Source organism: Avibacterium sp. 21-594 (genome assembly GCF_026226815.1).
GTDB lineage: Bacteria > Pseudomonadota > Gammaproteobacteria > Enterobacterales > Pasteurellaceae > Avibacterium > Avibacterium avium.
Genome location: NZ_JAKKOC010000001.1, coordinates 519,044 through 576,714 on the forward strand (window position 1 = coordinate 519,044; position 57,671 = coordinate 576,714).

Sequence of the window (57,671 nt, forward strand, 5' to 3'; positions counted from 1 at the left end):
AATTTTCTCAACTGCCACAGCAATTGGTGCAGTAGTTGGAATTTTTGGTGGACTATTCGGCGGCTGGCTCTCTGATAAAATTGGACGCCGTAAAGCAGGATTAATTTACTCCATCATAATGTGTATCTTCCCATTCTTCGCCTTTATGATGGCAAATACAGGTGAACCAATCTTAATCGGTTTGATTATGATCTTCTGTTTCTGGTTCCCAGCAGAAGGCGCTATGGGTGTACAAAGCCCTCAACTACCAGAAATTTTCGGTTCTCGCTATCGTTACAGTGCATTAACTGTTGCGCGTGAAATTGGGGCTATTGGTGGTGGATTGGTACCAATGTTCTCATCCATTATTTTAGCCTATTTCGGGGGATGGCAAGCTGTAGCTATCTTTATGAGCTTATTAATGATGATCACTGTATTCACAACTTACAATACCGTTGAAACTAAAGACCGTGACTTATTCGCCGAAGAAGATGCAATGTAATTATTACATCATTCATTAAATTAAAATGTAGAAGATGAAGATTGATCTTCTACATTTTTTATTTCTACCTTTGCTACTTACCTCATAAATTTTGCTGTAAAAATCACCGCTCTTTGCTAGAATGTTATTTATTGTTCTATCGAACTCTGCATAAAAATAATATGAAGAAACAAATATTCGATCGCTTAATCAAAAGCGCAGAACAAATGGTTGCGATTGAAAAAGGTAAAATGATTCCCCTAGCTAATTCAATAACCACTTTCCATATTCCAAATATAAAAAAGATTCGAGAAAATACCCAACTAAAACAAAAACGCCCCAAGTTTCCTTGAGGCGCATAAATAAAAATCAAATACTACCTTGAAAGAAACAACGCTGCAGCACCGCGCACGCCGCCAGAATCGCCGTATTTGGCTTTTTTGATTACAGGCACTTTGGCACTGCGCATTAGGTGTTTAGGCAGGGCTTTTGGTAGTGCTTCGTAGAGATAATCAAAGTTGGATAAACCGCCGCCGAGTACAATTAAATGTGGATCAAGGGCGGTGATGATGTTGCCGATAGAAATGGCAGCGAGCTCCACAAACATTTCCACAAATTCCACCGCACTTTGATCTTTCGCGTAAAAACGCTGGATAATTTCTTTGGCAGAGAGATTTTCCCCTTTGAGATCGCGATACAGCATTTCAAAGCCACGGCCTGAAAGATAGGTGTCTAAACAGGCTTGATTGCCGCAGCCGCAAGGGTAAATTGGCGCTTTATCCCAGCCTAGTAATTTCAAGGCGTGGTAATTCAGCTGCATATGCCCCAATTCGCCCGCCATTCCGATTTGTCCTGAGTAGATTTTGCCGTCAACCACTAATCCACCACCAAAACCTGTGCCAAGAATTAAGCCTAACACGCTTGGATATTGCTGATTTTCTTCAGCCCAAGCTTCTGATAAGGCAAAACAATTTGCGTCATTTTCTGCCCGCACTTCGCGATCTAAACGCTGGCTTAAATCTTGTAAAATAGGTTTGTTGTCTGCCACACGAATATTGGTGATTTCCGCCAAGCCTGTTTCGTGATTCACGAAACCCGGTAAGCCTAGCCCCACTGTGCCTTTTTCGCCAAATTTTTCATCGGCTTTTTTCACCAAATTCACAATGGTATCAAGCCATTGTTCGTAGCTGTCTTTTGGTGTATCCACCCGTTCGGAATATTGTTTTTCCAATTTTTCATTGAATACGGCAAGCTCAATTTTTGTACCGCCAATATCAAATCCGTATAACATTGTTCACCTCAAAAAATAATTAAAAATCTGACCGCACTTTATTATTGCGCTCTATCTTGCAAAGTGCGGTTAAAAATTGGTTTGTTTTTGATCCAATCGAATAATCCGCAATGAAACACCCACGCCAGCAATACGGAAACCAATAAATCAATCGGGTAATGCATTCCTAAACGCAAACGGCTGACTAGCATTAGCACCGCCCAAACGGCAATGCCTGCGGTGAGATATTTCATTCCTTTATTGTTACGTCCAAGCAGTTGTCCAAATCCCACTGCAAGCATTAGCCAAGTGGCGGCAAAAATGCTGTGGCCAGACGGGAAAGAATAGCCTGTTTCTTTGCTACGGTGATGCACCAAATGGGCATCAACTTGTTTATCTGCATAATAATCCAACACGATTTTTTCGCGTTCATTGCGAGGTTGATCGTAAAAATAGTCAGGGCTAACGCTTGATTTTTCCGCCAATTGCACAATAAAAGGACGAGGTTCAGCAAACACCGTTTTGAGCGCCGATTTCACACCTTGGGTAACGCCCACAGAAAGCGCCATTACCGCAATCACCGCAAGGGCTTGTTTTTTATTCCGAATAGCGAAAAAATATACCAATGCAAAAAAAGCACAGGTCAGTATGGCATAAGGTGAACTGCCTGTTTCGGTAATAAGATAAAGCAACGTATCAATTTGTGTATAATTTGTATCCCCTTGCCAATGCCAGTTAATTAACCACGCAAAAAAAGGCACACAACAAAGCAATAAGGTATATAATGAAAGGCGTTTTAACATTTTAATCACTCCATAAATTTGAGTGCATAGTTTAGCATTATTCAATAAAAAAAGAATGAAGGATTTAGCGATGACAAAAATTCAACGGGTTACGGAAGCCAATTTACCGACCGAATTTGGTTTATTCCGCATTGTGGGCTTTGAGTTTCCCGACACTAAAAAAGAACACGTTGCCTTAGTAATGGGCGACATTTCAAATCCAGATGAGCCTGTTTTAGCCCGCATTCATTCGGAATGTTTAACAGGCGATGCGTTGCATAGCCTGAAATGCGATTGCGGTTTTCAGCTTGCCACAGCACTACGTCAAATTAGCGAAGAAGGTCGTGGCGTGCTGATTTATCACCGCGAAGAGGGGCGTGGCATTGGCTTAATTAACAAGATCCGTGCTTATTCTTTACAAGATCAAGGAATGGATACCATTGAAGCCAACCTTGCTTTGGGCTTTGCCGCAGATGAGCGTAATTTTGAAGTTTGCGCGGATATTTTTGATCTACTCGGTGTGAAACAAGTTCGCCTGCTCACCAACAACCCAAACAAAATCGATACAATGAAAAAAGCGGGAATAAACGTGGTGGAACGCGTTCCGTTAAACGTGGGCGAAAACCGCTACAACACGGAATATTTAGACACCAAAGCGAAAAAAATGGGCCATTTCATCGTGCATAACAACCAAAAACACCTAATGACCTGCCCACATTGTCAGGAAGAAGTGCCGAATAGGGAATAAAATAATGCATAATTTAAAAGAGCAACAAATTAGACAACAAGCCCTACAGTTTGCAATTGATAATAATCGTCTTGAAGGACTATATCTTAGCCAAGAGATGCTCCATTATTTTCAAAAATGGGCAATGGGTGAAATAACTATCTCAGAATTAAAAGTAAAAACGAATGAAATATCATAGCTCTGATCCTATGCTAAATAAAAATGGGGTACTAATTAATAAGCTGAACATCGAAACGCAAGATGAACTAGATAAAAAAGAAGCTCAAATCACTGCTATTCAAACAGCTATATTGTTAATTACACCAGTGAAAGGGCAATTTGATATCGCTCACCTAAAAGCTATCCATAAACATTTGTTTAATGAGATCTATTCTTGGGCTGGCGAAATTAGAAGTATTGATATCTCTAAAGGAGATACAATGTTTGCAACCAGCTCAAGAATTATCCCTGAGCTAGAAAAATTGTTTAATGAGCTAAAAAATGAGCAATTTTTGAAAAATACGCTTCCAGAAAAAATCCCTGCAAGATTAGCTTACTATTTAGGCGAAATTAATGCGATACACCCTTTTCGTGAAGGCAATGGTCGTACTCAACGATTATTCATTCACCAATTAGCTCAAACCTTAGGTTTTTATTTAAATCTTGAGAAAGTAAGTGCAGATGAAATGATTCAAGCATCTATTTTATCGCATAAATGTGATTACAGTGCCTTAGAAAATATTATCAAAAAAGGATTAACCCCAATTCCTAAATGACAAAAAGATTTCTACCAGTCGTCTAACCAGCTAACTGCAAAAAACACTACTTTTTTTGTAAAAAACGCATAAAATATTGGGTATATTTGCACGCTAAGTAAAATATTGCTAAAGTGCTTACTAATTTTGCCGAAAAACTAGGAATAACAAATGAGCCAAGAATACTTAGATTTTGAACTCCCGATTGCTGAACTTGAAGCGAAAATTGAATCGTTACGCGCAGTCGCGGGACAAGACAGTGAAATCAATCTTGATGATGAAATTGCTCGCTTACAGAAAAAAAGCGAAGAATTAACCAAAAAAACCTTTGCCAACTTAGATGCGTGGCAAGTTTCTCGTATGGCTCGCCACCCAAATCGTCCTTATACATTGGATTATATCGAACAAATTTTCACCGAGTTTGAAGAACTCGCAGGCGATCGTGCTTTTGCAGATGATAAAGCCATTGTGGGTGGTTTAGCTCGTTTAGACGGCAAGCCAGTTATGGTCATTGGCCACCAAAAAGGACGCACGGTAAAAGATAAAGTGAAACGTAACTTTGGTATGCCAGCCCCTGAAGGCTATCGCAAAGCGTTGCGTTTAATGGAAATGGCAGAACGTTTTAAATTGCCAATCATCACCTTTATTGACACCCCAGGTGCGTACCCTGGTGTGGGTGCGGAAGAGCGTGGACAATCGGAAGCTATTGCGCGCAACTTGCGTGAAATGTCAATGCTAAAAGTGCCAATTATTTGTACGGTAATTGGTGAAGGTGGTTCTGGTGGCGCGTTAGCCATTGGCGTGGGCGATAAAGTCAATATGTTGCAATACAGCACTTATTCCGTGATTTCCCCAGAGGGCTGTGCGTCCATTTTATGGAAAAGCGCCGATAAAGCCTCCACCGCTGCTGAAGTAATGGGACTAACCGCACCACGCCTACAAGAGCTAAAACTTATCGACAGCATCATACCAGAGCCATTAGGCGGTGCGCATCGTGATTATGAACAAATGGCACAAAATCTAAAACAGCGTTTACTGGCAGATTTAGCGGATTTAGAAATTCTTGATCCTGATACCTTGTTAGAACGCCGTTACCAACGCCTAATGAGCTACGGTTATTGCTAAATAAAAATGTGCGGTTTTTTAACCGCACTTTTACTTTCAAGCGTTATTAGAAAGCATAAAGGATAGCAAAATGAAACATCTTCTTTCCATTCAATCTCACGTCGTTTACGGTTATGCAGGCAACAAATCTGCCACTTTTCCAATGCAGTTGCTCGGCATTGATGTGTGGGCATTGAACACCGTGCAATTTTCCAATCACACTCAATATGGTCAATGGACGGGAATGGTAATGCCACCAGCACAAATTGGCGAAATCGTACAAGGCATTGATAATATTGGTCAATTACATCAATGTGATGCGGTGATTTCAGGTTATATCGGCGCGGCGGAGCAAGTGGAAGAAATCATTAATGCGGTGCAAAAAGTGAAATCTCGCAATCCTAACGCCGTTTATTTGTGCGATCCTGTCATGGGCCACCCCGACAAAGGCTGTATTGTGGCTGATGGCGTGAAAGAAAATCTCATCAACCTTGCTATGGCGAAAGCCGATATTATCACCCCTAATTTAGTGGAACTGCGTGAACTAAGCGGTTTACCAGTAGAAAACTTTGCTCAAGCCATTGAAGCGGTAAAAGTGATTTTATCCAAAGGGCCGAAAAAAGTTTTGGTGAAACACCTAAGCAAAGTGGGGCAAGATCCAAGCCAATTTGAAATGTTGCTCGCCAACCAAGAGGGCATTTGGCATATTAGCCGCCCACTTCATCAATTTAAGAAAGAACCTGTGGGCGTGGGCGATTTAACCGCGGGGCTATTTATGGCGAATTTGCTCAATGGCAAAAGCGATGTGGAAGCCTTTGAGCATACCGCCAATGCCGTGAATGATGTGATGACCGTAACGCAACAGCAGGATAATTATGAACTGCAAATTGTGGCGGCGCGTGAACAGATTGTTCGCCCTGTGAGCCAATTTAACGCAGTGAAAATCGCCTAATATTGCCCTTGCTATGACGCTAATTGAGCAATTTCAACAGCAATTACAACGCCAGCCCCACTCGCATTTTCTGATTGCCTTAAGCGGTGGGCTGGATTCTACCGTGTTACTTGCGCTTTTAGCAAAATTACGCGAAAAACAACCGCACTTCCATCTGCGCGCGATCCATATTCATCACGGGTTAAGCCCGAATGCGGATCACTGGGTTGCACATTGCCAACAGCTTTGCCAGCAATTTTCCATTCCCTTGATCGTTGAAAAAGTGCAACTTTCACGGGGAATGGGGGTGGAAGCAGCTGCTCGCCAAGCCCGTTATCACGCCATTCAACGCCATATTTTGCCGCAAGAAATGTTGGTTACCGCCCACCACCAACAAGATCAAACCGAAACCTTTTTTCTTGCCTTGAAAAGAGGTAGCGGCGTCAGCGGATTATCAGCGATGAAAACGCAAAGTGCGGTGTTTAATCTGAATATTTTTCGTCCCCTACTCGGCTTTTCGCGCCAACAACTTTGGCAATATGCCACGGAAAATCAGCTATCGTGGATTGAAGATGAAAGCAATCAAGACAATCAATACGAACGCAATTTCTTACGCAATGAAATCTTACCCAAATTGCGTGAACGCTGGACGCACTTCGATCAAGTAGTGCAACGCAGTGCCACCCATTGTGCCGAGCAACAACAGCTTTTAGCCGAATTATTACAACCCGAGCTAGAAAAATATTCGGACAAAACGCACCGCACTTTTGATTTAACGGATTTCTCGCAATGGTCTGATTTGAAACAAAAAGCCCTACTCCGCTTATGGCTGGAAACCTTGCAACAGCCAATGCCGTCCACCAAACAATTGGAGCGATTGATTCAAGACGTGATTTTTGCCGAAACGGATCGCAATCCGCAATTTCAATTGGGCGATAAAATCCTGCGCCGTTATCAACAGCGGTTATATTTAATCGAAATCTTCGCCGATCTTCGTGCACTAAAAATTCCCGTTCGCTTAAATCAGCAGATTGAATTGCCTGACAATCTTGGCGAAATCAGCTTCACCCAAACCAAATCAGCCATTCAAATTCAATGGCAAGGGAAAAGCTATCAGTTGCCATTAACCGATGCACCGATCTCAATCCGTTTTACTTATTCGGGCAAAGTTCGCAATGCGCAAGGCGTTCATCAAGACATCAAAAAACTGTGGCAAGCACACAATGTACCAGTCTGGCAACGCACACGCACTCCGCTAATTTTTTATGGCGAAAATTTCCAAAGTGCGGTGGGATTTTTTCAAAATTTTGCATCTGAAAGCAAATAAAACTTGCTCAATTTGCACCTCACTTTTCCCCGCATAAAGATAAGGTTTGACACAACCCCAGCTTATTTCTATTATGCCTGTTATTAAATCTAAGTCATCACAATAAGTCGTAACAAAATGAAACAACATCCTTCTTTTTCTCTTATCCAACAAGCCCTTAAAGATCGCATTCTTATTTTAGATGGCGCGATGGGGACGATGATCCAGCAATATAAACTCACCGAAGCAGATTTTCGCGGTGAGCGCTTTAAAGACAGCCCCATCGATCTACGCGGCAATAATGATTTACTTACGCTTACTCAGCCTTTGGTGATTCAAGCGATTCACGAAAAATATCTTGCTGCAGGGGCGGATATTATCGAAACCAACACCTTTTCAGCCACCACTATTGCGCAAGCGGATTATGCCCTTGAAAGCGTTGCTTATGAGCTGAATTTTGCTGGCGCGAAATTGGCGCGTTTGGCGGCGGATAAATATAGCACGCCAGAAAAACCACGTTTTGTGGCTGGTGTGCTTGGGCCGACTAACCGCACCGCCTCTATTTCGCCTAATGTAAACGATCCTGCTTACCGCAATATCACCTTTATGCAGTTGGTTGATGCCTATGCAGAAGCCACCAAAGGATTAATCGAAGGTGGCGCGGATCTCATTATGATCGAAACCATTTTCGATACGCTCAATGCCAAAGCGGCGGCATTCGCCATTGATCAAGTGTTTGAAGAACTTGACATCAAATTGCCAATTATGATTTCAGGCACGATTACCGATGCTTCAGGGCGTACCCTTTCAGGGCAAACTACGGAAGCCTTTTATAACTCGTTGCGCCACGTTAAGCCATTAAGCTTTGGATTAAACTGCGCCCTTGGGCCAAAAGAATTGCGTCAATATGTGGAAGTGATGTCAAAAATCTGCGAAACCTTTGTTTCCGTTCACCCAAATGCAGGCTTGCCAAATGCCTTTGGTGGTTATGATTTAGGCGCAGAAGAAATGGCCGCTTATATTCAAGAATGGGCGCAAAACGGCTGGCTGAACATTGTGGGCGGCTGCTGTGGAACAACCCCTGAGCATATCCACGCCATTGCAGAAGTGGTGAAAAACGTGCCGCCAAGAGCCTTGCCTGATTTGCCTGTGGCAATGCGTTTATCAGGCTTAGAACCCTTAAACATTGATGAAAACAGCCTCTTTGTAAACGTGGGCGAACGTAATAATGTTACGGGTTCAGCGAAATTTAAAAAATTAATTAAAGAAGATCGCTATGCCGAAGCCATTGAGATTGCCATAGACCAAGTGGAAAATGGCGCTCAGGTGATTGATGTGAATATGGACGAAGCCTTGCTCGATAGCGAAAAATGTATGGTTCAATTCCTTAATATTATGGCAACCGAACCTGATGCCGCGAAAGTGCCAGTGATGATCGATTCCTCTAAATGGGAAGTGATCGAAGCGGGCTTGCAATCAATTCAAGGCAAAGGGATTGTAAATTCCATTTCCCTGAAAGAAGGCAAGGAAAAATTTGTTGAGCAAGCCAAATTGATCCGCCGTTACGGTGCAGCCGCGGTGGTGATGGCGTTTGATGAAGTGGGACAAGCAGATACTGAAGAACGCAAGGTGGAAATCTGTACCCGTGCTTATCATATTTTGGTTGATGAAGTGGGCTTTCCACCAGAAGACATTATTTTTGACCCGAATATTTTCGCCATCGGTACAGGGATTGAAGAACACAATAACTATGGGGTAGATTTCATTAATGCCACAGGACGCATTAAACGCTCACTCCCCCACGCTAAAATTTCTGGTGGTGTGTCCAATGTTTCTTTCTCGTTCCGTGGCAACAATCCAATGCGTGAAGCCATTCACGCCGTTTTCCTTTATCACGCCATCAAACAAGGTATGGATATGGGGATCGTCAATGCAGGGCAACTGGCAATTTATGATGATCTTGATCCTGAACTGCGTGAAATTGTCGAAGATGCGGTGCTAAATCGCAGCCCTGATGCTACTGATCGCTTGCTAGAAATTGCAGACAAATATAAAGGTTCTGCCAGCGAAAATAACGATAATGCTGTGGCAGAATGGCGAACTTGGCCTGTTGAAGAACGATTAAAACACGCCTTAGTGAAAGGTATTACTAGCCATATTATTGAAGATACGGAAGAAGCGCGTCTGCAATTTAGCTCACCGCTAGAAGTGATCGAAGGCCCATTAATGGCGGGAATGGACGTGGTTGGTGATCTATTCGGGGACGGTAAAATGTTCCTCCCCCAAGTGGTGAAATCTGCGCGTGTAATGAAACAATCGGTCGCCTATTTAGAGCCTTTTATCAACGCCACGAAACAGCAAGGTGTATCAAGCGGAAAAGTGGTGATCGCCACGGTAAAAGGCGATGTACACGACATCGGCAAAAACATTGTCAGCGTGGTATTGCAATGTAATAACTTTGAAGTGATCGATCTTGGTGTGATGGTGCCAGCGGATAAAATCATTGAAACAGCGATCAACGAAAAAGCCGATATTATCGGTTTAAGCGGTTTGATCACGCCATCGTTAGATGAAATGGAATATTTCTTAGGTGAAATGAACCGCCTTGGCTTGAGCTTGCCTGTGATTATCGGTGGCGCAACCACCTCAAAAGAACATACCGCCATCAAACTTTATCCAAAATACAAGCACGAAGTGATCTACACCACCAATGCGTCCCGTGCTGTAACGGTTTGTGCCGCCTTGATGAATCCAGAAAGCAAAGCGGAACTTTGGCAACGAACCAAAAAAGAATATGAAAAAATTCAGCATAGCTTTGCTAACCGCAAACCATTACGCCAACAACTTCCAATTGAAGAAGCGCGTGCTAACGCTTTCCCTGCGTTTTCTGGCGAATGGGCGGATTATCAAGTGCCACAACCAAAACAAACAGGCATTGTGGAATACAAAAATGTGCCAATTTCCACCTTACGCCAATTTATTGACTGGTCACCATTTTTCCGTTTATGGGGGTTAATGGGCGGTTATCCCGATGCCTTTGACTATCCAGAGGGCGGCGAAGAAGCGCGCAAAGTCTATAATGATGCGCAACAAATGCTTGATGAATTTGAGCAAAACGGCAAACTCAAACCAAGTGGAATTATGGGCATTTTCCCAGCCTATCGTAAGGGCGATGATATTGAAATTTATCAAAATTCCGACCGCACTTCTGTGGCAGGCGTGGCGCATCATCTGCGCCAACAAAGCGAACGCGGCAAAAATAGCAAAAGCCCTTATAACTTTGCCTTAAGTGATTTTATTGCCGATCGCGAAAGCGGCCAACAAGATTGGTTCGGAATGTTTGCGGTGTGCGCAGGAATTGAAGAACACGATTTAGTAGAAGGCTTCAAAGCCGCTGGCGATGATTACAACGCCATTCTACTCCAAGCCGTTGGCGACCGCTTAGCTGAAGCGATGGCAGAATACTTACACTTTGAACTTCGCACTAAGGTTTGGGGCTATTCCAATGAAACTTTCAATAACGAAAATCTGATCGCAGAAAATTATGTGGGTATCCGCCCTGCACCGGGTTATCCAAGCTGTCCAGAACATACGGAAAAACAACTGATTTGGGATTTACTTGAAGTGGAACAACGCATTGGAATGAAACTCACCGAAAGTTACGCAATGTGGCCCGCTGCCAGCGTCTGCGGTTGGTACTTCACCCACCCAGCCAGCAACTACTTCACCCTAGGCCGCATTGACCAAGACCAAGCCTTAGACTACGCTCAACGCAAAGGCTGGAACGAAAAAGAAATGCACAAATGGCTTGGGGTTTCGATGAAGTAAATTGAAATAAGTAAACTAAAAAAAGTGCGGTGAAAAATCACCGCACTTTTTCTATTTCATACATTTATCAATCTCACCAATCCATCTTTTTTCCACATCAATCTCCGCTTTCACCCCAAACGCAATGGCTAGATTTTCTGCGGTTAGGACGTTTTGCGTGTTGCCGTGGGCGAGTAAGTTGCCTTGGTGGAGCAAGATGATTTCGTCGCAGAAACGGTAGGCAAGATCAAGGTGGTGAATGGCAACCACGCAGGTGGTGTTTGGGGTGAGAGATTTTAATTGTTCTAAAATATCAATTTGATAATAAGGATCAAGGGGCGCGATAGGCTCGTCTGCCAATAAGATTGGTGCGTTTTTAATACAACAACGGGCAAGCTGAACGCGGGCTTTTTCGCCGCCTGAAAGCTGTTGGAAAGGTTGTTCTAATAGATGTTGAACAGAAAATTGCTTTGCAGCTTGCTGGATCTTTTCTTGCTGCCATTGTTGATGTGATGAATTAAATAAACGATCAAAAAATTTGTCTTTTTTTGACCGCACTTTTTCCTTGGGAGTAAACAATGTTTCGGGCAAGCCGAGCGCAATTACGTCATAAACAGATAAATCCCAATAAATATTAGTACTTTGCGCAAAATACGCCAACATTTGGCTTTTTTCAGTCAGGCTCATTTCGGTGAGCGGTTTGTCGTTCAATAAAATTGAGCCGGTTTCCAGTGGTAAAATGCCCGCAATCGCCTTGAGCAAAGTGGACTTCCCTGCGCCATTGCCGCCCATTATGCCCACTAATTTACCTTGGGGAATTTGCGCGCTGATATTTTTAACGCCATAAGCAAGGCTTACATTGTGCAAGTTAATCACGGGCTAATCTCCGTTGTTGGGTGAGCAAAATCCAAATCAAGCAAGGTGCGCCGATAATGGCGGTGAGCGTGCCAATATAAATATGCGAGAAAAACGGCACGTATTGAATAGCAAGATCGGCAAGTAACAAAAGTAACGCACCAATTAGCCCGCTAGTTAGATAAAGCTGTGAAGGGCGTTTTTTCAGCCAGATGCGCGCAAAGTGCGGGGCAATTAAGCCGATAAATCCGATTGTGCCAGTTTGCGGAATGGTGGCGCCCACCAGCAACGCCACGCCAAGGGTGGTGATAAAAAAGCTACGTTTTGGGTCAATGCCCATCGTGCTAGCCGTTTCTTCCCCAAAAGTGAGTAAATCTAGGTAACGGCGTTGGCAATATAAACAGATTGCGCCCACCACCACTATAGGCAGAGAAAGCAAGAGCGGTTCGATTTTTGCCCACATTAATGATCCCTGCAACCAGCGGTATAATTCTGCTAATGCCCAAGGGCTTTGTGCGTTGGAAAGCAATAAGGCGATGGCCGAGCCGAGCAACATATTCACCGCAACGCCCGCCAAGATCATCATTGTTGTGCCTTTATTTTTGGTGATGAAATAGACCAACAAAAAACTACTCAACGCGCCTAAAATGCCGCCAAACAATAGAAAAGATAAGGGTAAAGAAAAATAATAGAGCAAAAACACGCTCGCCGTGGTTGCGCCATTAGCCGCCCCTAATAACCCCGGGCTAGCCAAGGGATTTTGAAACAACCCCTGCATTGCATTGCCTGCCAGCGCAAGGCTTGCTCCCGTTAAAATGGCTAAACCAAGGCGTGGCAAGCGAATATCCCATAGCACTAAAGATCGCATATCGGTGGCGATCCCCTGTGCATTGCGTAAATAAGCAAAATCCCCCAGCTGATGAAAAATCGCAAAAGCAATCAAAAAAAGTAATAAAGCAAAAAGGGAAAGGTTTAATCGTTTCATTCTGCTTGCTCTCTCTTATTCAGTTGGCGATAAATCCTCGCCGCGCCTTGCCAAACGCCCTGATCAAAGCAATAACCATATTTCAGTGGCATTGTCGCCATTCGTTGCACAGGGAACATATTGGCAATTAAAGGGTGCGTCAACACTTCCGCCTGTTCGTTATAACCTTGTTTATCACTAATGGAAATCAGCCAATTTGGCTGCGCACGCAAGAGTTTCTCTAGGGAAAAATTTTGCGCCGTAATAGTGCTTTCAAGGGGCGTTAAGCCGAGCAATTTTAACAAGGTTTGGTATTGCGGAAAAATCGGCTCAACTACGCCTGTATCAGAAAGAATTAAGGTTTGCGTATTCCTTTGATTGAGCTGAAAATCGCTATTTTTTAGCTTTTCTACTAACTGCTGGGCGTGGGTTTCGTTGCCAAAACGCTTGCCTAATTCCAGCATCAAGGCGAAAAGCTGTTCCGCGGTTTGTGGGCTGTCATTAATAGGCAAAATTTTTACCCCGAGTTTTTTCAGATCTGCCACCAACTGGGGATAAAACTGCTCATTAAGCAAAATAGTTTTATCCAAATAAGGCAATAAATCCGTTAATCGCGCGTTAAGAGCGGGCTTATTTTGATTAATTTTATCCAACATCATCAGGGGATTTTTGGAATAAATAGATTGCGCGGCAATTTGTTCAGGGCGTGCTAATTCCGCCAACAAGCGATCACTGCATAGGGTGAGCGAAACAAATTGCTCTTGCGCCCAAAGCGGAATGGAAAAGAAAAGTGCGGTGAAAAATACGCGAATTTTTTGCATTAAAAAATGATGTCCCAAAAAACAAAGTGCGGTGAAAATTTTGTTAATTTTACACCGCACTTTCACAAAAGCCTATCTGCTTATGGGCTAGAAGCTACCTTTTAAGCCCACATATAAGGTGCGGCCATATTGGCCATAGCCTAAAACATTTTCATATTTTTTATCAAACAAATTGTTCAAGTTTGCATACAGATTTAAATTTGGCGTAACTTGATAATTCGCGCCAAGGCTAACCAAGGTGTAAGAAGGTATTTTTACTCTTGCAGGATAAATAGTATCAATGCGTTTACCCACATAGTTTACATTCACATTCGCACCCACTGCTTCTGTGATCTGATAGGCTAAACCTAAATTTGCCATATGTTTTGGACGGCGAACCAAGGCTTGACCGTTGCTATCTTTTGTTTGGGTATAAGTATAGTTGGCATAAGTGCTTAAATCATCGGTGATCTTGCCGTTATAGGCAATTTCAACGCCTTTAATTTTAGTCGTACTGTCCTTATTTACATAGTATGAACGAAAATTAGGCAGACTCTCTGATGCAATAAAATTTTTCACATTACGAGCAAAATAAGTTACATCTAAACTGTGGCGTTTATCTGTGCTTTCAAAAAGCAAGCCAATATCCCCACCTTTACTTTTTTCTGGCTTAAGGTTTGGATTAGGTAATATATAACTGCTATAACCATAATATTCTGTAATTGTTGGATTTTGAATTGCCGTCCCAAAACTTGCATGCGCTTTCAGATTTTGTAATACACGATAAGTTCCTGCAATACGTCCAGTAAAACTGTTGTCATATTGATTGCTATCTATATAACGCCCACTAAGACTTAAACTATGATCATTTTCACTAAACAGACGATATTCCGCTGCGACACTTTTCTCAATTAAATGCTTTTCACTATCTCCATAGCTCCCAAAATCATAATAACTAGAACGCTGATACTCTGTAAGTAAACTCAATGCTTGTTGCAGCTCACCTTCACGATCAAAATTAATATCTAACTGGTAATTCGCATTCAGTTTTTTTGCGTCATAGCTACTAGGATCTTTTCCCAGCGTATCACTATCAGTTTTTTGATGGCTAACACTTGCTTTATGTTTAAACAAATCTTTTTCCGAGCCAACATAACCGCTTAATTTAAAGGTGGTTTCACGAGTGCGGGTATAATCATCAAAGGCTGTTTCTGCGGCATAACTATTATCAAAATGTGCTGTTTGGCTAAAATGGCTGGCTAAGAGATCGATACCTTTTTCGCCGTCATCATAGCCCATGCGTAACGATAGTGCATCACGATGGAATTTATCTCGCTCTTTTGCTCCTCCCGTACTCACGCTACTGCCATCTTCCGCTGTGTAATGGAAACGATCTGAACTATAAGCAGAAATGCCTTTTGTGCGATGGCTATCACCGTGCAAACTATAATAAAAGCCGCTTTGCTGACCAGAAAGAGTCAGTGAACCGTCATAAGTGCCTTTTGAGCCTGTGCCTAAATCAAAGTCCACATTAAAAGGTGTGTCCTTATAAAGCCCGCTTTTCGTGGTAATATAAACCACGCCACCCATTGCATCGCTACCCCATAATGCTGATTGTTCTCCACGCAACACTTCAATGCGATCAATATTGCTTAGGCTTAATCCGCCGAAATCATAGCCATAGCCTGAAACAGGATTGACTTTCACACCGTCAATAATCACCGCAGTTTGATTTGAATCTGCACCACGCAGATAAAGGCTGGTTAATGTACCGCGTCCGCCTAATGCCCCCAATGCCACGCTTGGCACAGTTTTTAATACATCAGAAACATAGGTGGCGTTGCGTTCTGCGAAATCTTTTTCAGTTAAAACTGTTAATGATGACGCCGTTTGTTCTTCGCTTACAGGCGTGGCGTAAGCGGAATAAACATAAATTGGTGCAAGCTGTTCACTTTGTACTGCATTTTCTGCGGCATAAAGTGCGGTAGAAAATGAGAGCAAAATTGCTGTGGTGATAATATTTTTTGGCATTGTTGATCCTTAAATTTTAAATAAAAAAACGGCGCTATTTTGACATAGCACCGTTGCTTTCTCAAACCAGAAATATTCATCAAGGTTATGAACACAATTCATCTACTCAGTGCTTGAGTCCATTTTCGATATTGCTAGCCTTGATAATGCCCCACGCCGAGTTCATCTTCTTTGCGCGTGCGGTTAATCACTGCTTGTGGTGATTGCACTACACGTAAGCCCATTTGATCTTCGGTGCGTACCACATCACCGCGCAATGAGTTAGTGAACACATCAGTGATTTTAATATCGACAAATTTGCCGATCATATCTGGTGTTCCCACAAAGTTTACGATACGGTTAGTTTCCGTGCGGCCAGTGAGTTCCATTAAATCTTTCTTCGATGGCCCTTCCACTAACACGCGCTGTTCTGTGCCAAGCATTGCGCGACTAAATTGTGCCGCTTGGTTGTTAATGCGTTGTTGTAGCACATATAAACGCTGTTTTTTCTCGTCTTCACTCACATCATCAGGAATATCTGCCGCAGGTGTTCCCGGACGAGCAGAATAGATGAAGCTAAAACTCATATCGAAATTCACTTGTGCGATCAGGTTCATCGTATCTTCAAAATCTTGATCCGTTTCCCCTGGGAAACCAACGATAAAATCAGAGCTGATTTGAATATCAGGGCGCACTTTGCGTAATTTACGAATGATGGATTTATATTCCAACGCTGTATGGCCGCGTTTCATTAAATTCAAAATACGATCCGAGCCACTTTGCACTGGCAAGTGTAAGAAACTGACTAATTCTGGCGTGTCCGCATACACATCAATAATATCGTCAGTAAATTCAATTGGGTGGCTCGTGGTGAAACGCACGCGATCAATGCCGTCAATCGCCGCCACTAAACGCAATAATTCAGCGAAAGAACAAATACCGCCATCGTGCGTTGGGCCACGATAAGCATTCACGTTTTGCCCTAATAAATTCACTTCACGCACGCCTTGTTCTGCCAGCTGTGCGATTTCAAATAGCACGTCATCAAGGGGACGGCTCACTTCTTCGCCACGGGTGTAAGGCACTACGCAGAAAGTACAATATTTATTACAGCCTTCCATAATTGATACAAACGCTGTTGGGCCTTCAGCGCGCGGTTCTGGCAAGCGGTCAAATTTCTCAATTTCAGGGAAACTGACGTCCACCACGGAACTTTTACCGCCACGGATCTGGTTGATCATTTCAGGCAAGCGGTGCAAGGTTTGCGGGCCGAATACAATATCCACATAAGGCGCGCGGCTACGAATATGCTCGCCCTCTTGCGATGCCACACAACCGCCCACGCCAATCACTAAACCGGGGTTGGTTTTCTTTAATTCTTTCCAACGTCCTAATTGATGGAACACTTTTTCCTGTGCTTTTTCACGAATAGAGCAAGTGTTCAACAACAACACGTCCGCTTCTTCTGGAATATCCGTTAATTCCAAGCCGTGCGTGCTGTTTAATAAATCTGCCATTTTTGAGCTGTCATACTCGTTCATTTGGCAGCCCCACGTTTTAATATGTAATTTTTGCGTCATAATTTGCTTTAAATCGTTTAACCTGTAAAAATCGACTGGCTATTTTACCGACTTGTGCTGGTGGTGGCTAGTTAAAATAATCTTTTCTTTTGAATTTTACTCATAAAAGGTAAACTAACAGGCAGTGAAAAATGCAAGTGCGGGGCAAAATTTGGCAAAAAATCACCGCACTTTTCGGATAAAAAAGAGGCAAAAATGAATACGCAACGCGATGTAATTATTGTTGGCGGCGGAATGGTCGGTGCGGCTTGTGCCGTAGGCTTAGGGCAATTAGGGCTAAACGTGCAAGTGATTGAAGGCGCGCCATTACCCACTTTTCATGACAACTCCCCTTATGATTTACGCATTTCCGCCATTAGCCTTGCTTCTGTACAGTTACTGCAACAATTACAAAGTTGGCAATATATCGAACAAATGCGCATTTGCCCCTATCGCGCCTTAGAAACTTGGGAAATTGACGGCTTTTCTACTTACTTTCATTGCGAAGAATTAGATCATTCCGAACTCGGTTATATGGTGGAAAACAACGTGATCCAACTTGGCTTATGGCAAGCCTTGTCCCAGTTAGACAATGTGCAAAGTAGTATCGGTATGAAAGTGCAACGTGCAGAAAAGTGCGGTGAAAATTGGCAGATTTTTTTAACCAATGGTGAACAATATTCCGCCCCTTTAGTGATTGCCGCAGACGGTGCAAATTCGCAACTGCGCCAAATTGCAGGCATTGGCGTAACAGGCTGGCAATATCGCCAAGATTGTTTATTAATTTTGGTGGACACCGAATTGCCACAGCAAGACATCACTTGGCAGCAATTTTTCCCTTCTGGCCCAAGAGCTTTTTTACCCCTTGAAGGGCAACAGGCTTGCCTTGTGTGGTATGACAGCCCAGAAAAAATCACTCAACTGAAACAATTATCCAAAGAAAAATTAGCCCACGCCATTGCGCAATCTTTCCCTGCAAGATTAGGGCGCGTTAAGGTGCAAAAAGCAGGCAGTTTTGCTCTTACCCGCCGCCACGCTCAGCAATATTATCATCAAGGCATTGTACTAGTGGGCGATGCCGCTCATACTATTAATCCATTGGCTGGACAAGGGGTAAACTTAGGTTTTAAAGACGTAAAAGCGTTGTTGCAAGTGATGGAAAGTGCGGTGCAAAATCAGCAAAATTTTGCTTCTGATGAAGTGCTGAAAAAATACCAAGCCTTGCGCCAAAAAGACAATTTACTAATGCAATCAGCGATGGATTTATTCTACAAAGGCTTTAAAACAGAATTGTTGCCGCTCAAAATCGCCCGCAACGCCGCCCTTTTCTTAGCGTCCAAAGCCACACCATTGAAAAAACAGGCATTGAAGTATGCGTTGGGGTTGTAAAATTTAGGTATAAATTTGATGAAAAAATGGTGAGCATAATACTCACCATTTTGTTTGCTTTTTGTTTGCTTTGAGCTAGGATCTTTATTTCCCAATCACTTCCAATCCACCCATATATGGACGTAACACCTCTGGCACGGTGATGCTGCCGTCTGCATTTTGGTAGTTTTCAAGCACGGCAACAAGGGTGCGGCCAACGGCTAAGCCTGAGCCATTTAGGGTGTGAACAAGGCGTGGTTTTTTCTCACCTTTCACGCGATAACGAGCCTGCATACGGCGCGCTTGGAAATCCCACATATTTGAGCAAGAAGAAATTTCACGGTAAGTGTTTTGTGCTGGCACCCAAACTTCTAAATCGTAAGTTTTAGCTGAGCCAAAGCCCATATCACCAGTACATAGCAACACTTTACGATAAGGCAGATTTAACAACTGCAGCACTTTTTCTGCGTGGCCAGTGAGCTCTTCTAAAGCTTCCATTGATTTTTCTGGCTCTACGATTTGTACCATTTCTACTTTGTCGAATTGGTGCATACGGATCAAACCACGGGTATCACGGCCGTAAGATCCTGCTTCTGAACGGAAACAAGGGGTATGTGCGGTCATTTTTATTGGCAGTTCTGCTTGGTCTAAAATTTCATCACGCACAAGGTTGGTTACTGGCACTTCCGCAGTTGGGATTAAGGCGTAAGGTTGCTCCCCTTCTAGCGGTTTGGTATGGAATAAATCTTCGCCAAATTTTGGCAGCTGCCCTGTGCCATAAAGGGTGGCGTGATTAACTAAATAAGGCACATAGGTTTCGCTATAACCGTGTTGTTCGGTATGCAAATCGAGCATAAATTGCGCTAGTGCACGGTGCATTTTGGCAATTTGTCCTTTCATTACCACAAAACGCGCACCGCTTAATTTCACGCCTGCAGCAAAATCTAGTCCTTGCAGATGCTCGCCTAAGGTAACGTGATCTTTCACTTCAAAATCAAAAGTTCTTGGCTCGCCCCAACGAGAAATCTCTACATTGTCATTTTCATCGTTGCCCAATGGCACTTCATCGGCAGGAATATTTGGAATGCTAAGGGCGATTTCTTGTAGATCCGCTTGCACATCATCAAGTTGGCTTTTTGCCATACTTAATTCAATGCCCATATTATCCACTTCCGCTAATAATGGCTCAATGTCTTCGCCGCGTGCTTTTGCCGCACCAATGGCTTTTGAGCGCGCATTACGCTCTGCTTGTAAGGTTTCGGTTTTAACTTGTAGAGCTTTGCGCTGTTCTTCTAATTCTGTGATACGCGCTACATCTAGCTCAAAGCCACGTCTTACTTTTAATTTTTCTGCCACTTCCGCAAGATTATTGCGTAATAAATTTGCATCAATCATTTTGTTACCTTTAGATTAAAATAAATACAATAAAAAACTTGCTTATTCTATATCGGATAAAAAAAATAAACTAGACTACTTGCCAGATTTATAACGGATAGTCGGGCTTTGCTCGTCTAGTTGGCGAAGTTTTTCTAATTTTTCGCCAATTTGAATTTCCATTCCTCGAGCAACAGGGAAATAATATTGGGTATCTTTCAGCGCTTCTGGGAAATAATTTTCCCCTGCAGCATAAGCATTTTCTTCATTGTGCGCATAACGATATTCTGCGCCATAGCCGAGTTCTTTCATTAAATGAGTTGGCGCGTTGCGTAAATGCTCTGGCACATCATAATCAGGGCTTTCTAAGGCTTGCTTTTTCGCGGCCTTGAAAGCTTGATACACGGCATTGCTTTTCGGTGCAACGGCTAAGTAAACAATGGCTTGCGCAATGGCACGCTCCCCTTCTGCTGCGCCCACGCGCGTGAAGCAATCCCAAGCGGCAATGGCCACTTGCATTGCGCGCGGATCAGCATTGCCCACATCTTCTGAGGCGATGGCCAATAAACGGCGCGCTACATACAGGGGATCACCCCCTGCGGTTAAAATGCGTGCATACCAATACAAAGCGGCATCAGGCGCTGAGCCACGCACGGATTTATGCAAGGCTGAGATGAGATCATAGAAGCGATCGCCTTGTTTATCAAAACGGGCTTGCCGTTCGCCCAACACTTCCGTTAATAAAGTGCGGTGCAAAAATTTGCCATTTTTGCCCTCTTCCGCCATATCTGCCATTAATTCAAGGCTATTTAATGCAAGGCGCGCATCGCCATTGACATATTCCGCCAGCATTGAAAGCAAATTGTCTTCTAAGGTTAAATCAAGGTTGCCTAACCCTTTTTCTTTGTCATTAATAGCGCGCTGTAACACTTGTTCGATTTCTTGTGCGGTTAAGGATTTCAGCACATACACGCGTGCGCGCGAAAGCAAGGCGTTATTCAGTTCAAAAGAAGGATTTTCAGTGGTTGCGCCAATAAAAATCACCGTACCATCTTCAATATAAGGCAAAAAGGCATCTTGCTGACTTTTGTTGAAACGATGGACTTCGTCCACAAATAAAATGGTACGCTGCCCTGCGAGCCGATTTTGTTTGGCGCGCTCAATGGCTTCACGAATTTCCTTTACCCCACCTATTACCGCGGAAATCCGTTCCACTTCTGCATTAATGCGTTGCGCAATAATTTCTGCCAAAGTGGTTTTGCCTGTGCCGGGCGGCCCCCACAAAATCATTGAGTGAATATGCCCTGCTTCAATGGCTTCGCGTAATGGTTTGCCCACACCAATTAAATGGCTCTGCCCGTAATATTCGTCTAAATGGGTTGGACGCATTCTCGCCGCAAGAGGGCGGAAATCATTTTCAGCAAAATCAAAAGCAAGATTGGACATTTTCTTCTCTCGTCTATGGATAATTTCAGGAAAAAATAAGGCTAAATTGTAAACCATTTAGCCTTAAAAGTGCGGTGATTTTTTGGTTACTTTTTCTTGCGCTGATCGTCTAGCTCTGCGCCTTTCGGCACGCTGAATTTAAACAAATTATCTGCCAACGGTTGGTTGGTGATATTACGCAATAAGTATAAATTGGTTTGTCCGTCTTTTTCTGTGGTGCTAAAGTTTTTTAGCACACCATCAGCATCAATACGAATATTAAATTGCTTAATATTACTTTTCGCGGATTTTGGTTTAAGGGTAAAGGTATCCGCTGATTGCGCCACGGTATATTTTTTCCATTGTGCTTGATCGTTGCTGGTAAGCAATACAAATGGTGTATTATTCACCGCTTCAGACACCCAATTTGCCGTAACCTGTTGCACGAAAGGATCGTAAAACCACAGAGTTTTGCCGTCTGATACAATTTGGCTTTCTTGCGGAGATTGGTTATCCATTCTGAATAAATTTGGGCGTTTAATGCGAAGTTTGCCTTTGCCTTGTTGAATTTCTTTGCCTTTGGCATCACTCACTTTTTGCACATAATCTGCGCTTAACACGTCCACTTTGTTAAGGCGCGCTTGTAATTCACTCACCGCATCAGCCCAAGCCATTTGGCTTAACCCTAAACATAAAAGTGCGGTGATTTTTACTGCCATTTTTTTCATAAATCTTCCTTTAATCCTAAAATAATGGGAAACCATTGTGTTAATCAGACAATAAAATTTCCCATTTGTTGCATTTTCTTTATGCTTAGCTTTTTAATTCGCCGAAAGATTAAACTAATAATCCGAACGGCGAGCTAAAATTTCACGCTTACCATTTTGTAGCGGCGAAACAATGCCTTGCTCTTCCAGCTGATCCATAATGCGCGCGGCACGGTTAAAGCCGACACGGAAACGGCGCTGAATTGACGAGGCGGAAGTTGTGCCTGTTTCGATCACGAAATTCATCACTTCATCAAACAGATCGTCAAGATCGCCGTCATCACCACTGCGTGCCACTTCACCCTCTTCATCATCGGCACTGTCTAAAATACCGTCAATATAATCAGGTTTGCCTCTTGCACGCCAGTCATCAGCCACACGAGCCACTTCGTCATCGCTCATAAATGCACCGTGAACACGGATTAAATCGGAAGAGCCTTGCCCTGAATAAAGCATATCCCCACGGCCTAACAAGGTTTCTGCACCGCCTTGATCGAGAATGGTGCGCGAGTCAATTTTACTCGCCACGGTAAAGGCGATACGGCTTGGAATAGTAGCCTTGATCAAGTCAGTAATCACGTCCACAGAAGGGCGTTGAGTGGCCAAAATCAAGTGAATACCGATGGCACGGGCTTTTTGTGCAAGGCGTGCAATAAGTTTTTCAATTTGCTTGCCTGCTACCATCATCAAATCGGCAAACTCATCGACAATCACCACAATATAGCTGAGTTTTTCCAGCGCGGGTGGCATTGCGTCCATTGTGTCGCCCGGTCGCCAAATTGGGTTTGGAATTGGCATTCCCATTGCGTTATATTCATCAATTTTTTCGTTATACCCCTCAATGTTACGCACACGCAAGGCGGATAATAATTGGTAGCGGCGCTCCATTTCATCCACACACCAACGCAGCGCATTGGCGGCTTTTTTCATATCGGTTACCACTTCCGTGAGCAAATGCGGAATATCGTTATAAATGGAAAGCTCCACCACTTTCGGGTCGATCATAATAAATTTCACTTCTTCAGGCTTCACTCTGAAAAGTAAACTTAAAATCATCGTATTCACCCCAACGGATTTCCCTGAACCTGTTGAACCTGCCACCAATAAATGAGGCATTTTGGCCAAATCTACGATCACAGGGTTGCCGCTAATATCTTTTCCTAACGCCATTGAAAGCAAGGATTTTGACTCACGAAATTCTCGGCTGTCTAGCACATCACGCAGCGGCACCATTTGACGCTGTAAATTTGGTGTTTCGATGCGTTGCGTGGTTTCTAAGATTTCATCACACGTGATATGTTGTTCTTCAACTTCACGCTTATCCAATAAATCTATAGAAACTAATAATGAAGGATATTCTTTCATATTTTATTACCTTACTAGTTTCTAGTAAAATCAAAAATTGGCGTTCTAAGAATCAACTTGGTTAATATAAATAGCTCGTTGTTCAACTTTTTCAACTAATACCCCATCAATGATTTCTGTATAAGAAGAATCTATTAGACCTTCAAAATACCAAATTTCATCTTCATTACTTATTTCTAACCAAATCTTCTTATTTGTAACATCAGGCTTGTTTGGAATAAGTTCAACTGTATATGGATAAGTCTGCGTATGAACTTTGCCCTCAAACCATACATAAGTATTAGGCTTATTTTTCTCTTGTTCATATTCAAACTTAATGCTCAATATTTGTGTTTCACTATTATATTCAATCCAACAGGGTAAAGGTTCTTCCCGGTATGATTCACGAATATCGCCTAAATATTCTGCATATTCAGCGGTAATTTTCATATCTGTCAATTGCATAAATAACTATTCCTCATAATCTTTGATTTTCAACTGTCCGAAATGTAATTCTTCTCCATCCCAAGAAATAACATCTGGTAACGCTTTTATTTCACGTGGTTTTCTACTTCTCAATGTTTTATCTTTCTTAAACCAATAGTTAACAAGCGTCCCGACTTCTGGTGTAGCTAAGAGATTTTTAGTATTTAGAAGATCTATATCAAAATCTAAGTAATAAGTAATTAATCGTTCAGGTTCCTTAAGTTTGGCACTGTTTCTACTTGGATACGGAGAAACAACAACTTCACCAAGCCAAATCTGTAATTCGCGATTAATTTCAGGAAGGATTTCGTGTTCTTTAAAACGATTGGCGTATGATCTATCAGTAATACCACAGTATTGAACTGAGCTATCTTTTCTGCTTCCTTTTGTTTTCCCTGTTGCAATATAAAGTCCTTTTCCTTTACCCCAATCTGACTCTATGACTTCTGAAAGTTCGAAAGGGCCATACCAATGAATAAGTGTAAATGAATGTTGCATAAAAACTCCTTAAATAGGTAAATAAGATAAAAAATACTATAACCGATATTTTTAAAAGAGTAAAACAGTTTCAAAATATCTGTAAAAGATGAATTTAAGGCTAAAGATGTCGAAACTCTCCGTAACGAAAACAGATAGATTAATAGGAAAAAGAATTCAGCAAAAGCGCAAGGAGCTTGGGTTTAGCGCGTCAGAACTCTCTGAAAAAATTGGCATTGCTCAACAGCAGTTATCTCGATATGAACGAGGGGAAAACAAAATTAATGTAGCTCATTTAGTCGAAATTGCTACTGTACTAAAAACAGATATTAGTTGGTTTTTTATTGACTGCATATCTGATCAAATAATAAAGGGAAAGCGAGAATTTATTCCTGTATCAGAAGATATCATTAGGAATAGTTTAAATGCATATTTAGATAAGTTAAGTGCGGATAAAAAACGAGGACTTTTGATCTTTCTTGAGACTGTTTTGTAATAACTTAAAATATATCAAAATAACATATTGATATTAAATGTTTTTCTATTTCTTATAGTTTTTATATATCTGGAAAACTCAAAACTTGTTTGAGTATTTTATGAATTGCGATCTAAAAACTACGATCCTATAACCTATAATAGGAAATATTGAAATAATAAAATCCAACGTTTAATATGAGTAATAATTCTAGCTTGAGAAAAATTTTAGGAGAATAAGTATATTCTCCCTCTAGATTCACTGTAATTATATAAGACTGACCTAGAAATAGGCAGAGTTCTGCCTATCTATCAATTTTTCTTGAAAGAATTTCACGCTTACCATTTTGTAGGGGCGAAACAATGCCTTGTTCTTCCAGCTGATCCATAATGCGTGCGGCACGGTTGAAGCCAACGCGGAAACGGCGCTGAATTGACGAGGCGGAAGTTGTACCCGTTTCGATCACGAAATTCATCACTTCATCAAACAGATCATCAAGATCGCCGTCATCACCACCGCGTGCTACTTCACCCTCTTCATCATCGGCACTATCTAAAATACCGTCAATATAATCAGGTTTACCCCTTGCACGCCAGTCATCGGCCACACGAGCCACTTCGTCATCACTCATAAATGCGCCGTGAACACGGATTAAATCGGAAGAGCCTTGCCCTGAATAAAGCATATCCCCACGGCCTAACAAGGTTTCTGCACCGCCTTGATCAAGAATGGTGCGCGAGTCAATTTTACTCGCCACGGTAAAGGCGATGCGGCTTGGAATATTGGCTTTAATCAAGCCAGTAATCACGTCCACAGAAGGGCGTTGAGTGGCCAAAATCAAGTGAATACCGATGGCACGGGCTTTTTGTGCAAGGCGCGCAATGAGTTCTTCAATTTGCTTACCTGCTACCATCATTAAATCAGCAAACTCATCGACAATCACCACAATATAGCTCAGTTTTTCCAGTGCAGGTGGCATTGCGTCCATTGTGTCGCCCGGTCGCCAAATTGGGTTTGGAATTGGCATTCCCATTGCGTTATATTCATCAATTTTTTCGTTATAGCCCTCAATATTACGCACACGCAAGGCGGATAATAATTGGTAGCGGCGCTCCATTTCATCCACACACCAACGCAGCGCATTGGCGGCTTTTTTCATATCGGTTACCACTTCCGTGAGCAAATGCGGAATATCGTTATAAATGGAAAGCTCCACCACTTTCGGGTCGATCATAATAAATTTCACTTCTTCAGGCTTCACTCTGAAAAGTAAACTTAAAATCATCGTATTCACCCCAACGGATTTCCCTGAACCTGTTGAACCTGCCACCAATAAATGAGGCATTTTGGCCAAATCTACGATCACAGGGTTGCCGCTAATGTCTTTTCCTAACGCCATTGAAAGCAAGGATTTTGACTCACGAAATTCTCGGCTGTCTAGCACATCACGCAGCGGCACCATTTGGCGCTGTAAATTTGGCGTTTCGATGCCAATGTAAGGCTTGCCGGGGATCACTTCTGCCACACGAATAGAGCGGAACATCAAGGCGCGCGCCAAATCCGTATCAATATTGGTAACTTTGGACGCTTTCACACCCGGTTGCAATTCCAATTCATAACGCGTTACCACAGGCCCTACCAACACATCTTTTACACTCGCTTTTACATTGAAGTTGCGTAATTGTTGTTCAATGCGTTGCGAGGTTTCTAAGATTTCTTCGCGCGTGATATTTTGTTCTTCCACTTCACGTTTATCCAATAAATCTAAACTTGGCAACGGTGTGGTGGGTTTTTCCGCTTTTTTCACCTGCTTTTGTAAGGCTGGGTGAATTAAGGAATCGCCATAAGGCTTGTAAGTTGGCTGGCTTACCGCAGGCTGATTTACCGTTGATTGCGTTGGGTTTTGCTCAGCCAGAATATCCGCTAAAGCATCTTCCGCATTGATTTCTTTTGCGCGCTGCTGCATTTCAGCCAAGCGCTGTGCTTCTTGCGCTGCGAACTGACGCGCTAATTCGTCAGTGTCATCATCTTGAGCCGCTAAATTTTCGCTTGCGCTATGATTTTGTGCCGTATAATTCGGAATAGACACTTTCAACTCAGCCGTTTGCTCCATTGGTGAAAATTCTGACGAAAAATTCACCGCACTTGCATCATCAAGGGAACTTGCTGAATGTTGTACAGGTGCTACTGACACTGGCTCAGCTTGTTGCACACTATCTTGCGCTGTGTTTTGCTCTGTCTGAATCAGTGTTACATTTGGTAACGGTTGCTCTTCGCCCGCGCCATAATCCGAAAAACGTTCCATTTTGTTGGGATCAAATAGATCGTTTTCTAATGGCTGACTTTCAGAAGTCGCATTGGGAACTGGGCTAACTGACTGGGTTGCCGTAGTTGTTGGCTGAGCTTGTTCTTGGGTTTGCGCGTTATCATTGGCAAATGCACTCAAGCCATTAATCGTAATAAAGTGCGGTGCTTTTTCGCTCTCATTTTTTGTTTCTGTGCTTTCTGTATTAGCCTGATTAGCCTGCGTATTGGCGTTAAACTGAGTGGGCTGAATAATAATTTCTTCTAATGTTACATCAGACTCATCAAGCTCATTTTGCCCATCACCTTGCTGATGAGCAGAATCCGTATCGTTCATTGTCAGCCAATGATAAAATTTCATTATCAATAAGATTAACGCTTTACCAGAACACAACACAAAGCCTGTAATTGCGGCCAAAAGTGCGAGCAAAATTAAGCCGATTTTTCCTAAAATCGGATAGAGCCACATCACTAAGCTACCGCCCAATACGCCGCCTGCTAAATAAGAAGAGGTGTCTGATAAAATGAGTGTCGCCAAGCCACAAAGCCCACAAAAGAGCAATACACCACCTAATAATCGCCAGATCAATTTAATCCAGCTAAATTGCTTGAAGCCTTTGCTTTTAAACAAATAAATTGGCACACCAAACAACATAAACGGAATTAAATTGCCAATATGCCCAAATAAGGTAAAAAATAATCCCACCAGCCAAGCACCCAATGCGCCAGCTTTATTAATGGTTTCAGTTTGTGAGGAAGATACCGCCCAAGTGTTATCAAAAGGGCTATAACTTGACCACGCAATGATCAAATAAAGCCCCAATAATGAAATGATACCTAAGCCAATTTCGGCCAAGTAATCTTGTGGCGTGAGTTTTGCGGTTATTTTTTTAATCATCTTGTTTTAATTGTAAAAAATTGGTTTGTTTAACTTCTTCCATTACCACATAGGTACGGGTATCGTTCACACCGGGCAAACGTAACAAGGTTGTGCCAAGCAATTTACGGTAAGCAGCCATATCTGCCACGCGGGTTTTGAGTAAATAATCAAAATCACCTGACACCAAATGACATTCTTGAATTTCATCAAGCTGTTGCACTGCTTCATTAAATTCTTCAAATACATCAGGTTTTCCGCGTACTAGAGTGATTTCTACGATCACAAGCAACGGCGAATCCAACAATTCAGGGTTAAGCAAGGCTCGGTACCCCATAATAACCCCTTGTTTTTCCAAGCGTTTTACACGTTCCAAACAAGGCGTTGGCGATAGCCCGACTTTCTTCGATAAATCAATATTAGAGATTTTGCCATTACGCTGTAATTCATTCAGAATTTTTATATCAATGGCATCAAGCGCCTTAGGTAATTTTTTTTCCATAAAATTTTCCACTCAAAATAGCGGTAATACTCGCCTAAAAACAGAAATAATCGCTAAGTTTACACTAAAACATAAAATTTTATAATTGAAAATCCGTCTTTTTTAGGGAAAAACGGAAGATTAAAAATAACAGAAAAACGGAAAAAGTGCGGTACGTTTTTTCTATCTTTTTCTCTTTTCTCGCGCCATTCCAATCACTGACGATCGCTTAGAAATCATCTAAAATCGCCAAGGCATCTGCCAATTTTTTCACGGTGAAAACTTGCATATTTTTCACCGCACTTTTTGGCTTGTTAGCGAATGGCACAATGGCGCGGGTGAAGCCGTGTTTTGCGGCTTCAGAAATGCGTTCTTGTCCACTTGGTACAGGGCGGATTTCCCCTGCTAACCCCACTTCGCCGAACACCACCAGATCTTTTGGTAATGGACGATTTCGGAAGCTAGAAATCAATGCCAGTAATAAGGCCAAGTCTGCACTGGTTTCACTCACTTTTACGCCACCTACCACATTGACAAACACGTCTTGATCAGACATTTGCAAGCCGCCGTGGCGGTGCAATACGGCTAACAATAAAGCAAGGCGATTTTGCTCCAAGCCCACCGCAACCCGTCTTGGATTGGCGAGCATTGAGTGATCCACCAAGGCTTGAATTTCCACCAACAACGGGCGTGTGCCTTCCCATAGCACCATTACGGAACTGCCTGCGGTATCTTCTTCGCCACGGCTTAAAAATATGGCAGAAGGATTTTTCACTTCGCGCAGGCCTTGTTCTGTCATCGCAAACACGCCAAGTTCATTGACCGCGCCAAAACGGTTTTTATGGCTACGCAATGTGCGGAAACGGCTATCTGCTTCGCCCTCTAATAACAAGGAACAGTCAATAGCGTGTTCTAGCACTTTCGGGCCCGCTAATGTGCCGTCTTTGGTAACGTGTCCCACCATAATAATGGCGACTTGGCGAGTTTTCGCATAACGGGTTAGAAACGCCGCACATTCGCGCACTTGGGAAACGCTACCGGGGGAAGACTGAATATCCGCAAGGTGCATCACTTGAATGGAATCCACCACGATGATTTGTGGCTTAAGCTGATCGGCTAAATGGCAAATTTGCTCTACGGACGTTTCCGACAACATATTCAGCCGATCTGTTGGCAACCCAAGACGATTGGCGCGCATAGCCACCTGCTGCAAGGATTCTTCGCCCGTAACATAAAGTGCGGTCATATTTTGCGCTAAACCACACATCACCTGTAATAATAAGGTACTTTTCCCTGCGCCGGGGTGTCCACCGATCAAAATGGCACTACCTGGTACGATGCCTCCGCCTAATACACGATCAAGCTCATAAAAACCGCTGTGAAAACGGGGAACTTCTTGCAAGCTGATTTCTGCCAAAGTTTGGATTTTTGCCTGCGTTTCCCCTGCATAACCACTGAAGCGATCAGCACGGCTTGCTTTGGCTGGGGCTAGGCGAATTTCAGTGATGGTATTCCACGCTTTACAGGCATTACACTGTCCTTGCCAGCGGGAATATTCCGCACCGCAATCATTGCACACAAAGGCGGTTTTTGCTTTAGCCATTGTTCATCTCCAAATTTTCCAAATTCGCTGCTTCATTCTCTTCAATATAAGTAAGCGAAATGAGATTTAACATTCGTTGTAAATAAAATGCCGATTGCAATAAATCAAATAATTGCGCGATCACTTCGGCATTATTTTTTGTTTCGCTATGAAGTGCAATCAGCTGTTTACATTCTGCCAAACATTGCTGACTACTTTCCACCAACGCCAGCCAATCTGTTTTAAGCGCATCGCTTAAACCTTGTTGATTAAAGGCATTTTCCAACAAATTGCCATTTTCCGTATAAAAATGATAAAGATTGAAAAACGCGCCGATTCGCTCCACCGTGCGCAAAAAGTCTTCGGCAAAATAGGCTTGCCCTAAGGCAAAGGTTTCTTCAATTAGACCTTGTTCCAGCTGGAAAAGTGCGGTTAATTTTTGCGAAAAATTGCCCGCACTTTGCGCGAAATCTAAAAAATCACGCCATTTATCTAACCAATTTTGTGCTTTAGGCTGATGATTTTCTGCCAAGGCATAACCTCGTTGCGCTTTGCTAATGGCGCTTAATCGCACGCCATTTTCCAATGGCAAAGATCGCACATAATCGAGCAAATCCGCCACCTTACCTTGCTTTAACTCAAATTCCACTTCGCTAATTTCTGCCTGTTTATCGCCAGCCAAAATCTTGCCTTGATCAAGCGCCACTTCAATTTCTACTGTCTGTGGAGAAAACTCAGGGCGAATAAGAAAGGTCTCTCGCGCAAAATCCGTGGCAAAAATCGGCTGTAATGAAAGGGTTTTCCAGCTGGGATCGAGATCATAGTTTTCCACTAATTGCGCCAAATCAGGCGTTTCACTTTGCTGCGGCAAATTATATTCAGGGCGAATATGCAAGCCACCTAGCGCTTCCCCTTTGGTTTTTAAGGTTAAGGTAAACTGTTGATTTTCTTTGCGAACACGCAAGCCCATTTGGTGCTGCGCGAAAAATTTATCGGCGGTGTCGTAATAAGTATTGCCTAAAAATGCCTGCTGATGAAAGTGCGGTGCGTTTTTCAGCAAATTTTGCTTGAATGAATTTAAGCCAAATTGCGGAATTAGTAGTTTTAATTCAATTTCTGTACTCATTTTGTCGATTCCTTCCAACCTTAATCAAGTTTTTTCATATTATCTAATAAATTCCTTGTTTTTTCGATGAAATATAGTGTATTTTTACGCCCGCATAGACTTGAACAAGATGAATATGCGCAAAAATTTATCAACCTAACCCCTAGAAGGAGTTATCTTATGGCTGTAAATAATATTTTAGGATTATTTGCCCATTCCCCATTAAAGCCTTTAGCACGTCATTCTGCTAAGGTAACTGATTGTTGTAAATATCTCATTCCATTTTTTGAATACACCTTTCAAGAAGATTGGGAAAATGCAGAAAAATTACGCAAAAAGATTTCTGAAGCAGAACGCCAAGCAGATACATTAAAGCGTGAAATTCGCTTAAAACTGCCACGCGGTTTGTTTATGCCTATTGAGCGTACCGATTTATTAGAACTGGTTACGCAACAAGATAAATTAGCGAACTACGCTAAAGATATTGCAGGCAGAATGGTTGGCCGTCAATGCCCATTCCCACCTGAAATGCAAGAAGATTTTATGAAATATTTAACTCGCAGCATTGATGCCGCAGAACAAGCGCATCTTGTGATCGATGAAATGGACGGCTTGCTTGAAACGGGTTTCAAAGGGCGTGAAGTGCAATTTGTCAATAAAATGATCCAAACCCTTGATGATATTGAAGATGATACGGATCAAATGCAAATTAAACTACGTCGAACAATGCGTTCACTGGAAGATGACTTTAATCCCATTGATGCAATGTTCTTATATAAAATCCTTGAATGGATTGGTGTGCTTGCAGATCAAGCACAACGTGTGGGTTCACGCATTGAATTAATGTTGGCTCGTTCATAATTGTTAAGCAACAATTGTTAGCAACATAGGAATAATACTATGGAAGTTATTCAACAATATGGCACTTTATTAGTGATCATCACAGCGGCGTTCGGCTTTTTTATGGCATTTGGTGTGGGAGCAAATGACGTTTCTAACGCAATGGGAACGTCCGTGGGTTCAGGCACCATTACCGCTAAACAAGCCATTATCATTGCTATGATTTTTGAATGTGCAGGGGCATATTTAGCCGGTGGTGAAGTAACAGAAACTATTAAAAGTGGGGTGTTAAATCCAATAGAATATGTCGCCACGCCAGAAATTTTGGCGTTAGGTATGATGGCTGCACTCTTTTCTTCTGGATTATGGTTGCTCATTGCCTCACGAATGGGTTGGCCAGTGTCCACCACGCACACCATTATTGGTGCAATTATCGGTTTCGGTTTAATTACCGTTGGGCCAAACTCTATTGATTGGTCTGCTATCCGCAACATTGTGGGCAGTTGGTTTATCACCCCTGTGATCGCAGGCGTGGTGGCGTATGGCATTTTCTTCAGCACACAAAAACTGATTTTCGATACGGAAAAACCGTTACGCAACGCACAAAAATATGGCCCATATTATATGGGACTCACCATCTTTATTTTGTCCGTAGTAACAATGATAAAAGGCTTAAAGCACGTTGGTTTACATTTAACTGGTAGCCAAACTTTCTTCATTTCATTAGCCATTAGCGCCCTTTCCGTGGTAGCAAGCCATTTCTATTTCCGCAGCAAAAAATTCCGTCAAACAGTTAAATCAGGAACCTTTGGCGCGGTAGAAAAAGTGTTCAGCATTTTAATGCTACTCACTGCCTGTGCAATGGCGTTTGCGCACGGTTCAAACGATGTAGCGAATGCTATTGGGCCTTTGTCTGCGGTGGTTTCTATCGTGGATAACGGTGGTGAAATTATGGCGAAAAGCCCACTTGCTTGGTGGATCTTACCATTAGGCGCGGCAGGGATCGCCTTAGGTTTAATCGTTATGGGCTATAAAGTGATGGCAACTATTGGGACAGGGATCACCGATCTGACCCCAAGCCGTGGTTTCTCAGCCCAATTTGCAACGGCAACCACCGTGGTACTGGCTTCTGGTACGGGATTACCGATTTCCACCACACAAACCCTTGTGGGTGCGATCTTAGGTATCGGCTTTGCGCGTGGTATCGCTGCATTAAACTTAACGGTAATTCGCAATATTATCGCCTCTTGGGTGATCACCTTACCTGCGGGCGCATTCTTTGCGATTTTAATTTACTATGTGCTACACGCCATTTTCATCTAATTTGCGTAAGCCATAGAAAAAGCACACAAAATAAGACAAAGATTTTGTGAATGAAAGAAAGTGCGGTACAATTTACCGCACTTTTTTATTGTCTATTTTTTAAGGTGTTGTAATGCGAAAAATTACTAAGATCTTGTTTTTATTCTTTCTTTCCGTGCCATTTGCGCAAGCGGAAACCCGCTATGTAACAGAAAACCTTTCCACCTTTTTACGCAAAGGGGCGGGCGATCAATTTAAAATTGCAGGGGCAATTCGTTCAGGCGAACCGGTAACCGTGCTAAACCACAAAGATCGCTATACGCTTATTCGTGATAGCAAAAATCGTGAAGCTTGGATCTTAACCTCTGAACTTTCTAGCACGCCAAGCAGTAAAGATGAAAATCCAAGATTAAAAGCTAAAATTGAAGAATTAACCTTAAAACTCAATCAATTAGACGGTGATTGGCAACAACGCACCAGCGAAATGCAACGCCGCACCAAACAAGCTGAGCAACAAAGCAGCCAATTATTAGAGCAAAATTCTCAGCTCAACCGTGAACTTGAAATCACCAAAAATAAAAACCGCGATTTAGAAGCAATGCTTGATGCAGGCAAACGTGAAATCGCGATCCAATGGTTTATTTATGGTGGTTCAGTGCTAGGTGTTGGTTTGCTACTTGGCTTAATCTTACCTTTCATTATGCCAAAACGTCGCCGCCGTGATGGCTGGGCATAACTACCCCATTTAGCAAAATGGAAATTTATTTAGTTGGCGGTGCCGTGCGCGATGAACTACTTAATCTCCCAGTTAAAGACAGAGATTGGGTGGTGATTGGCGCAACACCAGAGCAACTATTGCAACAAGGCTATATTCAAGTGGGGAAAGATTTCCCCGTTTTTCTTGATCCCCAAAATAAAGAAGAATATGCCCTTGCACGCACAGAAAAAAAAGCCGGCGTGGGCTACACCGGTTTTGTGTGCGATTTCAGCCCCGACATTAGCTTGGAACAAGATCTGATCCGCCGCGATCTCACCATTAACGCCATTGCACAAGACAGCCAAGGCAAATTGCACGATCCTTATGGCGGTATCAATGATTTGAATAATCGCCTACTCCGCCATATCTCCCCTGCGTTTGCCGAAGATCCTTTGCGCGTGTTAAGAGTGGCGCGTTTTGCTGCACGTTACCATTATTTAGGTTTCCAAATCGCCCCTGAAACTTTTGCCTTAATGAAGCAAATCACCAAATCGGGCGAGCTTGAATATCTCACGGCTGAACGCGTTTGGCTAGAAACAGAAAAAGCCCTACAAACGCCAAATCCTGAAATTTATTTTGATATTTTAAGGAAAATCAAGGCATTAGCGGTACTTTTCCCTGAGCTTAACGCCCTTTACCGTGTGCCAAATCCCGTGCAACATCACCCTGAAGTGGATAGCTTTATCCACACAATGCTGGTTTTACAGCAAGCCACAAAGCTCACCGAAAACAGCTCAGCTCAACAAAAAAGTGCGGTGCGTTTTGCGGCAATTTGCCACGATCTTGGCAAAGCGCTCACGCCAAAAGATCTTCTGCCACGCCATTTTGGCCACGAGTTAAAAGGCGTTATGCCAACACGCAATCTTTGCAATCGGCTCAAAGTGCCAAGCTACATTAAAGAACTGGCGTGCCTTGTTTGCGAAACACACACCAATGTCCACCGAGCCTTTGAGCTACGCCCTGCCACTATCTTAAAATTATTCAATCAACTCGATGTGTGGCGTAAGCCAGAACGTTTCAAAGAACTACTACTCGTTTGCACCGCCGATGCCAAAGGCCGCGCAGGCTTTGGACAAGTTGATTACCCGCAAGCGGATTTTCTACTCAAACTGTACCAAGCCGCATTACAAGTTGATGTGCAACAAGTGATTGCCGATGGATTTCAAAAAGAAAAAATCCGCGAAGAATTAAACCGCCGCCGCCAAAAAGCCATTGAACAGGAAAAACAACGGTTAAAGGATTAATAATGTTATTTTCTTTCATCAAAACTAAAATCAGCGCGCTAATGCGCAAACTTTTCATTAATCCCAAACTTCGTAATAGCTTGAAAAATAAGGGAATGAGCGTATTAGCCAGTAATTGCAATGGGGCATTTATGTTGCACGATTTAGGGCAACCATTCAATTCACCTTTTGTGAATTTATACCTTAAGCCACAAGATTTCATTCGTTATTTGCAACGCATTGAACACTATCAGCAACAACCGCTAAAATTTGTAGAAGATAACGATAAGCCCTACCCTGTGGCTTATTTAGATGATATAAAAATCCATTTTGTGCATTATGCCAATGCTCAACAAGCTCAAGAAAAATGGCAACAGCGTTCACAACGTATTGACTTCGATAATCTTTTTATCATTATGACCGATCGCGATGGCTGTACAGAACAAGATCTCAACGATTTTGATGCCTTGCCTTACAAAAACAAAGTGGTATTCACCCATAAACCTTATCCCGAAATACGCTCTGCTTTTTATATTCAAGGTTTTGAGCAACAAAATAGCCTAAGCGATCTTTTTGCCTATTCTAACTTGTTCGGCAAACGCTATTATGATCAGTTTGATTATGTGGGGTGGTTTAATGGTAGAAATCAACACTAAATAGCTATGAATGTGATCAACAAGTTATCCCCTAATTAATGCCAAACTAAAAAGCCTTAGTATTCACTAAGGCTTTATTTCATTATGTTTTATAACGCATCAATCATCGCCAAGACCATTGCGGAGGATTGTTTGGCGGCGAGGGGGAGAAATTCTTCAAAGGACATACTGGCTTCACCATCTCCACTATCAGAGATTGCGCGTACCACAACAAAAGGCACGTTGAAAGCGTGGCACACTTGGGCAATGGCGGCGGCTTCCATTTCGACTGCTAACACATCAGCAAAATCTTGTCTAATTTGTGCTAAGGGTTCACCGCCGTGGATAAAGCTGTCGCCCGAGCAGATTAAGCCTTTATGCACTTTTTGCCCTTGGGCAGTCGCCACGTTTTGCGCAAGTGCGGTGAGATTTTCGTCAGAATTAAAACGTGCAGGGCAATTTGGTAGCTGACCTTTTTCATAGCCGAATGCGGTAACATCGGCATCGTGGTGAGCAGTTTGGGTTGAAATCACCACATCGCCCACTTTTAGCCCTTGCGCCACGCCACCTGCCGAGCCAGTGTTAATAATCACATCAGGTTTTGCGAGTTGTAATAACGCCGTTGTTCCCATTGTAGCGGCTACTTTGCCAATGCCCGATTGCAATAAGGCAATGTCTTTGCCGTTAATCGAGCCTTGGTAAATAGTCGCGCCGCCAATTTGCGTGGTGGTTTTATTTTCCATTAGCTCAGATAAATAAGCCACTTCTTGTGCCATTGCACCTACAATTCCGATTTTCATTGTTTTTTCTCTTGTAATATTTTGTTGATTAAAAAATCTAGCACCGCAAAGCTGTAATCATCGTTGTAAAGCGTGCTTGCGGTCAGCACATATTTTCCTTCCACAATCAAATAAGGATAGGTAAACACGCCATAATCTTCGGTCAGTTGAATGGCATCGCGCACCTGCAAACGCACGCCTGCTGAATGATATAATTTGCGAAATTGTTCTGTATCAATGTGTTGTTCTTGTAGCCATTTTAGCAAGTTAGAAAAGCGAGATAATTCGGTGTAACGATGTTTTTCTGAGCTTTCAAATAACAATAAATCCGATACATTTTCCGCATTCATTGCTTGTAGAGCATAGAAAATATTTGCCGTTAAATTTGCTTTTGCCGTTGCCACGGGCGTTTCGATAAGCACAACATTATCACGGTTAATTTGGCTATATAAATTAAGAATATCCTGCGCCACGGAACAAACTCGGCAATCGTAATCAAAGAAAAATTGCAACAGAATTTTATGATCTGCGCGCGTGGGAATGGCTAGCGGTTCTTCGTAGGAAAAATAATCCCGTCCATCTTCAAATTGATTAATTTGTAAGGTGGGCGGTGTTTCGCTTTCCGCTCTTGCGCTTTGCGCGAGCAAAAAACTAAGCCCTGTGATAAAGAAAATTAATCGCCACATCAGATTGTACTACTCTGCCAAAGGTTCAATATAATCCACCAACAATTGAATATTACGTTGTCCACGATATTCATTGACGTCCAATTTATAGGCTAATTTCACCTTTTTTAACGAAAGATCAGGATAATAACGAGTATCCACGTTAAATGCGATGGCATCGAGTAATGGCCCGCCATTTTGCGGCTCAACCATCATTTTAAGATGACGCTCGCCCACTAAACGCTGTTGTAAGAGCTTAAATTCACCGTCAAACACGGGCTCAGGAAAGGCTTGCCCCCAAGGGCCAGCTTGTTTGAGCAATTCTGCGGTATCTAAATTCATAAATTGTGTATTCAGTTCGCCGTCTGTCCAAACTACGCCTTGCAGATCTTTTTCATCTAAACATTCCGTCACCACTTCATTAAAGAGCCGTTGGAAATCGCTAAATTTTTCTTCTTGAATGCTCAGCCCTGCCGCCATTGCGTGGCCGCCAAATTTTAGGATCATTTCTGGGTGGCGAGAATGTAAACGTTCCAACACATCACGAATGTGCAAGCCTTCAATGGAACGCGCCGAACCTTTCAGGACGCCAGCTTGATCTTGCGCAAAGGCAATCACGGGGCGATGAAATTGATCTTTCAATCTTGACGCTAAAATCCCCAACACGCCTTGGTGCCAATCCGCTTGATAAAGCACAATACCTGTGGGTAACGGCGGAGTAAGTGCGGTCAATTTTCGGCAAATTTCTAGCGCTTCTAATTTCATTCCTTGCTCAATTTCTTTGCGCGTTTGGTTTAAGCCGTCTAGCTCTAAGGCCAAGGCACGCGCGGTAGGCATATCTTCAGCCAATAACAATTCCACGCCCACCGACATATTATCCAAACGCCCTGCGGCATTTAAGCGTGGCGCAATGGCAAAACCTAAATCTGATGCACTGAAACGGCTCATATCACGATTTGCCACTTCCGCCAAGGCTTGAATCCCATAGCGACAATGCCCTGCACGGATACGCTGTAAGCCTTGATAGGCTAAAATACGGTTATTTTGATCAAGCGGAACCACATCAGCAATTGTGCCAAGTGCCACCAAATCAAGCAATTCGGTGAAATTAGGCTGAGTTTTGCTATCAAATAAGCCTTTTTCGCGTAATTTAGCGCGTAATGCCAACATCACATAAAACGCCACGCCCACGCCAGCTAAGGATTTAGAAGGGAAATCACATTGCGCTAAATTCGGATTCACAATGGCATCGGCTTCAGGCAGCATTTCGCCGGGTAAATGGTGATCTGTAACTACCACTTGCACGCCCTGTTGTTTCAAAAATGCCACGCCTTCAAAAGAAGAAATGCCGTTATCCACTGTGATTAGAAGTTCCACATTTTTTTCTAGCGCCTGCTTTGCCACCTCAACACTTAAGCCATAGCCTTGCTCAAAGCGGTTTGGCACAAGATAATCCACCTGTTGGAAGCCAAGCTGACGCAACGCCACTACGGTTAATGCCGTACTGGTTGCGCCATCGGCATCAAAATCCCCCACGATCACAATATTTTTTTGCGCCATACGCGCTTGCGCCAACAATTCCGCCGCCTTATCCATACCAAATAACGTGTGTGGCGAAAGCATCGCTTTCAAAGTGCGGTCTAATTGTTGCGGATTTTCGATTTGGCGCGCACGATAAAGGCGATCAAGCAAAGGGTGATCGCTAATCGGCTGTGTTGTGCTAATGGGGCGGCGTTGGATTGTTTTATTCATATTGAATTGATAGGCTTAAATCTCTCTATTTTTGGGCGAACAAATTAGCTCGCCCAGCAAAAAACTTCACAAAATTCCACCGCACTTATTCTTCTTGCAATGCCTGTAATAATTCTTTTGGCGGTAAATAACCACCGATAAGCTCACCTTTCGGCGTAACAATGCTTGGCGTACCACGCACACCAAATTGCACACCAAGTTCGTAATGTTTTTTCACAATATCAGCATTTTTTAAGGTTTTCGGCAAGTTGCCTTTTTCCGCTTCATTTAAGGCTTGCGCAGGATCTTTCGCCTGCCAAATGGCTTCCATTTGTTTTGCTGTATTGTTATTTAAGCCACCGCGCGGAAATGCAAGGTAACGAACGGTGATGCCTAAATCATTATATTGGCTAAGTTGTTGATGTAATAAGTGGCAATAATGGCAGGTAATATCCATAAATACGGTTACTACATATTTTTCATTTTTTGCTGGATAAACAATCATTTCATTTTTATAACTATTTAATTTATCTAGCAAAAATTTTCCTGTTAAATCCACCGCACCTTTGTCAGTTAGCTCATATAGCTGACCTTGCAGCACATATTTGCCGTCTTCGGAAGCGTAAAAAATGCCCTCGTTGCTGATAACTGTTTTTAAGCCATTGATCGGCGATGACTTAATTTCCATTTGTGATACGCCAAGTTTTTTTAATTGTGCTTCAATTTGTGCATCGCTCGCCACGGCATAGACCGACAACGCGGCTAACGAAAGTGCGGTAATAATTTTCTTCATTTTTCTTTCCTGATGTCTGTTCCTTGTGAAAGGCGGATTTTATCACAAGCCCAATCAACAAGCTAATAGGAAAAGGCTTTCAACATAATTGACCTACCAAATTGGGCTAAAATAGCATATAATTCGGCTCTTATATGCAAAATTAGATAGAACTGAATTTATGTTTGAAATTAATCCAATCAAAAATAAAATTGCCGACCTCGCTGAACGCACGGCAACCCTTAGGGGGTATCTTTGACTTTGATAGCAAAGTCGAACGGTTAGAAGAAGTCAACGCTGAACTTGAACAGCCTGATGTATGGAACGAGCCAGAAAAAGCGCAAGCACTCGGCAAAGAGCGCGCCAGCTTAGAAGCGGTGGTGGATACCATCAAAAACTTAGAGCAAGGCTTGGACGATGTTGATGGCTTGTTAGAACTTGCCATTGACGCAGAAGATGAAGACACCTTCAACGAAGCCGTTGCAGAATTAGATGAATTAGAACAAAAATTAGCCGCACTTGAGTTTCGCCGTATGTTTAGCGGTGCAAATGATGCGGCGGATTGCTATGTGGATCTGCAAGCTGGCTCAGGCGGTACAGAAGCGCAAGACTGGACAGAAATGCTGTTGCGAATGTACTTGCGTTGGGCGGAAAGCAAAGGCTTTAAAACGGAATTAATGGAAGTTTCAGACGGCGATGTAGCAGGCATAAAATCGGCCACTATTCGCATTTCTGGCGAATACGCATTTGGTTGGCTACGCACCGAAACAGGGATCCACCGCTTAGTGCGTAAAAGCCCGTTTGACTCCAACAATCGCCGCCACACCTCTTTCAGCGCTGCCTTTGTTTATCCTGAAATTGATGACAATATTGATATTGAAATCAATCTAGCGGATTTGCGTATTGATGTGTATCGCGCATCTGGCGCAGGTGGTCAGCACGTAAATAAAACCGAAAGTGCGGTGCGAATTACCCATATTCCAAGCGGTATTGTGGTGCAATGTCAAAATGATCGTTCACAGCATAAAAATAAAGATCAGGCGATGAAACAGCTCAAGGCCAAACTTTACGAATTAGAATTGCAAAAGCAAAATGCCGAAAAGCAAGCAATGGAAGACAACAAATCCGACATTGGTTGGGGCAGCCAAATTCGTTCTTATGTGCTTGATGATTCACGCATTAAAGATCTGCGTACTGGCGTAGAAAACCGCAACACCCAAGCCGTGCTAGACGGTGATCTGGACAGGTTTATTGAGGCGAGTTTAAAGGCTGGGCTATAAACTCAAGGTAACAAAATGACAATAAATGACATCAACAAAATTCTCAAGGCTCTGCCCTTTATTAATGATGATTTGATTTATTTCTACAATTATCATTCCAATAAAATTGAGAATAATAGTCTAACTTTAGGGGAAACGGTTACCGTTTTAAAAGATGGTTTTGGCGTATCAAAACCCCTTAAAGATATTCGCGATGTAGAAAATCATCATCGCGCATTGCATTTTGTCTTTGAATTAGCAAAAGCCCAAGAACCTTTATCTTTGCGTACCATTCGTGAAATTCAGGCATTGGTTGAACCAGAAAGAACAGGATTTAGAACGCAGCTTGTTGAAATTCTAAATACTGATGTGAAAACCGCTGAGCCTTTTGAAATCAGTTTACGTTTGGAACAAATTTTAGAAAATTATCACCGCAAAGATGAAAATAAAGACGAGCAAGATTTTTTCTATAAATTAGCAGAGTTTCACATCGCTTTTGAGCGTATCCATCCTTTTATTGATGGAAATGGGCGTACTGGGCGGCTTTTACTGAATTTAGAATTACTCAAAGCAGGTTATCCGCTGACTACAATAAAGTTTGAAGATCGCCCAATGTATTACGATGCTTTTTCTGATGTGGAAAAAATGAAAATATTGCTGGAAAAAAGCGTCCAAGATACTATTGAGATGATTGTGGAAAAAGCAAAATAAACATTAAGATCTCAAAATCAAACAAATTTTATTTTTTAATAAAGGTAAAACAAAATGACTGAACAAACCCAAGAATTAGATTTAAACGGTGAAATGCTGGTTCGCCGTGAAAAATTAGCGGCACTGCGTAAAAAAGGCAATGCGTTTCCAAATACCTTCCGCCGTGATGCGCTTGCGCAGGATTTACATCAACAATATGATGAGGTTGATGGCGAAGCCTTGAAAGAACAAAGTGTGGAAGTGAAAGTAGCCGGACGTATTATGACCCGTCGCATTATGGGTAAAGCGACTTTCGTTACCTTGCAAGATATGAGTGGCCGTATCCAGCTTTATATTGCTCGCGACAACCTGCCTGAGGGCGTTTATGCCGATGACGTGGGCAACTGGGATTTAGGCGATATTGTGGGTGTGAAAGGGACGCTATTCAAAACCAAAACCAATGAACTTACCGTTCGTGCCAGTGAAGTTCAGCTTTTAACCAAAGCCTTACGCCCATTGCCAGACAAATTCCACGGTCTTGCGGATCAAGAAATGCGTTATCGCCAACGCTATTTGGATCTCATTTCTAACGAAGAATCTCGCCGCACTTTTATTATCCGCTCAAAAGTGATTGCAGGAATGCGTGAATATTTCATCAGCAAAGGCTTTATTGAAGTAGAAACGCCAATGTTGCAAGTGATCCCCGGTGGTGCGGCGGCTCGTCCGTTTGTGACCCATCACAATGCTTTAGATATTGATATGTATCTGCGTATTGCGCCGGAACTTTATCTCAAACGCCTTGTTGTCGGTGGCTTTGAGCGTGTGTTTGAGCTAAACCGTAACTTCCGTAATGAAGGGGTTTCTGTACGTCATAACCCTGAATTTACGATGATCGAATATTATCAAGCCTATGCGGATTATCACGATTTAATGGATAACACCGAAGAGTTGTTACGCAAGTTGGCCTTGGATATTTTAGGCACCACTATCGTCCCTTATGGCGAATATGAATTTGATTTTGGCAAGCCATTTGAGCGTATCACAATGCACGATGCGATTTTGAAATACGGCGCAGATAAAGACATTGTGAAAGAAGATCTGTATGACTTAGATCGCGCCAAAGAATTAGCTACCAAGCTAGGCATTGAAGTACAAAAATCTTGGGGCTTAGGCTCTATCGTTAATGCAATTTTTGAAGAAGTGGCTGAACATCACTTAATCCAGCCAACATTCTTAATGGCTCACCCTGCGGAAATTTCACCATTAGCACGCCGTAATGATGAAAACCCAGAAGTGACCGATCGTTTTGAACTATTTATCGGTGGCCGCGAAATTGGTAACGGTTTCTCAGAGCTTAACGATGCAGAAGATCAGGCTGAACGCTTTGATGCACAAGTTGCAGCAAAAGAAGCAGGTGATGATGAAGCGATGTTCAAAGATGACGATTTTGTTACCGCACTTGAACACGGTTTACCACCAACCGCTGGCGAAGGCTTAGGCATCGACCGTTTAGCAATGCTTTTCGCTAACGCTCCATCAATCCGTGATGTGATTTTATTCCCAGCGATGAAACACAAAGGATAAGAAAACTCAACAAAGAAAGATAGCCACTGGTTATCTTTCTTTTTATTATAATTTATTAGAAGAATGAACAACTTAGCACTCGAACAACTGATTAATCAAAAACTGGATTCTGATGCTATTGCCGACTATGCACCAAATGGATTGCAAGTGGAAGGCAGAGAGCAGGTGAAAAAAATCATTACTGGTGTAACCGCAAGCCAAGCCTTGATTGATTATGCCATTGCGCAAAATGCTGACGCCATTTTGGTTCACCACGGTTATTTTTGGAAAAGTGAAAATCCCTGTATTCGTGGAATGAAAGGCAAGCGAATCAAGGCATTATTGCAAAATAATATTAATCTTTATGCCTATCATTTGCCCCTTGATGTTCACCCAGAACTGGGTAATAACGCCCAACTTGCGGCGTTATTGGATATTGAAGATCTGCAACCGTTGGAACAAGGAAAATTCAGCATTCCCGTTTATGGCAAGTTAAAAACACCGATCAGCGGTCAAGCATTGGCACAACGCATTGAACAGCAATTACAACGTAAACCACTATTTTGTGGCGAAAATGCACCGCACTTAATCCGCAGTGTAGGCATTTGCACAGGCGGCGGACAAGGCTATATTGATCTTGCCGCGCAACAAGGAGTTGATGCCTATATTACGGGCGAGGTTTCAGAGCAAACTATTCATTCTGCGCGTGAACAAGGCATTAATTTCTTCGCCGCAGGCCACCATTGCACCGAGCGTTACGGCGTGAAAGCCTTAGGCGAATGGCTCGCAGAAAATCACGGTTTTGACGTGGAATTTAAAGATATTTACAATCCGGCATAAAAAATGGGAAAGTAAAGTGCGGTGTAAATTTTGCGAATTTTCAGGTCAGCTTTGTATAAGAGCCACTTTTCCCTTATACTATGCACAATTTTTTCATCACAAATAGGAATAAAAAATGGGTTTCTTAACAGGTAAACGTATTTTAATTACAGGTTTAGCGAGCAATCGCTCTATTGCTTATGGAATTGCGGCTGCAATGAAACGTGAGGGCGCAGAATTAGCTTTCACTTATTTAAACGATAAATTAAAACCGCGTGTAGAAGAATTTGCCAAAGAATTTGGCTCAGACATCATTCTTCCCCTTGATGTGGCGAGCGATGAAAATATCACTCACTGTTTTGCGGAATTAAGCAAACATTGGGAAAAATTTGATGGCTTCGTACACGCCATTGCGTTCGCACCGGGTGATCAGTTAGATGGCGATTATGTAAACGCCGCAACACGCGAAGGTTTCCGCATTGCTCACGACATCAGCGCATACAGCTTTGTTGCAATGGCACAAGCAGCACGCCCTATGCTTAATCCAAACTCAGGCTTGGTAACACTCACCTACTTAGGCGCTGAGCGTGCAATTCCAAACTATAACGTAATGTGTTTAGCGAAAGCCTCGCTTGAAGCTAGCACCCGTGTGATGGCAGCAGATTTAGGTAAAGACGGTATCCGTGTAAATGCGATTTCAGCTGGCCCAATCCGTACGCTCGCGGCATCTGGCATTAAAAACTTCAAGAAAATGTTAGCAACCTTTGAAAATACTGCGCCATTACGCCGTACTGTAACCATTGAAGATGTGGGTAATTCAGCAGCGTTCTTATGCTCTGATTTAGCTTCAGGGGTAACAGGTGAAGTGTTGCACGTTGATGCAGGTTTCAGCATTACCGCAATGAGCGAATTAGGTGCGGAATAATTTTAACTTTTACAAAAATAAGGCAGACCAATGCGTCTGCCTTTTGTCGTTTATTAAGAAAAAATAATTATGTTTCAAAATAACCCCTTACTTTCCCAATTAAAACAGCAAATTCGTGATAGCAAACCTGTGGTTGAAGGCGTGGTGCGCGGTTCAGACAAGGCATTCGGCTTTTTAGAAACGGAGAAAAAAAGCTATTTCATTCCCCCTGCTGCAATGAAAAAAGTGATGCACGGCGATAAAATCAAAGCGCGCATTGAAACCATTGGCGATAAAGAACAAGCCGAACCAGAAGAACTGCTTGAGCCAATGCTAACCCGTTTTATCGCCAAAGTGCGGTTCAATAAAGACAAAAAATTGCAAGTGCTGGTGGATCACCCACAGATCAATCAACCCATTGGCGCAAATAAAGCCAAAGCGGTAACGGAAGATCTGCAAGAAGGCGATTGGGTGGTGGCAGAATTAAAAACGCACCCACTGCGTGATGATCGCTTTTTGTTCGCTCAAATCACACAGTTCATTTGCCAAAAAGACGATGAATTTGCCCCTTGGTGGGTAACCCTCGCGCGCCATCAACAATCGCGCTACCCTGTTCAAGGGCAAGAAAGTTACACAATGCTCGATCAACAAACTCGTGAAGATTTGACCGCACTTCATTTCGTGACTATCGACAGCGAAAGCACGCAAGATATGGACGATGCGCTTTATATCGAAACCTTGGAAGAAAATGGACAAGCAGTGGGCTGGAAATTAGTGGTGGCGATTGCCGATCCAACCGCTTACATTGACGAAAATTCACTGATTGAACAAGAAGCCAAGCAGCGTTGTTTTACCAATTATCTACCAGGTTTCAACATTCCAATGTTGCCGCGTGAGCTTTCTGATGAGCTTTGTTCTCTCATGGAAAATGAAGTGCGCCCCGCGTTGGTTTGCACCATTGAAATTGATCAACAAGGCAATATTCGTAACAAACCCGTTTTCCAATCCGCCAATGTACAATCTAAGGCGAAGTTGGCGTACAACAAGGTTTCAGATTATTTAGAACAACAAGAAAATGCGTGGCAGCCAGAAGATCCAGCCACAAAAAATCAAATTGATTTGCTACACCAATTCACCCTTGCGCGTATTCAATGGCGCAAAACCCACTCTTTATTATTTAAAGAAAAGCCGGATTACAGCTTTAAATTAGCGGAAAACGGCAAAGTAGCGGAAATTGTGGCGGAATATCGCCGCATTGCGAACCAAATTGTGGAAGAATCAATGATCTTAGCTAATATTTGTGCCGCACAATATCTCAATGAAACGGCAAAATGTGGCATTTTCAACACGCACAGCGGCTTTGATCAAAAAAATCTTGCGGCCGCACAGCAATTTCTTCTTTCACTATTAGCCAATGAAGAAAATGAAGCAGAACTTAAAGATCGTTATTCTAGCGAAAACTTGGCCACACTAGAAGGCTACTGCCGTATGCGCCACGATATTGAACCCATTGAAGGGGATTATCTTGAACTGCGCCTGCGCCGCTATCTCACTTTTGCCGAATTTAAAGCGGATCTTGCCCCGCACTTTGGTTTAGGGCTGCAAGGCTACGCCACTTGGACATCACCAATCCGTAAATATTCGGATATGGTCAATCACCGCTTAATCAAAGCGAGCCTGACCACTCAGCAATATCACAGACCAGCAGACGAGGTGTTGCAACGCTTACAAGAAGCACGCCGTCAAAACCGTTTAATTGAACGAGATATTGCCGACTGGCTATACTGCCGTTACTTAGCCGACAAAGTGGAAAACAACCTGCAATTTGAAGCAGAAATCCAAGATGTTATGCGTGGCGGATTGCGTGTATTATTGTTAGAAAACGGCGCGTCAATGTTTATCCCCGCTTCCACTATTCACAATAACAAGGAAGAAATGCAGGTAAACCCAGACGAAATCGCCCTTTATATCAAAGGCGAAAAAACCTATAAAATCGGCGATAAAATCCAAGTGCAACTCACGGAAGTGAAAGAGGAAACACGAAGTATTATCGGACAGGTTTTGGTTTAAACGTTTTCTCACCCGCTATATCAAACAAAATAGCCCCAACTCTCAAGATGGGGCTATTTTTAACTCAAATGTTCAACCAATTCTTTCATCATAGGGGATAAAAGTGCGGTTCAAATTTTCTGAGAATTTTTATTGGCTTGCTATCTAAGCAAATTTTAACCATTCATTTTGAGCCTATTTATTCTGCTAAAAACGTTAGTGGTCATACCCCAAATTGGTAGCGCCCACTGCTAAATTTTCCTTATTGAGATTTTTTCTTATTTATAAATAACTTAGTTTCTGTCAAGAATTTTGCCCAAAATAAGCAAAAATTTAGTGCTTGCAGTTTTGCCAAGAACACATTATCTTGTATCCCGTTTTCAATAAACCACTATATCTTGTGGTTTTGACAAATAATACTAACCAGTCGGAATCATTTCTATGAACAAAGCTATGATGGTCACCAAACGTGACGGAAAACAAGAACCCATCGATTTAGATAAAATTCACCGAGTGATTACTTGGGCAGCGGAAGGATTGGATAACGTTTCTGTTTCTCAAGTGGAATTGCGTTCCCACATTCAATTTTATGAAGGCATTCGCACTTCAGATATTCACGAGACCATTATTAAAGCCGCCGCAGATTTAATCAGCAAAGATACGCCTGATTATCAATATTTAGCCGCGCGCCTTGCGGTTTTCCATTTGCGTAAAAAAGCCTATGGGCATTTTGATCCTCCGCGTTTATATGATCACGTTAAAAAATTGGTGCGTTTAGGCAAGTATGATCAAGCCTTACTGACTGATTATAGCCGTGAAGAATGGGATGAAATGGACGGCTTTTTAGATCACTGGCGTGATATGACATTCTCTTATGCGGCAGTCAAACAGCTTGAAGGCAAATATTTAGTACAAAATCGTGTTACTGGTGAGATTTATGAATCTGCCCAGTTCTTATATATTTTGGTGGCAGCAAGCTTGTTCTCAACCTATCCAAAAGAAACACGCTTAGATTATGTACGCCGTTTCTATGATGCGACATCGACATTTAAAATTTCTCTGCCTACACCGATTATGGCTGGGGTGCGTACACCAACACGCCAATTCAGTTCTTGTGTGTTAATTGAATGTGGTGATAGTTTAGATTCTATTAATGCGACTGCCTCTGCCATTGTGAAATATGTTTCTCAACGTGCTGGAATTGGCGTAAACGCCGGAGCAATTCGCGCCTTGGGTAGCCAGATCCGTGGCGGGGAAGCATTCCATACAGGCTGTATCCCATTCTATAAATATTTCCAAACTGCGGTAAAATCCTGTTCACAAGGCGGGGTGCGTGGTGGTGCCGCCACCGTTTACTACCCAATTTGGCACTTGGAAGTGGAAAGCCTGTTAGTCTTAAAAAATAACCGTGGGGTGGAAGATAACCGTGTTCGTCACCTAGACTATGGTGTACAACTCAATAAATTAATGTATCAACGTTTGATCAAAGGTGGGGAAATTACTTTATTTAGCCCTTCAGATGTTCCTGGATTATATGAAGCATTCTTTGCCGATCAAGACGAGTTTGAGCGCCTTTACACCCAATACGAACAAGATCCAGACATTCGTAAACGTAGTGTGAAAGCCGTTGAACTGTTCTCCCTATTAATGCAAGAACGAGCTTCAACTGGGCGTATCTATATTCAGAATGTGGATCACTGTAATACGCACTCGCCATTTGATCCAAGCGTTGCGCCTGTGCGTCAATCTAACCTTTGTTTAGAAATTGCATTGCCAACTAAGCCACTTTCTCATATTCACGATGAAGAAGGTGAAATTGCCCTTTGTACCCTTTCAGCCTTCAACTTAGGGGCGATTTCAAACCTTGATGAATTAGATGAACTTGCAGATCTTGCTGTGCGTGCCTTAGATGCCCTATTAGATTATCAAGATTACCCTGTGATCGCGGCAGAACGTAGCTCTCTTGCGCGTCGCTCTTTAGGAATTGGTGTGATCAACTTTGCTTATTATTTAGCTAAAAATGGCGTGCGTTATTCAGACGGCAGTGCCAACAATCTCACCCATCGTACTTTTGAAGCCATTCAATACTATTTATTGAAAGCTTCAATGAACCTTGCGAAAGAAATGGGGGCTTGTGAGTATTTCGATCAAACCACTTACGCTCAAGGTATTTTACCGATTGATACCTATAAAAAAGATGTGGATACACTCACTCAAGAGCCATTACATTACGATTGGGAAAGCCTACGCCAAGACATTAAAACCTTTGGTTTGCGCAACTCAACACTAACCGCACTGATGCCATCAGAAACATCATCGCAAATTTCCAATGCAACCAACGGCATTGAACCACCGCGTGGACACGTCAGCATCAAAGCATCAAAAGACGGTATCCTCAAACAGGTTGTACCAGATTATGAAAACTTAAGTGAAAACTACGAGTTATTATGGGATATTCCAAATAATGATGGCTACTTACACCTCGTAGGTATTATGCAAAAATTTGTGGATCAATCCATTTCAGCCAACACCAACTACGATCCACAGCGTTTTGAAGAAGGCAAAGTACCGATGAAAGTGTTGTTAAAAGATTTATTAACCGCTTACAAATATGGTGTAAAAACCCTTTATTACCAAAATACCCGTGATGGCGCAGAAGACAGCCAAGAAGATCTTGATGACGGCTGTGCTGGTGGGGCGTGTAAGATTTAATATTTAAAAGTGCGGTTGAATTTAACAAAATTTTAACCGCACTTTTCCTAACGAAGCTCTTTTAACTTACCTCAAAAACGCAAAATAATTCATTTTGTGTAAAACAAGATAAAACACTATGTATCCAAGGAATAACTATGGCTTATACTACATTCTCACAAACTAAAAATGATCAGCTCAAAGAGCCGATGTTCTTCGGGCAAAACGTCAATGTTGCCCGTTACGACCAACAAAAATATGAAACCTTTGAAAAACTAATTGAAAAACAACTTTCATTCTTCTGGCGTCCAGAAGAGGTTGATGTGTCGCAAGATCGCATTGACTATGCCGCATTACCTGAACACGAAAAACATATTTTTATCAGTAACTTAAAATACCAAACTCTGTTGGATTCCATTCAAGGACGTAGCCCAAATGTGGCGTTGTTACCGCTGGTTTCCATTCCTGAACTAGAAACTTGGATCGAAACTTGGACATTCTCTGAAACCATTCATAGCCGTTCCTATACCCATATTATTCGTAATATCGTTAATGATCCGTCTATTGTTTTTGATGATATTGTTACCAATGAAGAAATCATCAAACGCGCAAAAGATATTTCTGCCTATTACGATGATTTAATCCGCGATAGCCAGCTTTACGGCCTTTATGGTGAAGGTACTTACACCGTAGATGGCAAAGAATGCGTGGTTAGCTTGCGTAATTTGAAAAAACAACTTTACCTTTGCCTAATGAGCGTAAATGCCTTAGAAGCGATTCGTTTCTATGTCTCTTTCGCCTGCTCTTTCGCCTTTGCGGAACGCAAACTGATGGAAGGAAATGCCAAAATCATTAAATTTATCGCACGTGATGAGGCCTTACATTTAACAGGCACTCAACACATTCTAAATATTATGGCAGCAGGACAAGATGATCCCGAAATGGCTGAAATCGCTGAGGAATGTAAACAAGAGGCTTATGAATTATTCCTCGCCGCCGCCGAACAAGAAAAAGAATGGGCTGATTATTTATTTAAAGACGGCTCAATGATCGGTTTAAATAAAGATATTTTAGTGCAATATGTGGAATATATTACCAATATTCGTATGCAAGCGGTGGGCTTGCCACTGCCATTCGAAGCGCGCTCAAACCCAATCCCTTGGATCAACGCGTGGTTGGTATCTGACAATGTACAAGTCGCTCCACAAGAAGTGGAAGTGAGTTCTTATCTTGTTGGTCAAATTGATTCGAAAGTTGATACCAGCGATTTCGGGGATTTTGATCTGTAATAAATTTATGTAAAATTCTGACCGCACTTTTAGATAATTAAAGTGCGGTTATTTTTTCTTTGTTTTTTAGATTGCACTTTAAGTTTAATTGAACGCTTTTTCTTTGACGTTGATAAGTTCTATTTTTCTAACGTTTTATTTTCATTCGGGCAATTTACACGGGGAGTAAAACGGTTAAAGTTTTTACCTCATAACTCCAACTCCAAATCACTTTCCACTTGGCAGCAGCAAAGTAGCACTTCGTTTTCATTTACAAAAGCAAGTGGAGGCTCATTATAAAGGACTTTTCTCTTTTTTATTTTTGTGCGACAAGCGCCGCAATAACCCGAACGGCACTGATATTCAGGATAAATGCCGTTGATTTCTAATTTTTGAAGTAACTACATTTCGTTGTGGTGTTCAAAAGTGATTTTTTGTTTTAATAGGGTGGTTTTCATTTTTTAAATGGGATATTGAAATAATCGTATTTGAGTGAAATTCTCTTTTTTCTGCGTTAAATTGCTTTTTTCTTTGAAATTAATAACGGGTTCGCCGTTGGCAGCTTCCTTTCTTTTGTGTTTCCCGACTGGAAGCAAGTAAAGTTTTTATGTCGCCGTTAAATCACTTTCTTCTTTGGAATTGATAACGGGTTTCGCTTGTTGAGCTACCTACTTTCTTTTGCTTACCCAAAAGAAAGTAGGCAAAGAAAAAAGCCCCCGACTAAATTGTTTTTCCTCATTCCAATAAAATTTTCTTAACGAAAAACAAGCTCATACTCGCTACGCTGCATTCAGGCGTTACTTTTCTAAACATTTTATTTCCATTCGGGCAATTTGCACGGGGTAAGTGCAGTATAATTTTGAAGAGATTTTAGAAATTTATAAGCCAGCCTATAGAGTTAAATTTATTAGTCATCTCACTATAATAATCTCTCATACTGAAAGATACTATAACAAACTTATGTACCAATATTACATCGTCCACTTAGGCAATAATAAGCAAAAACTTATTCGAGGAATACCAGATAATTGGTTATCCTTTTCTACTTATGAACCACATAAAGATGATTGGGAACAAAAATTTGGTACATTCTGGGCTGATAAGATTTTCGTGAGCGATTTCGATGATTACCAAAAAATAAGTGAAGAGGAAGCCATGCAATTTATAAAATCAACTAAATCATAATAACAAAAACAAAAAAACGCCACTGAGTTCTCTCAATGGCGTTCTTCTTTCATTCAAAACCTGGCGGTGTCCTACTCTCACATGGGGATTCCCCACACTACCATCGGCGTTACAGCGTTTCACTTCTAAGTTCGGCATGGAATTAGGTGGGTCCACTGCACTAACGCCGCCAAGATAATTCTTTGTATTCTTTAGATTCTTTACTTTATTTCTCTTAGTCGATAACTTCGCTTATTTCTATGCCATTATCCGACTAAGTGTCTTTATTCTTACTCTTTCTTTCCAATCAAAAACAAGCCAAAACCCTTGAGCGTTGTATAGTTAAGCCTCTCGGGCAATTAGTACTGGTTAGCTCAACGGCTCACACCGCTTACACACCCAGCCTATCTACGTCGTCGTCTCCAACAACCCTTACAGTCTTATAGACTGGGAGAACTCATCTTAAGGCAAGTTTCGTGCTTAGATGCTTTCAGCACTTATCTCTTCCGCATTTAGCTACCCAGCAGTGCCTCTGGCGAGACAACTGGTACACCAGTGATGCGTCCACTCCGGTCCTCTCGTACTAGGAGCAGCCCCTCTCAATTCTCCAACGCCCACGGCAGATAGGGACCGAACTGTCTCACGACGTTCTAAACCCAGCTCGCGTACCACTTTAAATGGCGAACAGCCATACCCTTGGGACCTACTTCAGCCCCAGGATGTGATGAGCCGACATCGAGGTGCCAAACACCGCCGTCGATATGAACTCTTGGGCGGTATCAGCCTGTTATCCCCGGAGTACCTTTTATCCGTTGAGCGATGGCCCTTCCATTCAGAACCACCGGATCACTATGACCTGCTTTCGCACCTGCTCGACTTGTCTGTCTCGCAGTTAAGCTTGCTTATACCATTGCACTAACCTGACGATGTCCGACCGTCATTAGCAAACCTTCGTGCTCCTCCGTTACGCTTTGGGAGGAGACCGCCCCAGTCAAACTACCCACCAGACACTGTCCGAACACCCGTTTCAGGCGCTTCGTTAGAACATCAAACGTTAAAGGGTGGTATTTCAACAACGACTCCACGATAACTGGCGTTACCGCTTCATAGTCTCCCACCTATCCTACACATCAAAATTCAAGGTTCAGTGTCAAGCTATAGTAAAGGTTCACGGGGTCTTTCCGTCTAGCCGCGGGTACACCGCATCTTCACGGCGATTTCAATTTCACTGAGTCTCGGGTGGAGACAGCCTGGCCATCATTATGCCATTCGTGCAGGTCGGAACTTACCCGACAAGGAATTTCGCTACCTTAGGACCGTTATAGTTACGGCCGCCGTTTACTGGGGCTTCGATCAGGAGCTTCTCTTTCGATTACACCATCAATTAACCTTCCAGCACCGGGCAGGCATCACACCCTATACGTCCACTTTCGTGTTTGCAGAGTGCTGTGTTTTTAATAAACAGTTGCAGCCAGCTGGTATCTTCGACTGGTTCATGCTCCATTCGCAAAGAACTTCACACTACGCCAGCGCACCTTCTCCCGAAGTTACGGTGCTATTTTGCCTAGTTCCTTCACCCGAGTTCTCTCAAGCGCCTGAGTATTCTCTACCTGACCACCTGTGTCGGTTTTCAGTACGGTTTAGATAAACCTGAAGCTTAGTGGCTTTTCCTGGAAGTGTGGTATCAATTACTTCAGCACCTTAGTGCCTCGTCATCATCTCTCAGTGTTTACAGTGAACCGGATTTGCCTAGTCCACCCACCTACCAACTTAAACGTACATCTCCAACAGTACGCTAACCTAACCTACTCCGTCCCCACATCGCAGTTTATCCAAGTACGGGAATATTAACCCGTTTCCCATCGACTACGCTTTTCAGCCTCGCCTTAGGGGCCGACTCACCCTGCCCCGATTAACGTTGGACAGGAACCCTTGGTCTTCCGGCGAACGGGTTTTTCACCCGTTTTATCGTTACTTATGTCAGCATTCGCACTTGTGATACGTCCAGCAATCCTCTCAAATCACCTTCTTCCGCTTACACAACGCTCCCCTACCCAACAGTATTGCTACTGATGCCGCAGCTTCGGTACTATATTTTAGCCCCGTTACATCTTCCGCGCAGGCCGACTCGACTAGTGAGCTATTACGCTTTCTTTAAATGGTGGCTGCTTCTAAGCCAACATCCTAGCTGTCTAAGCCTTCCCACTTCGTTTCCCACTTAATATAGATTTTGGGACCTTAGCTGGCGGTCTGGGTTGTTTCCCTCTCCACGACGGACGTTAGCACCCGCCGTGTGTCTCCTGAGTATCACTCTTCGGTATTCGGAGTTTGCATCGGTTTGGTAACCCGGGATGGGCCCCTAGCCGAAACAGTGCTCTACCCCCAAAGGTGTCCGCTCAAGGCTCTACCTAAATAGATTTCGGGGAGAACCAGCTATCTCCCGGTTTGATTGGCCTTTCACCCCCAGCCACAAGTCATCCGCTAATTTTTCAACATTAGTCGGTTCGGTCCTCCAGTTAGTGTTACCCAACCTTCAACCTGCCCATGGCTAGATCACCGGGTTTCGGGTCTATACCTTGCAACTCAACGCCCAGTTAAGACTCGGTTTCCCTTCGGCTCCCTTATTCAGTTAACCTCGCTACAAAATATAAGTCGCTGACCCATTATACAAAAGGTACGCAGTCACCCTTTCGGGCTCCCACTGCTTGTACGTACAGGGTTTCAGGTTCTATTTCACTCCCCTCACCGGGGTTCTTTTCGCCTTTCCTTCACAGTACTGGTTCACTATCGGTCAATCAGGAGTATTTAGCCTTGGAGGATGGTCCCCCCATCTTCAAACAGGATTCCTCGTGTCCCGCCCTACTTCTCGTAAGCTTAGTACCACAGCCTGGATTTTAAATACGGGGCTATCACCCTGTGTCGCTTGCCTTCCCAGACAATTCTTCTATCTCTGCTGCTATCACTCACTGGCTACTCCGCTTTCGCTCGCCGCTACTCACAGAATCTCGGTTGATTTCTTTTCCTCGGGGTACTTAGATGTTTCAGTTCTCCCGGTTCGCCTTGTTTACCTATTTTATTCAGTAAACAATGATAGGTTCTTCACCTATCGGGTTTCCCCATTCGGACATCGTGGGTTAAACGCTTCTTATCAACTCACCCACGCTTTTCGCAGATTAGCACGTCCTTCATCGCCTCTGATTGCCAAGGCATCCGCCCTGTACGCTTTCTCACTTAACTATACAACCTCAAGGATTTTTCTCCCTGAAGTCTCTTCATTCTCGTTGAGAACGCTTACTTGCTTTTGTTCAAGTAAGTCTTTCTACTCAGACTAATTCAATTTAATAAGAAAATGGCTCTATCACGATGACCACTCTCTCATTAGCTTGAAAGTCTCTTCAGTTTTCAGCTTGTTTTTACATTGTTAAAGAGCAAATTAGATATGACGCTTTGCGTCTTATCATTACTAAATTCTTTCTAGTTTCCTTTCACTCTATTCCCTAAACTAGATTTAGATGTTTAAGGAAGTTAAGGTAATTAATTTAAAAGAGCTTACTAATGATTTGGTGGAGATAAGCGGGATCGAACCGCTGACCTCCTGCGTGCAAGGCAGGCGCTCTCCCAGCTGAGCTATATCCCCAATCATTCTCCGCATCACTTGAGTGGTGGGTCTGAGTGGACTTGAACCACCGACCTCACCCTTATCAGGGGTGCGCTCTAACCACCTGAGCTACAGACCCTCAAGGATTCGGGTTATTCTTTATTTGCTATTCATTGTCTAACATCAATCATCACAATCTGTGTGAGCACTCATCTTTCCAGTCTTGGTAAGGAGGTGATCCAACCGCAGGTTCCCCTACGGTTACCTTGTTACGACTTCACCCCAGTCATGAATCATACCGTGGTAAACGCCCCCTTGCGGTTAAGCTATCTACTTCTGGTACAACCCACTCCCATGGTGTGACGGGCGGTGTGTACAAGGCCCGGGAACGTATTCACCGCGACATTCTGATTCGCGATTACTAGCGATTCCGACTTCATGGAGTCGAGTTGCAGACTCCAATCCGGACTTAGATGCACTTTCTGAGATTCGCTTACCCTCGCAGGCTCGCTTCCCTCTGTATGCACCATTGTAGCACGTGTGTAGCCCTACTCGTAAGGGCCATGATGACTTGACGTCATCCCCACCTTCCTCCAGTTTATCACTGGCAGTCTCCTTTGAGTTCCCACCCGAAGTGCTGGCAACAAAGGATAAGGGTTGCGCTCGTTGCGGGACTTAACCCAACATTTCACAACACGAGCTGACGACAGCCATGCAGCACCTGTCTCAAAGCTCCCGAAGGCACAAACTCATCTCTGAGTTCTTCTTTGGATGTCAAGAGTAGGTAAGGTTCTTCGCGTTGCATCGAATTAAACCACATGCTCCACCGCTTGTGCGGGCCCCCGTCAATTCATTTGAGTTTTAACCTTGCGGCCGTACTCCCCAGGCGGTCGATTTATCACGTTAGCTACGGGCACCAAGCTCAAAGCCCAATCCCCAAATCGACAGCGTTTACAGCGTGGACTACCAGGGTATCTAATCCTGTTTGCTCCCCACGCTTTCGCACATGAGCGTCAGTATCTCCCCAAGGGGCTGCCTTCGCCTTCGGTATTCCTCCACATCTCTACGCATTTCACCGCTACACGTGGAATTCTACCCCTCCCTAGAGTACTCTAGTAAACCAGTCTGAAATGCAATTCCCAAGTTAAGCTCGGGGATTTCACATCTCACTTAATTTACCGCCTGCGTGCCCTTTACGCCCAGTTATTCCGATTAACGCTCGCACCCTCCGTATTACCGCGGCTGCTGGCACGGAGTTAGCCGGTGCTTCTTCTGTGGCTAACGTCAAACAATAGTGCTATTAACACTACCGCCTTCCTCACCACCGAAAGAACTTTACAACCCGAAGGCCTTCTTCATTCACGCGGCATGGCTGCGTCAGGGTTCCCCCCATTGCGCAATATTCCCCACTGCTGCCTCCCGTAGGAGTCTGGGCCGTGTCTCAGTCCCAGTGTGGCTGGCCATCCTCTCAGACCAGCTAGAGATCGCAGGCTTGGTGAGCCTTTACCTCACCAACTACCTAATCCCACTTGGGCTCATCTTATGGCAGGTGGCTAAAACGTCCCAC

At 42.9% G+C, this 57,671-nt stretch carries 44 protein-coding genes, 2 tRNA genes, 3 rRNA genes and 2 pseudogenes (2 of these 51 running past the window's edge); 24 read left to right on the forward strand and 27 right to left on the reverse strand.

Going from position 1 to position 57,671, the window contains the following annotated elements:
- Positions 1-481 carry the 3' portion of an MFS transporter gene (locus tag L5B76_RS02420; RefSeq protein ID WP_326938256.1) on the forward strand. It extends 752 nt beyond the left edge of the window, so the window shows 481 of its 1,233 coding nt (coding positions 753-1,233); its start codon lies off the left edge, out of view; the stop codon is at positions 479-481.
- Positions 482-836: 355 nt separating this feature from the next.
- Here the strand turns inward: L5B76_RS02420 and nagK are convergent, their stop codons facing one another.
- Both nagK and L5B76_RS02430 read right to left on the reverse strand, forming a co-directional pair.
- On the reverse strand, positions 837-1,751 hold the full coding sequence (gene nagK / locus L5B76_RS02425) for an N-acetylglucosamine kinase (protein WP_265754095.1): 915 nt from the start codon (positions 1,749-1,751) through the stop codon (positions 837-839).
- A 41-nt stretch (positions 1,752-1,792) separates the two neighbouring features.
- Positions 1,793-2,533, reverse strand: a complete 741-nt coding sequence (locus L5B76_RS02430; protein WP_265754096.1) for a phosphatase PAP2 family protein — start codon at positions 2,531-2,533, stop codon at positions 1,793-1,795.
- A 70-nt stretch (positions 2,534-2,603) separates the two neighbouring features.
- Here L5B76_RS02430 and ribA point away from each other — a divergent pair, with 70 nt between their 5' ends.
- From ribA to metH, 7 genes are all read left to right on the forward strand, one after another.
- Positions 2,604-3,260 carry a GTP cyclohydrolase II gene (gene ribA / locus L5B76_RS02435; protein WP_115249888.1) on the forward strand — a complete coding sequence of 219 codons (657 nt, stop codon included), beginning with the start codon at positions 2,604-2,606 and terminating at the stop codon, positions 3,258-3,260.
- 4 nt (positions 3,261-3,264) lie between these two features.
- A complete protein-coding gene (locus tag L5B76_RS02440) occupies positions 3,265-3,438 on the forward strand; it encodes an antitoxin VbhA family protein (protein WP_265754097.1) in 174 nt (57 codons plus the stop codon).
- Positions 3,425-4,015 carry a Fic/DOC family protein gene (locus L5B76_RS02445; protein ID WP_115249889.1) on the forward strand — a complete coding sequence of 197 codons (591 nt, stop codon included), beginning with the start codon at positions 3,425-3,427 and terminating at the stop codon, positions 4,013-4,015. The genes L5B76_RS02440 and L5B76_RS02445 overlap by 14 nt, the downstream gene beginning before the upstream one ends.
- 150 nt (positions 4,016-4,165) lie before the next feature.
- Positions 4,166-5,119 carry an acetyl-CoA carboxylase carboxyl transferase subunit alpha gene (gene accA, locus L5B76_RS02450; RefSeq protein WP_194750050.1) on the forward strand — a complete coding sequence of 318 codons (954 nt, stop codon included), beginning with the start codon at positions 4,166-4,168 and terminating at the stop codon, positions 5,117-5,119.
- Between the two features lie 70 nt (positions 5,120-5,189).
- On the forward strand, positions 5,190-6,050 hold the full coding sequence (gene pdxY, locus L5B76_RS02455; RefSeq protein WP_265754098.1) for a pyridoxal kinase PdxY: 861 nt from the start codon (positions 5,190-5,192) through the stop codon (positions 6,048-6,050).
- Between the two features lie 13 nt (positions 6,051-6,063).
- On the forward strand, positions 6,064-7,356 hold the full coding sequence (gene tilS, locus L5B76_RS02460; RefSeq protein ID WP_265754099.1) for a tRNA lysidine(34) synthetase TilS: 1,293 nt from the start codon (positions 6,064-6,066) through the stop codon (positions 7,354-7,356).
- Between the two features lie 117 nt (positions 7,357-7,473).
- The gene (gene metH / locus L5B76_RS02465) at positions 7,474-11,163 is read left to right on the forward strand and encodes a methionine synthase (protein ID WP_265754100.1); all 3,690 of its coding nucleotides are present in this window, start codon (positions 7,474-7,476) and stop codon (positions 11,161-11,163) included.
- Between the two features lie 51 nt (positions 11,164-11,214).
- Here the strand turns inward: metH and L5B76_RS02470 are convergent, their stop codons facing one another.
- The 5 genes from L5B76_RS02470 to miaB all read right to left on the reverse strand — a co-directional run bounded on the left by L5B76_RS02470 (position 11,215) and on the right by miaB (position 17,351).
- Positions 11,215-12,018: an ABC transporter ATP-binding protein gene (locus L5B76_RS02470; RefSeq protein WP_265754101.1), complete on the reverse strand. Its 804-nt coding sequence runs from the start codon at positions 12,016-12,018 to the stop codon at positions 11,215-11,217.
- Positions 12,011-12,982: a FecCD family ABC transporter permease gene (locus L5B76_RS02475; RefSeq protein WP_265754102.1), complete on the reverse strand. Its 972-nt coding sequence runs from the start codon at positions 12,980-12,982 to the stop codon at positions 12,011-12,013. The genes L5B76_RS02470 and L5B76_RS02475 overlap by 8 nt, the downstream gene beginning before the upstream one ends.
- Positions 12,979-13,782, reverse strand: a complete 804-nt coding sequence (locus L5B76_RS02480; protein ID WP_265754103.1) for a helical backbone metal receptor — start codon at positions 13,780-13,782, stop codon at positions 12,979-12,981. Before L5B76_RS02480 ends, L5B76_RS02475 begins: the two co-directional genes overlap by 4 nt.
- Positions 13,783-13,869: 87 nt before the next feature.
- Positions 13,870-15,792: a TonB-dependent receptor plug domain-containing protein gene (locus L5B76_RS02485; protein ID WP_265754104.1), complete on the reverse strand. Its 1,923-nt coding sequence runs from the start codon at positions 15,790-15,792 to the stop codon at positions 13,870-13,872.
- Between the two features lie 134 nt (positions 15,793-15,926).
- On the reverse strand, positions 15,927-17,351 hold the full coding sequence (miaB, locus tag L5B76_RS02490) for a tRNA (N6-isopentenyl adenosine(37)-C2)-methylthiotransferase MiaB (RefSeq protein ID WP_265754105.1): 1,425 nt from the start codon (positions 17,349-17,351) through the stop codon (positions 15,927-15,929).
- Between the two features lie 195 nt (positions 17,352-17,546).
- Here miaB and L5B76_RS02495 point away from each other — a divergent pair, with 195 nt between their 5' ends.
- Entirely contained in the window at positions 17,547-18,719 is a 1,173-nt protein-coding gene (locus L5B76_RS02495; protein WP_265754106.1) for an FAD-dependent monooxygenase, read from the forward strand.
- A gap of 84 nt (positions 18,720-18,803) precedes the next feature.
- Here L5B76_RS02495 and serS read toward each other — a convergent pair whose 3' ends face one another.
- From serS to L5B76_RS02525, 6 genes and pseudogenes are all read right to left on the reverse strand, one after another.
- Complete coding sequence (serS, locus tag L5B76_RS02500; RefSeq protein WP_126372408.1) at positions 18,804-20,093, reverse strand: serine--tRNA ligase; 1,290 nt, start codon at positions 20,091-20,093, stop codon at positions 18,804-18,806.
- A gap of 75 nt (positions 20,094-20,168) precedes the next feature.
- Entirely contained in the window at positions 20,169-21,518 is a 1,350-nt protein-coding gene (locus L5B76_RS02505; RefSeq protein WP_265755510.1) for a replication-associated recombination protein A, read from the reverse strand.
- A gap of 86 nt (positions 21,519-21,604) precedes the next feature.
- Positions 21,605-22,225, reverse strand: a complete 621-nt coding sequence (lolA, locus tag L5B76_RS02510) for an outer membrane lipoprotein chaperone LolA (RefSeq protein WP_103855139.1) — start codon at positions 22,223-22,225, stop codon at positions 21,605-21,607.
- A gap of 114 nt (positions 22,226-22,339) precedes the next feature.
- A pseudogene (locus L5B76_RS02515) lies at positions 22,340-23,524 on the reverse strand (DNA translocase FtsK); the annotation flags it as partial.
- 150 nt (positions 23,525-23,674) lie between these two features.
- Positions 23,675-24,073 (reverse strand): hypothetical protein, encoded by a 399-nt coding sequence (locus L5B76_RS02520; RefSeq protein ID WP_265754107.1) that lies wholly within the window; start codon positions 24,071-24,073, stop codon positions 23,675-23,677.
- A gap of 6 nt (positions 24,074-24,079) precedes the next feature.
- Positions 24,080-24,592: a hypothetical protein gene (locus L5B76_RS02525; protein WP_265754108.1), complete on the reverse strand. Its 513-nt coding sequence runs from the start codon at positions 24,590-24,592 to the stop codon at positions 24,080-24,082.
- A gap of 106 nt (positions 24,593-24,698) precedes the next feature.
- Between L5B76_RS02525 and L5B76_RS02530 the strand changes: the two genes are divergently transcribed.
- Positions 24,699-25,067 carry a helix-turn-helix domain-containing protein gene (locus tag L5B76_RS02530; RefSeq protein ID WP_265754109.1) on the forward strand — a complete coding sequence of 123 codons (369 nt, stop codon included), beginning with the start codon at positions 24,699-24,701 and terminating at the stop codon, positions 25,065-25,067.
- A gap of 283 nt (positions 25,068-25,350) precedes the next feature.
- On the opposite strand, the gene L5B76_RS02535 is transcribed toward L5B76_RS02530, so the two are convergent.
- The 4 genes from L5B76_RS02535 to L5B76_RS02550 all read right to left on the reverse strand — a co-directional run bounded on the left by L5B76_RS02535 (position 25,351) and on the right by L5B76_RS02550 (position 31,416).
- Complete coding sequence (locus tag L5B76_RS02535) at positions 25,351-28,248, reverse strand: DNA translocase FtsK (protein WP_265754110.1); 2,898 nt, start codon at positions 28,246-28,248, stop codon at positions 25,351-25,353.
- Complete coding sequence (gene lrp, locus L5B76_RS02540; RefSeq protein WP_115249901.1) at positions 28,241-28,729, reverse strand: leucine-responsive transcriptional regulator Lrp; 489 nt, start codon at positions 28,727-28,729, stop codon at positions 28,241-28,243. Before lrp ends, L5B76_RS02535 begins: the two co-directional genes overlap by 8 nt.
- Before the next feature lie 208 nt (positions 28,730-28,937).
- Positions 28,938-30,311, reverse strand: coding sequence for a DNA repair protein RadA (radA, locus tag L5B76_RS02545; protein ID WP_265754111.1), 1,374 nt, complete (start codon positions 30,309-30,311; stop codon positions 28,938-28,940).
- A complete protein-coding gene (locus L5B76_RS02550) occupies positions 30,304-31,416 on the reverse strand; it encodes a CYTH domain-containing protein (protein ID WP_265754112.1) in 1,113 nt (370 codons plus the stop codon). The genes radA and L5B76_RS02550 overlap by 8 nt, the downstream gene beginning before the upstream one ends.
- Positions 31,417-31,575: 159 nt before the next feature.
- On the opposite strand from L5B76_RS02550, the gene L5B76_RS02555 reads away from it, so the two are divergent.
- The 5 genes from L5B76_RS02555 to L5B76_RS02575 all read left to right on the forward strand — a co-directional run bounded on the left by L5B76_RS02555 (position 31,576) and on the right by L5B76_RS02575 (position 36,173).
- A complete protein-coding gene (locus L5B76_RS02555) occupies positions 31,576-32,256 on the forward strand; it encodes a TIGR00153 family protein (RefSeq protein ID WP_265754113.1) in 681 nt (226 codons plus the stop codon).
- Between the two features lie 39 nt (positions 32,257-32,295).
- Positions 32,296-33,558, forward strand: a complete 1,263-nt coding sequence (locus L5B76_RS02560) for an inorganic phosphate transporter (RefSeq protein WP_265754114.1) — start codon at positions 32,296-32,298, stop codon at positions 33,556-33,558.
- Between the two features lie 112 nt (positions 33,559-33,670).
- Positions 33,671-34,273, forward strand: a complete 603-nt coding sequence (locus L5B76_RS02565; protein ID WP_115249906.1) for a TIGR04211 family SH3 domain-containing protein — start codon at positions 33,671-33,673, stop codon at positions 34,271-34,273.
- A 17-nt stretch (positions 34,274-34,290) separates the two neighbouring features.
- Complete coding sequence (locus tag L5B76_RS02570; RefSeq protein ID WP_265754115.1) at positions 34,291-35,538, forward strand: multifunctional CCA addition/repair protein; 1,248 nt, start codon at positions 34,291-34,293, stop codon at positions 35,536-35,538.
- A gap of 2 nt (positions 35,539-35,540) precedes the next feature.
- Entirely contained in the window at positions 35,541-36,173 is a 633-nt protein-coding gene (locus L5B76_RS02575) for a DUF1919 domain-containing protein (protein WP_265754116.1), read from the forward strand.
- A gap of 89 nt (positions 36,174-36,262) precedes the next feature.
- Here L5B76_RS02575 and L5B76_RS02580 read toward each other — a convergent pair whose 3' ends face one another.
- The 4 genes from L5B76_RS02580 to dsbC all read right to left on the reverse strand — a co-directional run bounded on the left by L5B76_RS02580 (position 36,263) and on the right by dsbC (position 40,120).
- The gene (locus tag L5B76_RS02580; RefSeq protein WP_265754117.1) at positions 36,263-36,952 is read right to left on the reverse strand and encodes a 5'-methylthioadenosine/adenosylhomocysteine nucleosidase; all 690 of its coding nucleotides are present in this window, start codon (positions 36,950-36,952) and stop codon (positions 36,263-36,265) included.
- Positions 36,949-37,617 carry a thiol:disulfide interchange protein DsbA/DsbL gene (locus L5B76_RS02585; RefSeq protein ID WP_103853239.1) on the reverse strand — a complete coding sequence of 223 codons (669 nt, stop codon included), beginning with the start codon at positions 37,615-37,617 and terminating at the stop codon, positions 36,949-36,951. Before L5B76_RS02585 ends, L5B76_RS02580 begins: the two co-directional genes overlap by 4 nt.
- Before the next feature lie 9 nt (positions 37,618-37,626).
- Positions 37,627-39,348 carry a single-stranded-DNA-specific exonuclease RecJ gene (recJ, locus tag L5B76_RS02590; RefSeq protein WP_265754118.1) on the reverse strand — a complete coding sequence of 574 codons (1,722 nt, stop codon included), beginning with the start codon at positions 39,346-39,348 and terminating at the stop codon, positions 37,627-37,629.
- 85 nt (positions 39,349-39,433) lie between these two features.
- Entirely contained in the window at positions 39,434-40,120 is a 687-nt protein-coding gene (dsbC, locus tag L5B76_RS02595) for a bifunctional protein-disulfide isomerase/oxidoreductase DsbC (RefSeq protein ID WP_115249919.1), read from the reverse strand.
- Positions 40,121-40,280: 160 nt separating this feature from the next.
- Between dsbC and prfB the strand changes: the two genes are divergently transcribed.
- The 8 genes from prfB to nrdB all read left to right on the forward strand — a co-directional run bounded on the left by prfB (position 40,281) and on the right by nrdB (position 51,363).
- Positions 40,281-41,379 (forward strand): peptide chain release factor 2 gene (prfB, locus tag L5B76_RS02600; protein WP_265754119.1). Its coding sequence is split into 2 segments (ribosomal slippage): positions 40,281-40,355 and positions 40,357-41,379, totalling 1,098 coding nucleotides; the frame shifts between segments, so codons are not numbered across the junction.
- A 15-nt stretch (positions 41,380-41,394) separates the two neighbouring features.
- Positions 41,395-42,069, forward strand: a complete 675-nt coding sequence (locus L5B76_RS02605) for a Fic family protein (RefSeq protein ID WP_265754120.1) — start codon at positions 41,395-41,397, stop codon at positions 42,067-42,069.
- Positions 42,070-42,123: 54 nt separating this feature from the next.
- On the forward strand, positions 42,124-43,632 hold the full coding sequence (gene lysS, locus L5B76_RS02610) for a lysine--tRNA ligase (protein ID WP_265754121.1): 1,509 nt from the start codon (positions 42,124-42,126) through the stop codon (positions 43,630-43,632).
- A gap of 63 nt (positions 43,633-43,695) precedes the next feature.
- Positions 43,696-44,451, forward strand: coding sequence for a Nif3-like dinuclear metal center hexameric protein (locus L5B76_RS02615; RefSeq protein WP_265754122.1), 756 nt, complete (start codon positions 43,696-43,698; stop codon positions 44,449-44,451).
- A 115-nt stretch (positions 44,452-44,566) separates the two neighbouring features.
- On the forward strand, positions 44,567-45,355 hold the full coding sequence (locus L5B76_RS02620; RefSeq protein WP_035685113.1) for an SDR family oxidoreductase: 789 nt from the start codon (positions 44,567-44,569) through the stop codon (positions 45,353-45,355).
- Between the two features lie 69 nt (positions 45,356-45,424).
- Positions 45,425-47,404, forward strand: a complete 1,980-nt coding sequence (gene rnb / locus L5B76_RS02625; protein WP_265754123.1) for an exoribonuclease II — start codon at positions 45,425-45,427, stop codon at positions 47,402-47,404.
- A gap of 420 nt (positions 47,405-47,824) precedes the next feature.
- Entirely contained in the window at positions 47,825-50,095 is a 2,271-nt protein-coding gene (nrdA, locus tag L5B76_RS02630; RefSeq protein WP_265754124.1) for a class 1a ribonucleoside-diphosphate reductase subunit alpha, read from the forward strand.
- A 137-nt stretch (positions 50,096-50,232) separates the two neighbouring features.
- Entirely contained in the window at positions 50,233-51,363 is a 1,131-nt protein-coding gene (gene nrdB, locus L5B76_RS02635; protein WP_265754125.1) for a class Ia ribonucleoside-diphosphate reductase subunit beta, read from the forward strand.
- Positions 51,364-51,551: 188 nt separating this feature from the next.
- Here the strand turns inward: nrdB and yfaE are convergent.
- A pseudogene (gene yfaE, locus L5B76_RS02640) lies at positions 51,552-51,800 on the reverse strand (class I ribonucleotide reductase maintenance protein YfaE).
- Positions 51,801-52,188: 388 nt separating this feature from the next.
- Between yfaE and L5B76_RS02645 the strand changes: the two are divergent.
- A complete protein-coding gene (locus L5B76_RS02645) occupies positions 52,189-52,527 on the forward strand; it encodes a hypothetical protein (protein ID WP_265754126.1) in 339 nt (112 codons plus the stop codon).
- 58 nt (positions 52,528-52,585) lie between these two features.
- Here L5B76_RS02645 and rrf read toward each other — a convergent pair.
- The 5 genes from rrf to L5B76_RS02670 form a co-directional block, all read right to left on the reverse strand.
- A 5S ribosomal RNA gene (gene rrf / locus L5B76_RS02650) occupies positions 52,586-52,701 on the reverse strand.
- Between the two features lie 143 nt (positions 52,702-52,844).
- A 23S ribosomal RNA gene (locus L5B76_RS02655) occupies positions 52,845-55,743 on the reverse strand.
- A gap of 324 nt (positions 55,744-56,067) precedes the next feature.
- Positions 56,068-56,143, reverse strand: a tRNA-Ala gene (locus L5B76_RS02660).
- A gap of 23 nt (positions 56,144-56,166) precedes the next feature.
- Positions 56,167-56,243 (reverse strand) — tRNA-Ile (locus L5B76_RS02665).
- Positions 56,244-56,331: 88 nt separating this feature from the next.
- Positions 56,332-57,671 (reverse strand): 16S ribosomal RNA (locus L5B76_RS02670); it runs 201 nt beyond the window's last position.
- Together the 16S, 23S and 5S rRNA genes with 2 tRNA genes alongside form the textbook arrangement of a ribosomal RNA operon.

Excerpts from the sequence above, each read along its gene's own strand:
- nagK (WP_265754095.1), bottom strand. The coding sequence starts at position 1,751 with ATGTTATACGGATTTGATATTGGCGGTACAAAAATTGAGCTTGCCGTA.
- L5B76_RS02430 (WP_265754096.1), bottom strand. The coding sequence starts at position 2,533 with ATGTTAAAACGCCTTTCATTATATACCTTATTGCTTTGTTGTGTGCCT.
- ribA (WP_115249888.1), top strand. The coding sequence starts at position 2,604 with ATGACAAAAATTCAACGGGTTACGGAAGCCAATTTACCGACCGAATTT.
- L5B76_RS02440 (WP_265754097.1), top strand. The coding sequence starts at position 3,265 with ATGCATAATTTAAAAGAGCAACAAATTAGACAACAAGCCCTACAGTTT.
- L5B76_RS02445 (WP_115249889.1), top strand. The coding sequence starts at position 3,425 with ATGAAATATCATAGCTCTGATCCTATGCTAAATAAAAATGGGGTACTA.
- accA (WP_194750050.1), top strand. The coding sequence starts at position 4,166 with ATGAGCCAAGAATACTTAGATTTTGAACTCCCGATTGCTGAACTTGAA.
- pdxY (WP_265754098.1), top strand. The coding sequence starts at position 5,190 with ATGAAACATCTTCTTTCCATTCAATCTCACGTCGTTTACGGTTATGCA.
- tilS (WP_265754099.1), top strand. The coding sequence starts at position 6,064 with ATGACGCTAATTGAGCAATTTCAACAGCAATTACAACGCCAGCCCCAC.
- metH (WP_265754100.1), top strand. The coding sequence starts at position 7,474 with ATGAAACAACATCCTTCTTTTTCTCTTATCCAACAAGCCCTTAAAGAT.
- L5B76_RS02475 (WP_265754102.1), bottom strand. The coding sequence starts at position 12,982 with ATGAAACGATTAAACCTTTCCCTTTTTGCTTTATTACTTTTTTTGATT.
- L5B76_RS02480 (WP_265754103.1), bottom strand. The coding sequence starts at position 13,782 with ATGCAAAAAATTCGCGTATTTTTCACCGCACTTTTCTTTTCCATTCCG.
- L5B76_RS02485 (WP_265754104.1), bottom strand. The coding sequence starts at position 15,792 with ATGCCAAAAAATATTATCACCACAGCAATTTTGCTCTCATTTTCTACC.
- miaB (WP_265754105.1), bottom strand. The coding sequence starts at position 17,351 with ATGACGCAAAAATTACATATTAAAACGTGGGGCTGCCAAATGAACGAG.
- L5B76_RS02495 (WP_265754106.1), top strand. The coding sequence starts at position 17,547 with ATGAATACGCAACGCGATGTAATTATTGTTGGCGGCGGAATGGTCGGT.
- serS (WP_126372408.1), bottom strand. The coding sequence starts at position 20,093 with ATGATTGATGCAAATTTATTACGCAATAATCTTGCGGAAGTGGCAGAA.
- L5B76_RS02505 (WP_265755510.1), bottom strand. The coding sequence starts at position 21,518 with ATGTCCAATCTTGCTTTTGATTTTGCTGAAAATGATTTCCGCCCTCTT.
- lolA (WP_103855139.1), bottom strand. The coding sequence starts at position 22,225 with ATGAAAAAAATGGCAGTAAAAATCACCGCACTTTTATGTTTAGGGTTA.
- L5B76_RS02520 (WP_265754107.1), bottom strand. The coding sequence starts at position 24,073 with ATGCAATTGACAGATATGAAAATTACCGCTGAATATGCAGAATATTTA.
- L5B76_RS02525 (WP_265754108.1), bottom strand. The coding sequence starts at position 24,592 with ATGCAACATTCATTTACACTTATTCATTGGTATGGCCCTTTCGAACTT.
- L5B76_RS02530 (WP_265754109.1), top strand. The coding sequence starts at position 24,699 with ATGTCGAAACTCTCCGTAACGAAAACAGATAGATTAATAGGAAAAAGA.
- L5B76_RS02535 (WP_265754110.1), bottom strand. The coding sequence starts at position 28,248 with ATGATTAAAAAAATAACCGCAAAACTCACGCCACAAGATTACTTGGCC.
- lrp (WP_115249901.1), bottom strand. The coding sequence starts at position 28,729 with ATGGAAAAAAAATTACCTAAGGCGCTTGATGCCATTGATATAAAAATT.
- radA (WP_265754111.1), bottom strand. The coding sequence starts at position 30,311 with ATGGCTAAAGCAAAAACCGCCTTTGTGTGCAATGATTGCGGTGCGGAA.
- L5B76_RS02550 (WP_265754112.1), bottom strand. The coding sequence starts at position 31,416 with ATGAGTACAGAAATTGAATTAAAACTACTAATTCCGCAATTTGGCTTA.
- L5B76_RS02555 (WP_265754113.1), top strand. The coding sequence starts at position 31,576 with ATGGCTGTAAATAATATTTTAGGATTATTTGCCCATTCCCCATTAAAG.
- L5B76_RS02560 (WP_265754114.1), top strand. The coding sequence starts at position 32,296 with ATGGAAGTTATTCAACAATATGGCACTTTATTAGTGATCATCACAGCG.
- L5B76_RS02565 (WP_115249906.1), top strand. The coding sequence starts at position 33,671 with ATGCGAAAAATTACTAAGATCTTGTTTTTATTCTTTCTTTCCGTGCCA.
- L5B76_RS02570 (WP_265754115.1), top strand. The coding sequence starts at position 34,291 with ATGGAAATTTATTTAGTTGGCGGTGCCGTGCGCGATGAACTACTTAAT.
- L5B76_RS02575 (WP_265754116.1), top strand. The coding sequence starts at position 35,541 with ATGTTATTTTCTTTCATCAAAACTAAAATCAGCGCGCTAATGCGCAAA.
- L5B76_RS02580 (WP_265754117.1), bottom strand. The coding sequence starts at position 36,952 with ATGAAAATCGGAATTGTAGGTGCAATGGCACAAGAAGTGGCTTATTTA.
- L5B76_RS02585 (WP_103853239.1), bottom strand. The coding sequence starts at position 37,617 with ATGTGGCGATTAATTTTCTTTATCACAGGGCTTAGTTTTTTGCTCGCG.
- recJ (WP_265754118.1), bottom strand. The coding sequence starts at position 39,348 with ATGAATAAAACAATCCAACGCCGCCCCATTAGCACAACACAGCCGATT.
- dsbC (WP_115249919.1), bottom strand. The coding sequence starts at position 40,120 with ATGAAGAAAATTATTACCGCACTTTCGTTAGCCGCGTTGTCGGTCTAT.
- L5B76_RS02605 (WP_265754120.1), top strand. The coding sequence starts at position 41,395 with ATGACAATAAATGACATCAACAAAATTCTCAAGGCTCTGCCCTTTATT.
- lysS (WP_265754121.1), top strand. The coding sequence starts at position 42,124 with ATGACTGAACAAACCCAAGAATTAGATTTAAACGGTGAAATGCTGGTT.
- L5B76_RS02615 (WP_265754122.1), top strand. The coding sequence starts at position 43,696 with ATGAACAACTTAGCACTCGAACAACTGATTAATCAAAAACTGGATTCT.
- L5B76_RS02620 (WP_035685113.1), top strand. The coding sequence starts at position 44,567 with ATGGGTTTCTTAACAGGTAAACGTATTTTAATTACAGGTTTAGCGAGC.
- rnb (WP_265754123.1), top strand. The coding sequence starts at position 45,425 with ATGTTTCAAAATAACCCCTTACTTTCCCAATTAAAACAGCAAATTCGT.
- nrdA (WP_265754124.1), top strand. The coding sequence starts at position 47,825 with ATGAACAAAGCTATGATGGTCACCAAACGTGACGGAAAACAAGAACCC.
- nrdB (WP_265754125.1), top strand. The coding sequence starts at position 50,233 with ATGGCTTATACTACATTCTCACAAACTAAAAATGATCAGCTCAAAGAG.